Origin of the sequence: Herbaspirillum sp. SJZ099, assembly GCF_007828355.1 — a bacterium.
GTDB lineage: Bacteria > Pseudomonadota > Gammaproteobacteria > Burkholderiales > Burkholderiaceae_D > Herbaspirillum.
Genome location: NZ_VIUO01000005.1, coordinates 1 through 56,900, shown reverse-complemented (window position 1 = coordinate 56,900; position 56,900 = coordinate 1). Strand labels below are relative to the sequence as shown.

The 56,900-nt window shown below is 64.1% G+C and carries 52 protein-coding genes (1 of these 52 running past the window's edge); 37 read left to right on the top strand and 15 right to left on the bottom strand.

All coding sequences use genetic code 11. The annotated features are described in order from the left end of the window. Positions 1–620: the 5' portion of a LysR family transcriptional regulator gene (locus FB597_RS12570; protein WP_141913410.1), read on the bottom strand. It extends 283 nt beyond the left edge of the window; 620 of the gene's 903 nt are visible here — the first part of the coding sequence; it begins with the start codon at positions 618–620; its stop codon lies off the left edge, out of view. Between the two features lie 217 nt (positions 621–837). Here FB597_RS12570 and ilvD point away from each other — a divergent pair, with 217 nt between their 5' ends. Both ilvD and FB597_RS12560 read left to right on the top strand, forming a co-directional pair. Continuing rightward, the gene (gene ilvD, locus FB597_RS12565; protein WP_144769722.1) at positions 838–2,508 is read left to right on the top strand and encodes a dihydroxy-acid dehydratase; all 1,671 of its coding nucleotides are present in this window, start codon (positions 838–840) and stop codon (positions 2,506–2,508) included. A gap of 151 nt (positions 2,509–2,659) precedes the next feature. Continuing rightward, the gene (locus FB597_RS12560) at positions 2,660–2,974 is read left to right on the top strand and encodes a c-type cytochrome (protein ID WP_141913408.1); all 315 of its coding nucleotides are present in this window, start codon (positions 2,660–2,662) and stop codon (positions 2,972–2,974) included. A 111-nt stretch (positions 2,975–3,085) separates the two neighbouring features. Here FB597_RS12560 and cls read toward each other — a convergent pair whose 3' ends face one another. From cls to FB597_RS12540, 4 genes are all read right to left on the bottom strand, one after another. Further along, on the bottom strand, positions 3,086–4,462 hold the full coding sequence (gene cls / locus FB597_RS12555) for a cardiolipin synthase (protein WP_255517163.1): 1,377 nt from the start codon (positions 4,460–4,462) through the stop codon (positions 3,086–3,088). Positions 4,463–4,762: 300 nt separating this feature from the next. Beyond that, a complete protein-coding gene (locus FB597_RS12550; protein ID WP_144769720.1) occupies positions 4,763–7,384 on the bottom strand; it encodes a sulfite reductase flavoprotein subunit alpha in 2,622 nt (873 codons plus the stop codon). Positions 7,385–7,611: 227 nt separating this feature from the next. Next, positions 7,612–8,448, bottom strand: a complete 837-nt coding sequence (locus tag FB597_RS12545; RefSeq protein ID WP_144769719.1) for an alpha/beta hydrolase — start codon at positions 8,446–8,448, stop codon at positions 7,612–7,614. Positions 8,449–8,483: 35 nt separating this feature from the next. Beyond that, a complete protein-coding gene (locus FB597_RS12540) occupies positions 8,484–9,392 on the bottom strand; it encodes a LysR family transcriptional regulator (protein ID WP_141913404.1) in 909 nt (302 codons plus the stop codon). Between the two features lie 213 nt (positions 9,393–9,605). Here FB597_RS12540 and FB597_RS12535 point away from each other — a divergent pair, with 213 nt between their 5' ends. The 4 genes from FB597_RS12535 to maiA are packed head-to-tail and all read left to right on the top strand — an operon-like array spanning position 9,606 to position 14,319. Further along, positions 9,606–10,934, top strand: coding sequence for an MFS transporter (locus tag FB597_RS12535; protein ID WP_144769718.1), 1,329 nt, complete (start codon positions 9,606–9,608; stop codon positions 10,932–10,934). A 22-nt stretch (positions 10,935–10,956) separates the two neighbouring features. Further along, positions 10,957–12,294: a homogentisate 1,2-dioxygenase gene (gene hmgA / locus FB597_RS12530; protein WP_144769717.1), complete on the top strand. Its 1,338-nt coding sequence runs from the start codon at positions 10,957–10,959 to the stop codon at positions 12,292–12,294. Beyond that, positions 12,291–13,637, top strand: coding sequence for a fumarylacetoacetase (fahA, locus tag FB597_RS12525; protein WP_144769716.1), 1,347 nt, complete (start codon positions 12,291–12,293; stop codon positions 13,635–13,637). Before hmgA ends, fahA begins: the two co-directional genes overlap by 4 nt. A 34-nt stretch (positions 13,638–13,671) precedes the next feature. Beyond that, positions 13,672–14,319, top strand: a complete 648-nt coding sequence (gene maiA, locus FB597_RS12520; protein ID WP_141913400.1) for a maleylacetoacetate isomerase — start codon at positions 13,672–13,674, stop codon at positions 14,317–14,319. Between the two features lie 27 nt (positions 14,320–14,346). Here the strand turns inward: maiA and FB597_RS12515 are convergent, their stop codons facing one another. Then, the gene (locus FB597_RS12515) at positions 14,347–14,799 is read right to left on the bottom strand and encodes a MaoC family dehydratase (protein ID WP_370454692.1); all 453 of its coding nucleotides are present in this window, start codon (positions 14,797–14,799) and stop codon (positions 14,347–14,349) included. A 93-nt stretch (positions 14,800–14,892) separates the two neighbouring features. Here FB597_RS12515 and FB597_RS12510 point away from each other — a divergent pair, with 93 nt between their 5' ends. The 8 genes from FB597_RS12510 (at position 14,893) to FB597_RS12475 (ending at position 25,185) form a co-directional block, all read left to right on the top strand. Continuing rightward, complete coding sequence (locus FB597_RS12510; protein ID WP_141913399.1) at positions 14,893–15,552, top strand: helix-turn-helix domain-containing protein; 660 nt, start codon at positions 14,893–14,895, stop codon at positions 15,550–15,552. A 242-nt stretch (positions 15,553–15,794) separates the two neighbouring features. Further along, complete coding sequence (locus tag FB597_RS12505; protein WP_141913398.1) at positions 15,795–16,232, top strand: MarR family winged helix-turn-helix transcriptional regulator; 438 nt, start codon at positions 15,795–15,797, stop codon at positions 16,230–16,232. A gap of 75 nt (positions 16,233–16,307) precedes the next feature. Next, positions 16,308–17,600, top strand: coding sequence for an MFS transporter (locus FB597_RS12500; RefSeq protein ID WP_144769715.1), 1,293 nt, complete (start codon positions 16,308–16,310; stop codon positions 17,598–17,600). A 511-nt stretch (positions 17,601–18,111) separates the two neighbouring features. Further along, complete coding sequence (locus tag FB597_RS12495; protein WP_144769714.1) at positions 18,112–19,209, top strand: LacI family DNA-binding transcriptional regulator; 1,098 nt, start codon at positions 18,112–18,114, stop codon at positions 19,207–19,209. Between the two features lie 172 nt (positions 19,210–19,381). Further along, the gene (locus FB597_RS12490; protein WP_144769713.1) at positions 19,382–20,503 is read left to right on the top strand and encodes a sterol desaturase family protein; all 1,122 of its coding nucleotides are present in this window, start codon (positions 19,382–19,384) and stop codon (positions 20,501–20,503) included. A 296-nt stretch (positions 20,504–20,799) separates the two neighbouring features. Further along, positions 20,800–22,155, top strand: a complete 1,356-nt coding sequence (gene gudD, locus FB597_RS12485) for a glucarate dehydratase (RefSeq protein WP_144769712.1) — start codon at positions 20,800–20,802, stop codon at positions 22,153–22,155. Positions 22,156–22,390: 235 nt separating this feature from the next. Beyond that, positions 22,391–23,752 carry an MFS transporter gene (locus tag FB597_RS12480; RefSeq protein ID WP_144769711.1) on the top strand — a complete coding sequence of 454 codons (1,362 nt, stop codon included), beginning with the start codon at positions 22,391–22,393 and terminating at the stop codon, positions 23,750–23,752. A 509-nt stretch (positions 23,753–24,261) separates the two neighbouring features. Next, complete coding sequence (locus tag FB597_RS12475; RefSeq protein ID WP_141913392.1) at positions 24,262–25,185, top strand: DedA family protein/thiosulfate sulfurtransferase GlpE; 924 nt, start codon at positions 24,262–24,264, stop codon at positions 25,183–25,185. On the opposite strand, the gene FB597_RS12470 is transcribed toward FB597_RS12475, so the two are convergent. Further along, the gene (locus FB597_RS12470) at positions 25,167–25,553 is read right to left on the bottom strand and encodes an OsmC family protein (RefSeq protein ID WP_141913391.1); all 387 of its coding nucleotides are present in this window, start codon (positions 25,551–25,553) and stop codon (positions 25,167–25,169) included. The two genes, FB597_RS12475 and FB597_RS12470, sit on opposite strands and share 19 nt — an antisense overlap. A 192-nt stretch (positions 25,554–25,745) precedes the next feature. Here FB597_RS12470 and FB597_RS12465 point away from each other — a divergent pair, with 192 nt between their 5' ends. Both FB597_RS12465 and FB597_RS12460 read left to right on the top strand, forming a co-directional pair. Further along, complete coding sequence (locus tag FB597_RS12465; RefSeq protein ID WP_370454691.1) at positions 25,746–26,594, top strand: class II aldolase/adducin family protein; 849 nt, start codon at positions 25,746–25,748, stop codon at positions 26,592–26,594. Between the two features lie 150 nt (positions 26,595–26,744). Then, entirely contained in the window at positions 26,745–28,046 is a 1,302-nt protein-coding gene (locus tag FB597_RS12460; protein ID WP_144769710.1) for an MFS transporter, read from the top strand. A gap of 74 nt (positions 28,047–28,120) precedes the next feature. On the opposite strand, the gene FB597_RS12455 is transcribed toward FB597_RS12460, so the two are convergent. From FB597_RS12455 to FB597_RS12445, 3 genes are all read right to left on the bottom strand, one after another. Beyond that, the gene (locus tag FB597_RS12455; protein ID WP_144769709.1) at positions 28,121–29,032 is read right to left on the bottom strand and encodes a LysR family transcriptional regulator; all 912 of its coding nucleotides are present in this window, start codon (positions 29,030–29,032) and stop codon (positions 28,121–28,123) included. Between the two features lie 152 nt (positions 29,033–29,184). Further along, positions 29,185–30,897, bottom strand: coding sequence for a thiamine pyrophosphate-binding protein (locus tag FB597_RS12450; RefSeq protein WP_144769708.1), 1,713 nt, complete (start codon positions 30,895–30,897; stop codon positions 29,185–29,187). A 140-nt stretch (positions 30,898–31,037) separates the two neighbouring features. After that, positions 31,038–31,931 (bottom strand): helix-turn-helix domain-containing protein, encoded by an 894-nt coding sequence (locus FB597_RS12445; RefSeq protein ID WP_141913387.1) that lies wholly within the window; start codon positions 31,929–31,931, stop codon positions 31,038–31,040. 438 nt (positions 31,932–32,369) lie between these two features. On the opposite strand from FB597_RS12445, the gene FB597_RS12440 reads away from it, so the two are divergent. From FB597_RS12440 to FB597_RS12430, 3 genes are all read left to right on the top strand, one after another. Continuing rightward, positions 32,370–32,696, top strand: a complete 327-nt coding sequence (locus FB597_RS12440) for an NIPSNAP family protein (protein WP_141913386.1) — start codon at positions 32,370–32,372, stop codon at positions 32,694–32,696. Between the two features lie 166 nt (positions 32,697–32,862). After that, a complete protein-coding gene (locus tag FB597_RS12435) occupies positions 32,863–34,479 on the top strand; it encodes an L-lactate permease (protein ID WP_144769707.1) in 1,617 nt (538 codons plus the stop codon). Positions 34,480–34,574: 95 nt separating this feature from the next. Continuing rightward, the gene (locus tag FB597_RS12430; RefSeq protein WP_144769706.1) at positions 34,575–35,387 is read left to right on the top strand and encodes an SDR family NAD(P)-dependent oxidoreductase; all 813 of its coding nucleotides are present in this window, start codon (positions 34,575–34,577) and stop codon (positions 35,385–35,387) included. Positions 35,388–35,460: 73 nt separating this feature from the next. On the opposite strand, the gene sodB is transcribed toward FB597_RS12430, so the two are convergent. Continuing rightward, complete coding sequence (sodB, locus tag FB597_RS12425; protein WP_141913383.1) at positions 35,461–36,039, bottom strand: superoxide dismutase [Fe]; 579 nt, start codon at positions 36,037–36,039, stop codon at positions 35,461–35,463. Between the two features lie 316 nt (positions 36,040–36,355). Further along, a complete protein-coding gene (xseA, locus tag FB597_RS12420; RefSeq protein ID WP_144769705.1) occupies positions 36,356–37,738 on the bottom strand; it encodes an exodeoxyribonuclease VII large subunit in 1,383 nt (460 codons plus the stop codon). A gap of 174 nt (positions 37,739–37,912) precedes the next feature. Here xseA and FB597_RS12415 point away from each other — a divergent pair, with 174 nt between their 5' ends. The 16 genes from FB597_RS12415 (at position 37,913) to FB597_RS12340 (ending at position 53,070) form a co-directional block, all read left to right on the top strand. Beyond that, the gene (locus FB597_RS12415; protein ID WP_141913381.1) at positions 37,913–38,518 is read left to right on the top strand and encodes a MotA/TolQ/ExbB proton channel family protein; all 606 of its coding nucleotides are present in this window, start codon (positions 37,913–37,915) and stop codon (positions 38,516–38,518) included. A 9-nt stretch (positions 38,519–38,527) separates the two neighbouring features. Continuing rightward, positions 38,528–38,953, top strand: a complete 426-nt coding sequence (locus FB597_RS12410) for a biopolymer transporter ExbD (RefSeq protein WP_141913380.1) — start codon at positions 38,528–38,530, stop codon at positions 38,951–38,953. Between the two features lie 64 nt (positions 38,954–39,017). Then, positions 39,018–40,058, top strand: a complete 1,041-nt coding sequence (gene lpxK, locus FB597_RS12405; RefSeq protein WP_144769704.1) for a tetraacyldisaccharide 4'-kinase — start codon at positions 39,018–39,020, stop codon at positions 40,056–40,058. Further along, positions 40,039–40,227, top strand: a complete 189-nt coding sequence (locus FB597_RS12400; protein ID WP_050469560.1) for a Trm112 family protein — start codon at positions 40,039–40,041, stop codon at positions 40,225–40,227. Before lpxK ends, FB597_RS12400 begins: the two co-directional genes overlap by 20 nt. A 57-nt stretch (positions 40,228–40,284) precedes the next feature. Beyond that, positions 40,285–41,100 carry a 3-deoxy-manno-octulosonate cytidylyltransferase gene (gene kdsB, locus FB597_RS12395; protein WP_141913378.1) on the top strand — a complete coding sequence of 272 codons (816 nt, stop codon included), beginning with the start codon at positions 40,285–40,287 and terminating at the stop codon, positions 41,098–41,100. Positions 41,101–41,381: 281 nt separating this feature from the next. Beyond that, the gene (gene adk, locus FB597_RS12390; RefSeq protein ID WP_141913377.1) at positions 41,382–42,038 is read left to right on the top strand and encodes an adenylate kinase; all 657 of its coding nucleotides are present in this window, start codon (positions 41,382–41,384) and stop codon (positions 42,036–42,038) included. 288 nt (positions 42,039–42,326) lie between these two features. Further along, positions 42,327–44,369, top strand: coding sequence for a sodium-translocating pyrophosphatase (locus FB597_RS12385; protein WP_141913376.1), 2,043 nt, complete (start codon positions 42,327–42,329; stop codon positions 44,367–44,369). Between the two features lie 148 nt (positions 44,370–44,517). After that, positions 44,518–45,276: a 3-hydroxyacyl-CoA dehydrogenase gene (locus tag FB597_RS12380; protein WP_144769703.1), complete on the top strand. Its 759-nt coding sequence runs from the start codon at positions 44,518–44,520 to the stop codon at positions 45,274–45,276. 94 nt (positions 45,277–45,370) lie between these two features. After that, complete coding sequence (locus FB597_RS12375; protein WP_141913374.1) at positions 45,371–46,570, top strand: patatin-like phospholipase family protein; 1,200 nt, start codon at positions 45,371–45,373, stop codon at positions 46,568–46,570. 198 nt (positions 46,571–46,768) lie between these two features. Next, on the top strand, positions 46,769–47,164 hold the full coding sequence (locus FB597_RS12370) for a ribonuclease domain-containing protein (RefSeq protein ID WP_144769841.1): 396 nt from the start codon (positions 46,769–46,771) through the stop codon (positions 47,162–47,164). Positions 47,165–47,274: 110 nt separating this feature from the next. Continuing rightward, complete coding sequence (locus FB597_RS12365; RefSeq protein WP_141913373.1) at positions 47,275–47,673, top strand: barstar family protein; 399 nt, start codon at positions 47,275–47,277, stop codon at positions 47,671–47,673. Between the two features lie 183 nt (positions 47,674–47,856). Next, positions 47,857–48,504, top strand: coding sequence for a phosphoribosylglycinamide formyltransferase (gene purN, locus FB597_RS12360; RefSeq protein ID WP_144769702.1), 648 nt, complete (start codon positions 47,857–47,859; stop codon positions 48,502–48,504). A gap of 42 nt (positions 48,505–48,546) precedes the next feature. Further along, positions 48,547–49,803, top strand: a complete 1,257-nt coding sequence (locus FB597_RS12355) for an RsmB/NOP family class I SAM-dependent RNA methyltransferase (protein WP_141913371.1) — start codon at positions 48,547–48,549, stop codon at positions 49,801–49,803. Beyond that, a complete protein-coding gene (locus tag FB597_RS12350; protein ID WP_370454690.1) occupies positions 49,800–50,378 on the top strand; it encodes a phospholipase D family protein in 579 nt (192 codons plus the stop codon). The genes FB597_RS12355 and FB597_RS12350 overlap by 4 nt, the downstream gene beginning before the upstream one ends. A gap of 62 nt (positions 50,379–50,440) precedes the next feature. Beyond that, positions 50,441–51,805, top strand: a complete 1,365-nt coding sequence (locus tag FB597_RS12345; RefSeq protein WP_144769701.1) for a mechanosensitive ion channel family protein — start codon at positions 50,441–50,443, stop codon at positions 51,803–51,805. Positions 51,806–51,873: 68 nt separating this feature from the next. Further along, positions 51,874–53,070 carry an acyl-CoA desaturase gene (locus FB597_RS12340; RefSeq protein ID WP_144769700.1) on the top strand — a complete coding sequence of 399 codons (1,197 nt, stop codon included), beginning with the start codon at positions 51,874–51,876 and terminating at the stop codon, positions 53,068–53,070. Between the two features lie 196 nt (positions 53,071–53,266). Here the strand turns inward: FB597_RS12340 and rpmG are convergent, their stop codons facing one another. The 3 genes from rpmG to radC form a co-directional block, all read right to left on the bottom strand. Beyond that, a complete protein-coding gene (gene rpmG, locus FB597_RS12335) occupies positions 53,267–53,434 on the bottom strand; it encodes a 50S ribosomal protein L33 (RefSeq protein WP_008114372.1) in 168 nt (55 codons plus the stop codon). A 24-nt stretch (positions 53,435–53,458) separates the two neighbouring features. Next, positions 53,459–53,695, bottom strand: a complete 237-nt coding sequence (gene rpmB / locus FB597_RS12330) for a 50S ribosomal protein L28 (protein ID WP_006463730.1) — start codon at positions 53,693–53,695, stop codon at positions 53,459–53,461. A 208-nt stretch (positions 53,696–53,903) separates the two neighbouring features. Beyond that, positions 53,904–54,578, bottom strand: a complete 675-nt coding sequence (gene radC / locus FB597_RS12325) for a DNA repair protein RadC (RefSeq protein WP_144769699.1) — start codon at positions 54,576–54,578, stop codon at positions 53,904–53,906. 125 nt (positions 54,579–54,703) lie between these two features. On the opposite strand from radC, the gene FB597_RS12320 reads away from it, so the two are divergent. After that, a complete protein-coding gene (locus FB597_RS12320) occupies positions 54,704–55,159 on the top strand; it encodes a peptidylprolyl isomerase (RefSeq protein WP_144769698.1) in 456 nt (151 codons plus the stop codon). A 106-nt stretch (positions 55,160–55,265) separates the two neighbouring features. Further along, on the top strand, positions 55,266–56,231 hold the full coding sequence (gene ispH, locus FB597_RS12315) for a 4-hydroxy-3-methylbut-2-enyl diphosphate reductase (RefSeq protein ID WP_144769697.1): 966 nt from the start codon (positions 55,266–55,268) through the stop codon (positions 56,229–56,231). Positions 56,232–56,900: the final 669 nt, after the last annotated feature.

Below are 56,900 nucleotides of genomic sequence, written 5' to 3'. Positions count from 1 at the left end.
GAGATGCGCCGCGGGAAAATGATCAGCGGCAGCTCGCGCAGGCTTTTCAGCGCCACCGCGTCGCGCCCGCGCACGGCGCCGGCCGGCAGCGCGGCCACCAGCGGTTCCGACAGCACCGGGCGGTAGTCGAGCACGGCGGCGGCCTTGTCGGGCAGCGGCGGCAACAGCAGGCCGGCGTCGATCTTGCCTTGCATCAGGTCTTCCAGCTGGATGTCGGTGGTGGCTTCGCGTAGGTCGATCTGTACCTGCGGGTAGCGCGCGCGGAAACGCTGCAGCAGCGGCGGCAGGATGCTGTAGTCGGCGGTCGAGATGAAGGACAGCGACAGCAGGCCCGAGGCGCCGCTGGCGGCGCGGCGCGCCAGGTCGGGCAGGGCCGCGGCCTGCTGCAGGATGCGCTGGGCTTCCGGCAGCAAGGCTTCCCCGGCCGGCGTCAGCGCCACGCTGCGCTTGGTGCGCAGGAACAGCGGCGTGCCCAGCATTTCCTCCAGCGCGGCGATGGCCTGCGACAGCGGCGGCTGCGTCATGTGCAGCCGGACGGCGGCGCGGCCGAAGTGCTTTTCTTCGGCCACGGCGGCGAAGTAGCGCAGTTGGCGCAGTTCCAGGCGGGTGTCGGAGGACATGGGGCGGAGGCTTCCTGATATCTCTGGGATATTAATTGTCGATGAATAATATATTTGACAGGCAGATATGGACAAGCGCAATCTGCAATCTGACCCACCAGCCAGAACTCCTCCCCGGCCATCCATCACACCCCTGAATGTAGCCGGGGCCCGCCAGATACCGTGATCGCTGGCAGAACAACCCAGAGAGTTCGCCCCGTTCAACCAGGAGACCTCCATGCCATACAACCGCCGTTCCAAAAACATCACCCAGGGCATCTCGCGCAGCCCGAACCGTTCGATGTATTACGCGCTGGGCTACGAGAAGGACGATTTCGACAAACCGATGATCGGCGTGGCCAACGGCCACTCCACCATCACGCCGTGCAACTCCGGCCTGCAGAAGCTGGCCGATGTCGCCATCGCGGCCATCAAGCAGGCCGGCGCCAATCCGCAGGTATTCGGCACGCCGACCATTTCGGACGGCATGTCGATGGGCACCGAAGGCATGAAGTATTCGCTGATCTCGCGCGAAGTCATCGCCGACTGCATCGAGACCGCCGTCAACGGCCAGTGGATGGATGGCGTGGTGGTCATCGGCGGCTGCGACAAGAACATGCCGGGCGGCATGATCGCCCTGGCGCGCACCAATGTGCCGGGCATCTATGTCTACGGCGGCACCATCAAGCCGGGCAAATGGAAGGGCCGCGACCTGACCATCGTCTCGGCCTTCGAGGCGGTAGGCGAGTTTTCCGCCGGCCGCATGTCGCAGGAAGACTTCGACGGCATCGAGCGCAACGCCTGCCCGTCTTCCGGTTCCTGCGGCGGCATGTATACCGCCAACACCATGTCGTCCTCGTTCGAGGCGCTGGGCATGGCGCTGTTCTATTCCTCGACCATGGCCAATCCCGACGACGAGAAGACCGGCTCCGCCGCCGAGTCGGCGCGCGTGCTGGTGGAGGCGGTCAAGAAGGACATCAAGCCGCGCGACATCATCACCCGCAAATCGATCGAAAACGCCGTCGCGTTGATCATGGCCACCGGCGGCTCGACCAACGCCGTGCTGCACTACCTGGCCATCGCCCACGCCGCCGAGATCGCATGGAGCATCGACGACTTCGAGCGCATGCGCCAGAAGGTGCCGGTGATCTGCGACCTCAAGCCTTCGGGCAAGTACGTCGCCACCGACCTGCACCAGGCCGGCGGCATTCCGGCCGTGCTGAAGGTGCTGCACCAGGCCGGCTTGCTGCATGGCGACTGCCTCACCATTACCGGCAAGACGCTGGCCGAGGAACTGGAAAGCGTGCCGGCGCTGCGCGCCGACCAGGATGTGATCCATCCGATCGACCGGCCGCTGTACGCACAGGGCCACCTGGCGATCCTCAAGGGCAATCTGGCCACCGAAGGCTGCGTGGCCAAGATCACCGGCTTGAAGAACCCGGTGATCACCGGCCCGGCGCGCGTGTTCGACGACGAATACAGCGCCATGGAGGCGATCCTGGCCGACCGGATCAAGCCCGGCGACGTGCTGGTGATGCGCTATCTCGGTCCCAAGGGCGGCCCCGGCATGCCGGAGATGCTGGCGCCGACCTCGGCGCTGATCGGCAAGGGCCTGGGCGAATCGGTCGGGCTGATCACCGATGGCCGTTTTTCCGGCGGGACCTGGGGCATGGTGGTCGGCCACGTGGCGCCGGAGGCATTTGTCGGCGGCGCCATTGCGCTGGTGCACGAAGGCGACTCGGTCACCATCGACGCCCACCGGCAACTGATCCAGCTCAACGTGCCCGAGGCGGAAATCGACAAGCGCCGCGCCGCCTGGCAGCAGCCGGCCCCGCGCTATACGCGCGGCGTGCTGGCCAAGTTCGCCGCGCTGGCTTCCACCGCCAGCAAGGGCGCGGTCACCGGCTGACTGCATCGACATGGAACCTGGCCTATGACAGATATACGCGCAGGAAGATAATCGGAACGCCGCCAAGACAGGTAGAATAGGCCCGCCTGCGGATTTCCTCGCGCCTCTTGCGAGCGAAGGTCCGGCCGTTCAAGAATGCTGAGGAGCCCTTATGAAATACCTGCTGTTGATCGCCACCCTGGTCGCCGGATCGGCCATTTCCGCCGAGGCGCTGGCCAACGCCCAATTGGCCAAGTCCAAGAACTGCATGGCTTGCCATTCGGTCGACAACAAGATCGTCGGCCCTGCCTTCAAGGATGTGGCCAAGAAATATGCCGGCCAGAAGGACGCCGAGACCAAGCTGGCCCAGAAGGTCATCAACGGCGGCGGCGGCGTGTGGGGCGCGGTGCCGATGCCGGCCAACAAGGGCCAGGTCAGCGAAGCCGAAGCGCGCGAGCTGGTGAAATGGATACTGACGCTGAAATAAGCGCCGGGCCGCAAGCAGTGGCGGCATGACATCGCGGGGCCTGCGGGCTCCGCAGGTCGATGAGGTTGAGGAAACGCGATGCGTTTCCTTTTTTTATTTGTGCGCCGGCCTTCACAGCAGCCGCGCCCATATGCTGGCGCCGAACTCCTTCATGCGTTCGCTGATCGGGCGCTGTTCCCATGCTTTTAGCGTGATCTCCTTGGAGGCGCCAAGGTCCCGGTCGAACATGCTTTTCGCCTCTGCGCCGAATTGCGTGCCGAGGATGACGGCATTGATTTCCTGGTTGTAGACGAAGCTGCGCCAGTCCAGGTTGGTCGAGCCGATGGTGGTCCAGACGCCGTCGATGATGGCGGTCTTGGCGTGCAGCAGGGCATCCTGGCGCTCATAGATGCGGATGCCAGCGCCCAGCAACTCGGCATAGAACGAACGCGAAGCGTACAGCACCAGCGAGGAATCGCTCCTGGATGGCAGCAGCAGGCGCACATCGACGCCGCGCCTGGCCGCGTTCTTGAGCGCCTCGCGCAATTGTGGGTCGGGCACGAAATAGGCATTGGTCAGGTAGACCGAGGATTCGGCATGGTTGATGGCCGAGATGAAGGTGGCATAGATCACGCTGTAGGGATCGTCGGGGGAACTGCCGATGGCGCGCACGATCTCGCCGCCGGCCGCGGCGACCTTGGGAAAGTAGTTGTGCTCGCCGAGGTCGGGGCCGTGCTGCCTGTTCCAGGTTTGCATGAAGAGCTTTTGGAATTCCAGCGCGGCCGGGCCATCGATGCGCACCTGGGTGTCGCGCCAGGGGACCCTGCCGGCGTCATCATCGGTTTGGGTTTTCTTCTTGCGGCGGCTGAACGAACCGCTGGAATACACGCTGCTGATGTTGATGCCGCCGACGAAGGCGGTCTTGCCGTCCACCACCAGCAGCTTGCGGTGGTCGCGCTGGTTCACCGCCCAGTCCTTGCGCGCCAGCGCGGGATTGAGCGGATTGAATTCGAGCACGTTGATGCCGGCGTCGATCATCGGCTGGAAAAAGGCGCGCGGGGTGTTGAGCGCGCCCACGCTGTCGTACAGGAGGTTGACCTGCACGCCTTTCTTTTGCATCTCGATCAGCATCCCGGAGAATTGGCGTCCCACCTCATCGTCTTCCATGATGTAGGTTTCCAGGTTGATGTGCGAACGGGCTGCCCGGATGGCCTGCGTCATGGAGGCGTAAGTGGCCGGGCCGTCGATGAGCAGCGTGACCTTGTTGCCGGTCACCAGCGGCGCGCCGGTGACCGCGCCTTCCACCGCCAGGTGGCGATCGAGAACCGTACTGTTGCCGTTTTGCTGCTTGAGCCTGTCCAGCGCGGTCTTGGCCTGCTCTTCGGTGAGCACGCCGCGTCCGCCCTTGATCCGGATGCTCTTGTCCGACCGCATGCCCATGTCGGGGACGATGGTCGGCAGCGAACCGCAACCGGCCAGCAGCGAGGCGGCCAGGGCGAGCGCGAGCATTGCGGCGTGCATGCCGGCTCGGCGCGTGTTTTTTATTCTGGCCAGGATATCCATGGACGGTCTCGTTGTCGGTGTCGCAGCCTTGCGGCGCCGCCGTGCGCATGGCAGTCAGGAAAGCAGCCGCATGGTTGGGCCGAGTATATGCGGTGGAGTGGCCGGGCTCCAGAGGCGCGCGCCGCTTTTGCGGCCGAATCGGCATATTCCTACAGAGGAAAGCGGAGCTTGCCTACAGGCCCGGCCGCAAGGGCGAGGGGAGGCCGGTGCGGATGCGCCTGGCCAGGCGCATCCAGGAAGGCAGCATCAGTAAACGTCGCGCCGATAGCGGCCCTGTTCGATCAGGTCTTCCAGCGCCCGTTCGCCCAGCGCCTCGGCGAGCGCGGCATCGACGCCGGCGGCCATGCCTTCCAGGCTGCCGCAGACATACACTACGGCGCCATCGGCGATCCAGCGGCGCAATTCGTCGGCCGCTTCTCGCAGGCGATCCTGCACGTAGACGCGCTGGTTCTGGTCGCGCGAGAAGGCCAGGTCCAGCCGCGCCAGCTTGCCGGCGGCCAGCCATTGTTCCAGTTCATCCTGGTAGAGGAAATCGTGGCGGCGGTTGCGCTCGCCGAACAGCAGCCAGTTGCGCGCGTGCCCGGCATGCACGCGCGCGCGCAGGTGGCCGCGCAGGCCTGCCATGCCGGAGCCGTTGCCGATGAAGATGGCCGGCACATCGCCCCCGGCCGGCCCGAAGTTGGCGTTGGCCACCAGGCGCACGTCCAGCGCGGCGCCTACTTCCGCATATTCGGTCAGCCAGCCCGACGCCAGGCCCAGGCCATCCTCATGTCGTGTCTGGCGCACCAGCAGGTGCAGCGCGCCATCTTGCGGCACGGAGGCCACCGAATAGCTGCGCGCGGCCAGCGGCTGCAAGGTATTGGCCAAGGCCTGCGCATCGCGGGCATGGGCCGCGGCCTGGCCGACCGGAAGTACGCTGCGCGCCATCAATTCTTGCAGGGGCAGGCGCGTGCCTTTGCTGTCGACGATGGTGCTGCCATCGAGCTGCAGCCGCTGCAGCAGCAGCGCGACGCGGTCGGCCGCATGGCGCGGCAGGATCTCCGCCAGCGCGCCCGGTTGCCATGCGTCGGCGGCAATATCGGTGGCATCGGCGGCATCGGTTTTGCGCAGCTCGAGGTGGAAGATCGGCTCGCCCTGGCTGCCGGGGTTCAGTTGCCGGCGTTGCGCAAGCGACCAGGCTTGCCAGCCGGCTTGCGGCGGCAGCGCGGATGGGGACGAAGAGGCCGTAGCCGCAGCCACGGCGGCCGCGGTGACGATGCCGTGATCGGCCAGCATCCGTTCCCATTTTTGCAGCGTATCGGCATCCATGCGGTCCACTTCCACCGGCGGGAACAAGGCCTTGGCGCCGCGGTTGCGCAGCCAGTGGTCGAGCGTGTGGCCGAAGCCGCAGAACCTGGTGTAGTTGCTATCGCCCAGCGCCAGCAGCGCGTATTCGACGTGGGCCAGCGATTGGCCCGAGGCCGCGCGCATGCGGCGCTCGAAGGCGCGCGCGCTGTCCGGCGCCTCGCCTTCGCCAAAGGTGCTGGCGATGAACAGGATGCGCGGATGGTGGCGCAGATTTTCCGGCGTCATGCGCGCCAGCGGTTGCACCGTGGCCTGGGCGCCGGACTGGCGCAGCAATGTGGCGGCATGCAGCGCCATGCGTTCGGCCTGGCCGGCTTGCGACGCGTAGGCGACCAGGTATTGCGCGGCTTGCGCCCCTTCCTTGGCGGCGGGGAGCGCGGCGATGCCCGCCTGTTCCAGCGCGGCGCGCTCGGCGCGCAATGCCGCCTTCTTGCGGCGACGGTCGAGGTACAGCATCCAGCCGGTGATGCCGAACAGCGGCAGCATCAGGCTGGCGATGGCCATGACGATGCGGCCGGGCAGGCCGAAGAAGGTACCCATGTGCAGCGGGTAGATGGCGGCGATGAATTTGCCGCCAGCGCTTTTGTCCTCATACAGTTCGAGCTGTTTGACCTCGCCGCTTTGCGGCAGCACCGTCATGCGGCTGCGCGCGCGTTCGTGCGGGGCATGTTCGTCCAGGAACAGGATCTGCACCGCTTGCGTGGCTTTCTCTGGCAGGCGCAACTGGGCGTTCTGGTAATGCGGCGCCTTGGCCAGGAAGGCGTTCCAGGCCAGCGTCAGGTCCAGCGGCGCGGGAGCGTCTTGCTTGTCCTTGGGCGGGGCGCCGCGTTTGACCTGCGGCGCGCGTTCCTGGCCGGCCAGCGTGTCCACGCCCTGCTTGAACCAGTCCAGCGCCCAATAGGCGCCGGTGATGGAGAAGATCACATACATCGCCAGCGCCCAGGTGCCGATGATGGAGTGCAGGTTCCACAGGAAGGAACGGCCCTGCAATTTGAAGTCCAGCCTGAACCAGGCCTGCAGCGACAGCGGCCGGCGCGGCCAGCGCAGGTAGAGGCCGGACAGCGCCAGCGTGAGCAGCGCCAGCGCCAGCGTGCCCAGCACGATCTTGCCGATCTCGGTGGGCAGCAGTAGCCAGCGGTGGAAGCGTTCCACGATCTCGAAGAATTCCATGCCCGTCACCGGGCCGGAGACCTGGCCGGTATAGGGATCGGCATAGCGCGCCTCGCCGCGGCGCACGCCCGGCGGCGGCGCGAACACGACGCGCACGGCGGCCCCGGCTTCGCGCGCGAGCGTGATCGAGGCGACGCGGCGGCCGGGTTCGGCGGCGCCGATCTGTTCCAGCAACTGTTGCGGCGTGAGCGGCTGTTGCTCGCGCACCTGTACGTGCATGACGCCGGGGTTGAGCGCATCCGTGATCTCCTCGCGGAAGGAGAGCGCGGCGCCGGTGAGGCCGATGGTCATGAGGATGGTGCCGGCGGTGATGCCGATGAACCAGTGGATTTGGAACCAGATATTCTTGAACATGCTCGTGCGGCGTTGGGCTGCGGGACGTAGCGCAGTTATTGTTGTTCGACGGTTGTGGGTTTGCTTCCTCCGCGTGAGACTCGCCGGCAAGGCCATTGCAGGCGGGCAAGGCGGAGGAAAACGCCATTATAGATGAGCGAAAATGATAATGATTGGTATTTATCGAAAGAGTTCTGGTCCGGCATGCTTGACAGGCAGGTAAAGCGATGCGGCTGGCGGCAGGCCGCTCAGCCGGCCCTGATCATCGCCAGCATGGCGCGCGTCAGCTCGCTGCCGGCATCCGCGGCCACATCGATGATGCTCAGGTGGTGCGCACCGGGCGCTTCGGCGATGGTCGCCTCATGGGCGGACTGGCGCAGGCAGGCCGCGTAGGTATCCCGCTGGCGCCGGAATTCGTCGGATTCGAGACCGCCCGCGCAGAGCAGCGTTTTCACGCCGGGCGGCGGCAGCAACCGGAGCGGGCTGGCCTGGACGGCGTTGTCGGGCGACAGCTGCAGCAGCTCATTGAGATAGCTTAGCCGGATCGGCTCCAGGTCGTAGATGCCGCTGATGCCGCAGACGCCCCTGACCGGCGTCGGCCCCAGCGCGCCGATGAGCGCGGCCAGGTGGCCCCCGGCCGAATGGCCCATGAGCCAGATGGCTTCGGCATCGAAGCCCAGGGCGCCGGCCTTCGCATGCAACTGCTTGAGCGCGGTGGCGCAATCGGCGGCGATCGCATCCATCCGTACCTGCGGCGCCAGCCGGTAATTGATCAGCGCGACATTGATGTCGGCTTGCAGATAGGGCAGGGCGAGGTGGCTGAACAGGTTCTTGTCCAGCGAGCGCCAGTAGCCGCCGTGGATGAACAGCAGCAGCGGCCGGCCATTGTCGCTGGCGGGAAAGAAGTCGAAGGTCTGCAGCGGGTCTTTCCCATAGGGGACATCGGCCAGATGCGGATGGGCTTGGCGCGCAGCCAGCGCTTGCTGCGCGAAACGGTCGAAGTAGTCCTGGAAATCGGTGATATCCAGCCTGACGTTGTATTGCCGGTCCAGCGCGTCGCGGGTGTATTCGCGGTAGATGTTCATGTCGTTTCCCTGTGCTGTGTTTCTTGGCGTTCTTGTCATTCGGCGAAGTGCTCGGAGATGAAACCGCGCAGCCACTGGTTGCCTTCATCCTGATTGTAACGGCGATGCCAGAAGATATTGGTCTGCAGCGAGGGCAGGCGCAGCGGCGGCTTGATGTAATGCAAGCCGAACGGCGCGGCGGCGCTTTCGGCCAGCTTGCGCGGCACGGTGACCACCAGATCGGTGGTGCTGACGATATACGGCACGGCGGTGAAGTGCGGCACGCGGAAACGCACGCTGGGCAACACCCCGGCCTTCTCCAGGCTCTGGTTGATGCGGTCGTAGGGGCTCTCCTGCGACGACACCATCAGGTGCTCGGCCGCCAGGAATTGCTTCAGCGTAATGTCGCCCTTGCCGTCCAGCGCATGGCCGATGCGGAACATGCTCACATAGTTCTGGCGGAACAGCCGGCGCTGGTAGAGCGCGCCGGAGACATTGTCGAAGGCGCCGATGGCCAGATCCACCCGGCCCGATTCCATTTCGCTTTTGAGGTCGATGGCGCCTGCGCGTACCGTGCTGATGCGCACGCCCGGCGCCAGGCGGCCGCAGGTTTCGACCAGCGCCGGCATGAAATAAACCTCGCCGACATCGGTCATGGCGATGGTGAAGTGGCGCTGGCTGGATTGCGCGGCAAAGCCTTCCTGCAGGTTGAGCGCGCGCGAGACCTGCTGCAGGGCTGCCGCCACCGGCTCGGCCAGGTGTTCGGCGAACGGCGTGGGTTGCATGCCCTGCGCGGTGCGCACGAACAGTTCATCGCCGAAGCTGCGCCGCAGGCGCGCCAGGGCATTGCTGACGGCCGGCTGCGACAGCCCCAGGCGGCGCGCCACGGATGCGATCCGGCGTTCCTGGAATACTTCCTGGAATACCACCAGCAGGTTGAGGTCGATATCGCGGGGTTCGATCATGGGCGGGCGTTCCGAAGACCTTTATTCATAAAATCAATGAATCACATTCCGGCATTTATATCGTAAAAGAAAGTCGATTGCACTACAGTGTCAGCGCAATGGCAATAAGAACAATCAACGATGCCCTGCCGCCGCGCCCGGCAATCGCGACAGCCGTGCGCAGGCCGGCCACGGGACGGACTGAAAAATACCAAGAGACAGAGGAGCAAGACCATGAGTGTTCAGCCGGGCGCAGCCGCGCCCACGATCAATGTCGAGCAGGTGGTGGAGCAGGGACGCTTCGGCGCCTTCCAGTTCGGTTTGCTGCTGCTGTGCGGCCTGTGCCTGATCATGGATGGCTTCGACGTCCAGGCCATGGGCTATGTGGCGCCGGCCATCATCGGCGACTGGGGCGTGAGCCGCGCCAGCCTGGGGCCGGTATTCGGCGCCGGCCTGTTCGGCATGCTGCTGGGTTCGCTGGCGCTGACGCCGGTGGGCGACCGTTACGGCCGCCGCCCGGTGCTGATCGCCTCCACCCTGTTCTTCGCCCTGTGCATGCTGGCCACGCCGCTGGTCACCAGCATCGACCAGTTGCTGGCGCTGCGCTTCATCACCGGCTTCGGCCTGGGCAGCATCATGCCCAATGCGATGGCGCTGGTGGGCGAGTTCAGCCCCTCTTCCTCGCGCGTGACGCGCATGATGCTGGTGTCTTGCGGCTTCACCGTGGGCGCCGCCGCCGGCGGGTTTGTCAGCGCCGCGCTGATCCCGGCCTACGGCTGGCACGCGGTGTTCTGGGTGGGCGGCGCGGTGCCGCTGCTGCTGGGCATCGCCATGCTGTTCTGGCTGCCGGAGTCGATCCAGTTCCTGGTGTTGCGCCGCCGCCCGAGGGAAAAGGCGGTACGCTGGCTGAAGAAGCTCGATCCCTCCATCGCGCTCGACGGCGATACCCGCATCGTCGTGAAAGAGACCAAGGCCGAGGGCATGCCGGTGGCCGAACTGTTCCGCGAAGGCCGCGCCGGCATCACGCTGCTGCTGTGGCTGATCAGCTTCATGAACCTGATCAACCTGTATTTCCTGTCCAACTGGCTGCCCACGCTGATCCACGACGCCGGCTATTCGACCGGCATGGCGGTGCTGATCGGCACTTCGCTGCAGGTGGGCGGCGTGGTCGGCACGCTGACCCTGGGCTGGTTCATCAATCGTTACGGCTTCACCAAGGTGCTGGGCAGCTGCTTCGTGGTGGCCTGCGTGGCCATCGCGCTGATCGGCAAGGTGGCGGCGGTGCCGGCCTTCCTGTTCATCGCCGTGGTGGCGGCGGGCTTTTGCGTCGTCGGCGGGCAACCGGCCGTCAACGCGCTGGCCGGCACCTATTACCCGACCACGTTGCGCTCGACCGGCATCGGCTGGGCGCTGGGCATCGGCCGCATCGGTTCGGTGGTGGGGCCGGTCATCGGCGGCCAGATGATCGCCATGCAGTGGAGCAACGCCTCGCTGTTCGTCGCGGCCGCCGTGCCGGCGCTGGTATCGGCGTTGACGGTGGCGCGCCTGCACCGCATGCGCTAAAAAAGTGACAAGGAGAAATCACATGAACAGCATTGCACAATCGCCTCCGGCGCAGGCTGCCGCCGTTGCCCGGGGCTACCAGTCCGGCTTTTGCAACGAGTTCGCCACCGAGGCCTTGCCGGGCGCCTTGCCGGCGCACCGGAACTCGCCGCAGCGGGTCGCCTACGGCCTGTATGCCGAGCAGCTGTCCGGCACCGCCTTCACCGCGCCGCGCGGCCACAACCGCCGCTCGTGGCTGTACCGCATCCGTCCGGCCGCGGTGCACGAGGCCTTCGTGCCGATCGATGGCGGCAAGCTGCTGAGCCATTTCGACGGCGTGCCGACGCCGCCCAACCAGTTGCGCTGGGATCCGCAACCGATGCCCGCGGCGCCGACCGATTTCATCGACGGCCTGGTGACCATGGCCGGCAACGGTTCGCCCGAGGCGCAGAGCGGCTGCGCCATCCACATCTATGCCGCCAACCAGTCGATGAGCGAGCGCTTCTTCTACTCGGCCGACGGCGAGTTGCTGATCGTGCCGCAGGCGGGGCGCCTGCAATTGCTCACGGAAATGGGCGTGCTCGACCTCGAGCCGCAGGAGATCGCCGTGATCCCGCGCGGCGTGCGCTTCCAGGTGCGGCTGCCCGATGGCCAGGCGCGTGGATATGTGTGCGAGAACTTCGGCGCATTGCTGCGCCTGCCCGACCTCGGCCCGCTGGGTTCCAACGGCCTGGCCAACCCGCGCGACTTCCTCACGCCGCAGGCCTGGTACGAAGACCGCGAAGGCGACTTCCGGCTGGTCGCCAAGTTCGGCGGCAAGCTGTGGCAGGCGAAGCTCGGCCATTCGCCGCTGGACGTGGTGGCCTGGCACGGCAACTACGCGCCGTACAAATACGACCTGCGCCATTTCAATACCATCGGCTCGATCAGCTACGACCACCCCGATCCGTCGATTTTCCTGGTGCTGCAGTCGCAGAGCGATACCCCGGGCGTGGACACGCTCGATTTCGTGATCTTCCCGCCGCGCTGGCTGGCGGCCGAGGATACCTTCCGCCCGCCCTGGTTCCACCGCAACGTGGCCAGCGAGTTCATGGGGCTGGTGACCGGCGAGTACGATGCCAAGGCCGGCGGTTTCGTCCCCGGCGGCGCCAGCCTGCATAATTGCATGAGCGGCCACGGCCCCGACGCGGCCACGTTCGAGAAGGCCAGCCGCGCCGACACCAGCAAGCCCAACAAGGTCGACAGCACCATGGCCTTCATGTTCGAGACGCGCAACATCATCCGTCCCACCCGCCATGCGCTGGAATCGCCCACGCTGCAGCGCGATTACCAGAACTGCTGGCTGGGCATCCAGAAGAACTTCAACCCGGAGCAAGCATGAACCAGCCAAGCGTACGACTGAACGAAACCCACGACACCGCACTGCGCAGCTGGGTGGAAAGCGCCAATGCTAACGGTTGCCCGTTCCCGATCCAGAACCTGCCGTATGGCGTGTTCCGCCGCGCCGGCAGCGATGAAGCCTTCCGCGCCGGCGTGGCCATCGGCGACCAGATTCTCGACTTGCAGGCCGCGCATGCGGCCGGCGCCTTTTCCGGTTTCGACGAGCAGGCGCGCAAGGCGGCGCATGCGGCAGCTGAAGGTTCCACGCTCAATGCCCTGATGGCGCTGGATGCGGCGGCCTGGTCCGAACTGCGGCTGGCGCTGTCGCATGTGCTGCGCGCCGGTTCGGCGCACCAGAGCGAGCTGGCCGCCTGCCTGGCGCCACAGGCGCAGGCCGAGTACGCCTTGCCGGCCGCCATCGGCGACTACACCGACTTCTATACCTCGATCCACCACGCCACCGCGGTGGGCAAGCTGTTCCGCCCCGACAATCCGCTGCTGCCCAACTACAAATGGGTGCCGATCGGCTACCACGGCCGGGCCTCATCCATCGGCGTCTCCGGCCAGCAGTTCCGTCGTCCGCTCGGGCAGACCAGGGCGCCGGATGCCGAGGCGCCATCCTTCGGCCCCTGCAAGCGGCTGGATTACGAACTGGAAGTGGGGATCTTCATCGGCGGCGGCAACGCGCTGGGCGAGCCGGTGACGATGGATGCGGCCGAGGACAAGGTATTCGGCCTGTGCCTGTTGAACGACTGGTCGGCGCGCGACGTGCAGGCCTGGGAATACCAGCCGCTGGGGCCGTTCCTGTCCAAGAGTTTCGCCTCCACCATTTCGCCCTGGATCGTCACGCTGGAAGCGCTGGCGCCTTACCGCTGCGCCTGGACGCGCGCGGCGGGCGATCCGCAGCCGCTGCCCTATCTGGACTCGGCCGCCTTGCGCCAGGGCGGGGCCTTCGACCTGCAGCTGGAAGTGCTGATCCAGACCCGCGCCATGCGCGAAGCGGGGCAGCCGCCGCAGCGGCTGTCGCTGTCGAACTTCCGCGACTCGTACTGGAGCGTGTCGCAACTGGTGGCGCACCATACCGCCAACGGCTGCAACCTGCGTCCCGGCGATTTGCTGGGCTCGGGCACCCAATCCGGCCCGCTGTCGGAACAGGCGGGGTCGCTGCTGGAGCTGACCGGCGGCGGCAAGCAGGCGATCGCGCTGCCCGGCGGCGAAAAGCGTATCTTCATCGAGGATGGCGATACCATCGTCATGCGCGCATGGGCGCTACGCGACGGCTTGCCGCGCATCGGTTTGGGCGAAGTGGCCGGCACCGTGCTGCCGGCGCGCAGCCTGGCCTGAGTTCGATACAGGATTTCCCTAAGGAGGAACGAGGATGACAACCCTTTACGGCTATTTCCGCAGTTCGGCTTCTTACCGTGTGCGCATCGCCCTGAACCTGAAAGGGCAGGCCTACGATACGGTGCCGGTGCACCTGCTCAACCGCGGCGGCGAGCAGTTCCTGCCGGCCTTTGCGCAGCTGAATCCGCATGCGCTGGTGCCGGTGCTGGAGCACGACGGCCACCATATGACGCAATCGCTGGCGGTGCTGGAATATCTGGAAGAACGCTTCCCGATGCCATCGTTGCTGCCGGGCGATGCGGCGCAGCGCGCGCATATCCGCGAACTGTCGCTGGCCATCGCCTGCGAGATCCATCCGCTCAACAACCTGCGCGTGCTGCGCTATCTCAAGCACGAGCTGCGCGTGGATGACGACCAGAAGAACGAATGGATCCGGCATTGGATCAAGCTCGGCTTTGACGCGCTGGAAAAGCAGCTGGCGGCGGACAACACGCGCGGCCATTTCTGCGTGGGCGACATGCCCACCATGGCCGATTGCTGCCTGGTGCCCCAGATCTTCAATGCGCGCCGCTTCGAGGTCGACATGCAGCCTTACCCGGCGCTGTGCGCCATCGAGGACGCCTGTAACGCCTTGCCGGCGTTCCAGCAGGCGCATCCTTCGCACCAGCCGGACGCGGCCTGACGGCATTCCGGACGGCATCCGGACGGTTTATTGCGGCCGGCGCGGCGCCAGCAGGTTGCCGGTCATCACCAGCACCGCCTGGTCATGCTGGTTGTAGGTGGTCACGCGATGGTAGAGGAAGCCCTGCAACGGCTTGGACTGCGAAAACTTGATGCCCAGCACCTCCGCTTCCAGCCGCAGCACGTCGCCCGGCCGGGTCGGGCGCGGCCAGCGGAATTCCTCGAAACCGGCGCCGATCAGCCCGCCGTGGATGGGCAGCGTATCGACCAGCATGCGCATGGTCAGCCCGGCGGTATGCCAGCCGCTGGCGGCCAGGCCGCCGAAGAAGGACTGTTGCGCGGCGGCCTCGTCCAGGTGGAACGGCTGGGGGTCGAACTGCCCGGCGAATTGCTTGATGGCATCGGCCGTCACGGCCACGCCGCCCGGATGGCGGAAAACCTGCCCCACCTCAAAGTCTTCAAGGTACATCGGTTCTTTCACGGTATCTCCCGTTTGGATTGAGATATACTTCCATCATCATTGCAAAATGATAGTAACTGATGATAGCGGAAAACACGCCGCCAAGGAGCCGATATGGAACGCAAGAGTTTTGGCAACATGCAATGCCCGGTGGCGCGCACGCTCGAGCGCGTGGGCGAATGGTGGAGCATCCTGATCCTGCGCGACGCGCTGCAGGGGCTGACCCGCTTCGACCAGTTCCAGAAAAGCCTGGACATCGCGCCCAACATGCTCACGCGCCGGCTGCATACCCTGGTCGATGCCGGCATGCTGGAGCGCCGCCAGTACAACGACCGTCCGCCGCGCTTCGAATACGTGCTGACCGACCTCGGCCGCGATTTCCGCAGCATCATCATTGCGCTCAATGCCTGGGGCAACAAGCACTTCGCGCCGGAAGGCCCGAGCGTGATGCTGGTCGACACCAAGACCGGCAAGCAGGTCGACCTGGCGCTGGTGGACCGCAACAGCGGCCGTGAAATCAATGCGCGCGACTACGCCATCGTGCCCGGCCCGCAGGCCGACAGCATCATGCGCGAACGCCTGGAATCGGTGGCGCGCCGGCGCGAGGCCGCCAACGAGGCGTTGCTGCAGGAACAGGCGGCCGACGACGGGCCGAAGGGCAAGGCCAGCAAAGCCAAGAAAGCGGCCGGGCCCAAAGGCACGGACGCCAAGTCCGCCAAGGACAAGCCGCCCGCCAAGGCAGGCAAGCTCACCAAGCTCACCAAGCGCGCCTGAGGCGCCTGGCCGGCTTGCCGCCGGTCATGTTTTTGCACATTGTCTTTAGCGCACCGAACCGCCAACCCGGTTTTCTTCCGCCTGCCCATCGCACGGCGGCAGCAGCGCATGGGCGGGTAAAACGATCCCAACAGAAGCCTTGACAGTTCCTTGCCTGGAAAATATGATGCGTACACATCGATGTATATGCATATAAATGATCAGGCGCCCATCGCAGGATCATCCAGCCCCAAGGATCGTCCATGAGCAACGACATCTGCACCTGTTCCCCGCTGCGCCGCCTGACGCGGAAGATCACGGTCATCTACGACCACCATCTGCAGCCCAACGGACTCACCATTACCCAGTATTCGCTGATCAGCCGCATCGGCCGCAGCGGGCCGGTCGCCAATATCGGGCTGGCGACCGACATGGGCATGGATCGCAGCACCCTGAGCCGGGCGCTCAAGCCATTGATCGCCGCGGGCTGGATCGAGACGGTCGACCTGCCGGCAGAGGAACACCTGGACAAGCGTTCCTTCGCCTTGCAACTGACAGCGGCCGGCCGCAAGAAACTCGATGAAGCGCGCCCCAACTGGCGTCGCGCCCAGGATGAAATCGACAGTCAGCTCGGCCCCAGGCTGGCGGGCGAGCTCACCGAGATGATCAACGACGCCTACGGCAAGCTGCAGGACATCTAGCCGCCAGCGTTGGCCGGCCGACACGCCGATACAAGACCAAGACAGATTCCGCCAAACCTCCTTCAGAAATACAACATGAACAAGCTTACCCAATCGCTCGCCAACGCCGTCACGCCGCGCTTCCATTACGCCTGGGTCGTGGTCGGCGTGATCTTCCTCGTGCTGCTGTGCTCGGCCGGCATCCGCGCCACGCCCTCGGTCATGATCCTGCCGCTGGAGCAGGAGTTCGGCTGGAACCGTTCCACCATCTCGGTGGTGATCTCGGTCAACATCGCGCTGTACGGCCTGATCGGCCCGTTCTCGGCGGCCGCCATGCAGCGCTTCGGCATCCGCCGTGTGGTGCTGGGCGCGCTGGTGCTGCTGGCCAGCGGCACGGCGCTGTCGACCCTGATGCATATGCCATGGCACATGCTGCTGTCCTGGGGCCTGCTGGTGGGCGCCGGCACCGGCGTGGCCGCCAACACGCTGGGCGCCACCATCGTCAGCCGCTGGTTCGAAGCGCGGCGCGGTTTCGCCATGGGTTTGCTGACGGCCAGCGCGGCCACCGGGCAGATGGTGTTCCTGCCGCTGATGGCGTCCATGGTCGGCGCTTACGGCTGGCGTTCGGTGGCGTTCCTGGTGTCGGCCGTGGCGCTCCTGGCGATCCCGCTGGTGTGGCTGCTGCTGCCGGAAAGCCCGGCCGCCATCGGCCAGAAGATGGTCGGCCAGACCGCCGACATCGATGAGGCCGCCGCCAGCAAGAAGAACCCGCTGGCGATTGCCTTCGGCGCGTTGCGCAGCTCGGTGCGCATGCCCGATTTCTGGCTGCTGTTCTTCAGCTTCTTCGTCTGCGGCCTGTCGACCAACGGTTATATCGGCACCCAGTTCATCGCCATGTGCAACGACTACGGCATCAACGAAGTCGGCGGCGCATCCATCCTGGCGGCGATGGGGATGCTGGACCTGGTGGGCACCACGCTCTCGGGCTGGCTGTCGGACCGCTACAACCCGCGCGTGCTGCTGTTCTGGTACTACGGCCTGCGCGGCGTGGCGCTGATTTTCCTGCCTTACGCCTTCGGCCTGCAGTACTACGGCCTGGCCATCTTCGCCATCTTCTACGGCCTGGACTGGATCGCCACCGTGCCGCCCACCGTGCGCCTGGCCAACGACGTCTTCGGCCGTCTGGCGGCCCCCGTGGTGTTCGGCTGGATCGTCGCCGGCCACCAGCTGGGAGCGGCCACCGCCACCACGCTGGCCGGCTACATGCGCGCCACGCTGGGCAACTACACGCTGTCGTCGATCCTGATGGGCACGGCTTGCCTGGTGGGCGCGGTAATGGTGTTGCGCATCAAGGGACACAAGGCGACGCCGCTGCCGGCTGCCGCATGATGGCCGTATGACCGGCGATCTTGCCGATGAAGAGAAAAATCGGTGCATGCCGGTAATGCCGTTCAGTGAAGCGCTGAACGGCATTTTTGTTTGTGGAGCCCTGACTCCGTTCGCCCTGAGTAGCTGCACAGCAGCGTATCGAAGGGCAGGCAAGAGCGCTAACGATGATGCGTTGGCTTCGATACGGCCCTGGCGGGCCTACTCAGCCCGAACGGGCTTCTGTGATGGGGGTTCAGAATTAGCCTTAATTGAACGGTATTAGGCGCATGCCGGTTTTTTCATTGCGCTGGAGATGTTGTGACGAAGGAGGATTCAATCCCGCTTCGGCGCGAAATCCGGATTGGCCAGGCGCTCGCCACGATGGCTTGCTGCATGTGCGCGATGGTCAAGTTGGGGATGCAGATCGGGCGCGCCAGGCCCTGCTGCTGCTTCGGTCTGCGCTTGCATCTAGTCGGCCATTGTGGACTTGTCCTTTTGGTAACGCTACCAGTGACGATGCTAGAATGCGCGCATGTCACAGAATGCCCCTCCAGCCCAGCCCGACCGCCGCGCCGACACGCGCGATGACGACAGTGCCGAGCCGCGCCGTCGCGCCAGCCGCAAGAGCGCCGGCGGCATCACGCTGCGCGACGTCGCGCAATTGGCCGGGGTGGCGCCGATCACTGCCTCGCGCGCGCTGAACACGCCGTCGGCGGTCTCGCCCAAGGTGCTGCAGAAGGTGAAGGACGCGGTCGAGCGCACCGGCTACGTGCCCAATCTGCTGGCCGGCGGGCTCGCTTCGAACAAGAGCCGGCTGGTGGCGGTGGTGGTGCCGACGGTGATCGGCCCGGTGTTCCAGGAGATCGTCCACACGCTCACTGAATCGCTGGCCGCGGCCGGTTACCAGGTGATGCTGGGGCAGAGCGGTTATGAGAATTCGCGCGAGGATGCGCTGCTGGAAGCCATCATCGGCCGCCGTCCCGACGGCGTGGTGCTGACCGGCATCATGCGTTCGGCCGAGGCCCGCAAGCGGCTCCTGGCCAGCGGCATTCCGGTGGTCGAGACCTGGGACCTGACGCCGACGCCGATCGATATGCTGGTCGGTTTTTCGCACGATGACATCGGCCGCGAGGTGGCGCGTTACCTGCATGGCGCCGGGCGGCGCGTAGTGGCGGTGGTGGGCGGCAAGGATGAGCGCAGCCAGCGCCGCATGAATGCCTTCGCCAGGGAAGCCGCGGCGCTGGGCATGGTGGCCGGCGCTGCCCCGGTGGCGATGCATCATGTGAGCGCGCCGACCACGCTGGGCCAGGGCCGCAAGGGGCTGGCCGATTTGCTGGAACGCCAGCCTGCCATGGATGCCATCTTCTGCAGTTCCGACTTGCTGGCGCTGGGCGTGATGATCGAAGCCCAGAGCCGCGGCATCCGCATCCCCGAACAACTGGCCGTGGTCGGCTTCGGCGACCTCGAATTCTCGCGCGACCTGCAGCCGCAACTGACCACGGTGCGCATCGACGGTACCGGCATCGGCCAGCGTGCGGCGCAGTTCATCATCGACCGCGCCGCCGGCCTTGAGATCGACGAGCCGATTGTCGATGTGGGTTTTTCCATCATCAGGCGGCAGAGCGCCTGAGGGTGGCCGATTCCCGCACAGGGCGTAGTTGCGCCGCAAAAAACACCTTGCTTATTTTCGCTACGGCAGCGTACTGATGCTTATGCAACAACGCATGAACCGCTCCTGCGCCTGATGCTGCTTCGCGGCATAATGAGGGCTTCGCCTGCGCCGCGGCCCGCCGTATTCCCCCATGGAAAAGATCATTGTCTATGTCATTCCCGTCTTCCTGCTGCTGATCGGCGTGGAATTCGCGTATGGCTATGTCCGCCGGCGCAATACCTATCGCCTGGTCGACGCCATCAGCAGCCTCAGCCAGGGTGTGATCAGCCAGCTCGTCGCGCTGGTGACGCAGTTGTTCCAGGTGGGACTGTATGCGATGGCTTACCGGGCCTTCGCGATCTTTCCGGCGGCGCGTTTCTGGCAGGGCGCGCTGGGATGGATTGCCGCCATCCTGCTGTTCGATTTCTTCGACTATTGGCTGCATCGCATGGGGCATGAGAATGCGCTGATGTGGGCGGCGCACTCGGTGCACCACCAGAGCCAGGATTTCAATCTCTCCACCGCGTTGCGCCAGGAGAGCACGGTGGTGTTCATCGGCTGGATCTTCTACCTGCCCATGGCGTTGCTGGGCGTGTCGCCCGAACAGTTCGGCATCGCCGGGCTGGTGGTGCTGGTCTACCAGTTCTGGATCCACACCGAGCACGTCGGCAAGCTGGGCTGGTTCGACCGCGTGTTTTCCTCGCCTTCCAACCATCGCGTGCACCACGCCGTCAACGACCAGTACCTGGACAAGAATTACGGCGGCATGCTGGTGATCTGGGACCGCATGTTCGGCACCTTCGCCGAAGAAAAGGAAGCGGCGGTCTACGGCACCCGCACGCCGCTGCAAAGCTGGGATCCGCTGTGGGCGGTGTGTTCCGGCTACTGGCAACTGGCGCGCAGCGCCGCCCTGATGCCGCGCTGGCACGATAAGCTGAAAATATGGTTCAAGCCGCCCGGCTGGCGGCCGGCCGGCGCGCCCGATCCCTATCCGCCGTTCGACCTGGCGGCGGCGCGCCGGCGTTACGACATCCAGTTGCCGCGCATCGCCAGCGCATTGGCCATGCTGCAGTTCGCGCTCTTGCTGGCGGCGGCCGCGGCGCTGTTATGGATCGCCGATGAACAGTCCTACCTGCGCCTGCTGGTGGCCAGCGGCGCCTTGCTGGCGGGGTTCTGGGCGCTGGGCGCGTTCATGCAACGCCGCCTGGGCGGGGCACTGGTGCTGGCGATCGATGTGGCGGCCGCAGCCATCGTCGCGTATGCGCTGGTGTGAGTGCCGCCAGGCTTAAGCTGCCTGCTTTTCGCCTGCTGTTTCGTATCGTTTTCCTTCGTCTCAAGTCTCTGTCCTGATCTTCCGGGGCGGACTCCATGTCTTTTCCCGATGCCTGAAATCAACAGTTGACACCTCAATTTGGTACCGCTACCATCATCGAAAATTAATTTGGTAGCGCTACCAAATGTGCTTGAAGGGACGAGGTCGCACCGCGCCTCAACCCGCTTCATCGGGCAGCGCGCACCAGCACCACAGAGACACGCCGCCGCCGCGGCGCCAACCAGGAGTCAGCCAGCATGAGCAGCACCCAAACCGCACCAGCCGTTCGCGGCGCCCCCAGGATCGTCGACATGCGCGTGGTTCCCGTGGCCGGGCACGACAGCATGCTGCTCAACCTTTCCGGCGCGCACGGGCCATATTTCACCCGCAACATCGTCATCCTGACCGACAGCGCCGGCCATACCGGCGTGGGCGAGGTGCCGGGCGGCGAAGGCATCCGCCAGACCCTGGACGACGCGCGCACGCTGGTGGTGGGGCAGTCGGTCGGCAACTACCAGGCGATTCTGAACCGTGCGCGCACCGCCTTCGCCGACCGCGACAGCGGCGGCCGCGGCCAGCAGACCTTCGACCTGCGCATTGCCATCCATGCGGTGACTGCGCTGGAGGCGGCGCTGCTCGACTTGCTCGGCCAGTTCCTGGAAGTGCCGGTGGCGGCGCTGTTGGGCCAGGGCCAGCAGCGCGATGAAGTGGAAATGCTGGGTTACCTGTTCTATGTGGCCGACCGCAAGAAGACCGACCTGCCATACCTCTCGGCAGAGGATGAGGCCGACGACTGGATGCGCCTGCGCCATGAAGAGGCGACGACGCCGCAAGCCATCGTCAGGCTGGCCGAAGCCGCTTTCGCGCGCTATGGCTTCAACGATTTCAAGCTCAAGGGCGGCGTCATGCGCGGCGAGGACGAGATCGCCGCCGTGACCGCCTTGGCCGAGCGCTTCCCCGATGCGCGCATCACGCTCGATCCCAACGGCGGCTGGCTGTTGAAGGACGCGATCCGCCTGTGCCGCGACCAGCATCATGTGCTGGCCTATGCCGAAGACCCTTGCGGCGCCGAGAACGGTTATTCGGGGCGCGAGGTGATGGCCGAGTTCCGCCGCGCCACCGGCCTGCAGACCGCCACCAACATGGTCGCCACCGACTGGCGTGAGATGGGCCATGCGATCTCGCTGCAGTCGGTCGACATCCCGCTGGCCGACCCGCATTTCTGGACCATGCAGGGTTCGGTACGGGTGGCGCAGATGTGCAATGAGTGGGGACTGACCTGGGGTTCGCACTCCAACAACCACTTCGACATTTCGCTGGCGATGTTCACCCACGTGGCCGCTGCCGCGCCCGGCAAGATCACCGCCATCGACACCCACTGGATCTGGCAGGACGGCCAGCGCCTGACCCGGCAGCCGCTGCAGATCGTGGGCGGGCGCGTCAAGGTGCCGACCAGGCCGGGCCTGGGCGTGGAACTCGACATGGCGCAGATCGAGGCGGCGCACCAGTTGTACCGCAACATGGGCCTGGGAGCGCGCAACGACGCGGCGGCCATGCAGTACCTCATCCCGGGCTGGAAGTTCGATAACAAGAAACCTTGCCTGGTGCGCTGAGCACCAGTAATCCGTCATCCCGGCGCAGGCCGGGATCCAGTGGCTTTTGCTAAAACTCAGAGACCGTTGAACGACACTGGGTCCCGACTTTCGTCAGGACGACGGAGAAGCAGGCAAGGCCGGGAAATAGAACAGCAGCAAAGCGCAGCAGAAGCACAAGAAAAAGCAAGAGCGCAGGCAGTACCGGTTTTTCCATCAACGCGCAATACCGAGTCCTGAAAGAGGAGACAAGCTCGTGAACACTTCCGCAACGCCGGCCGGCGTCCCCGATCCGGCCAATCTCACGCTCACCACGGCGGTCGCCAGGATCAAGTGGCGCATCCTGCCCCTGTTCGTGGTGATGTTCATCGTCAACTACATCGACCGCGTCAATATCGGTTTCGTGCGCACCCACCTCGCCGCCGATCTCGGTATCGGCGCCGCCGCCTTCGGCCTGGGCGCCGGATTGTTCTTCGTCGGTTACGCGGTGTTCGAGGTGCCGTCCAACATGCTGCTGCAGCGCTACGGCGCCAAGGCCTGGCTGACCCGCATCATGTTCACCTGGGGCCTGGTGGCGGCCTGCATGGCGTTTGTGCAGAACGAAAGCAGCTTCTATTTCATGCGCTTCCTGCTCGGCGTGGCCGAGGCCGGTTTCTTCCCGGGCGTGGTGTATTACTTCACGCAATGGCTGCCCAACTATGAGCGCGGCCGCGCGATGGCGGTATTCCTTTCCGGTTCGGCGATCGCCTCCATCTTGTCGGGGCCGATTACCGGCGCCTTGCTGCTGATCCAGGGTGGCGGCCTGCATGGCTGGCAATGGATGTTCCTGATCGAAGGCGGGGCCTCGATGGCGCTGTGCTTCGTGGTGTGGTTCCTGCTCGATTCGACGCCGCGCGACGCCAAATGGCTCACTCCCGAGCAACGCCAGGCGTTGACTGCCGTGATCGCCGCCGAACAGGAGCAGCGCGCCGCCAGCCGCCCGGCGCACGTCTCGGCGTTCACGCTGCTGCGCGACCCGCAGATCGTGCTGTTCTGCTTCATCTACTTCGCCATCCAGCTAACCATCTATGGCGCCACGTTCTGGCTCCCGACCATCATCAAGAAAATGGGGCATTTCAACGACTTCCAGGTCGGCCTGTTCAATTCCATCCCGTGGATCGTCTCGATTGTCGCGATGTACCTGTTCGCGGTGCTGGCCGGGCGCTTCAAGAAGCAGCAGTTCTGGGTGGCCCTGACGCTGCTGATCTCGGCGGTCGGGATGGCGGTATCTGCCCGCAGCGGCCCGGTGGTCGGTTTCGTGGCGGTGTGCTTTGCCGGCATCGGCTTCAAGGCGGCGTCTTCGCTGTTCTGGCCGATCCCGCAGGGTTATCTCGACGGCCGCATTGCCGCCGCCGTGCTGGCGCTGATCAATTCGCTGGGCAACCTGGGCGGCTTCTTCGCGCCGGCCGCCTTCGGCTACCTGGAACAGAAGACCGGCTCCATCCAGGGCGGCTTGTACGCGCTGTCGATCGCCTCGGTGCTGGCCGCGGTGCTGGTGTTCCTGGCGCGCACCAGACCGGCGCCGCAAGGCGGCAACGGCACCATCGACGGCGGCCGGGCCTTGCCAAGGCGCGCTTGAGGCAAACGGCATGAGCGGGCGGGCATAGGCGCCGGCGCATGCCGTTCAGTGAAGGCTCATTCTGACCCCTCATAACTGAGTCCGTTCGGGCTGAGTAGGCCCGCCAGGGCCGTATTGAAGCCAGCGTGCCAGCGTTAGCGCTCTTGCCTGCCCTTCGATACGCTGCTGCGCAGCTATTCAGGACGAACGGAATCAGGGCCGCACCAACGCACATGCCGTTCAGCGCTTCACTGGACGGCATTACGCCGGCAGTACAGGTTTTCTCCGAGGTCTTTCCTCGTTCGCGCTCCGCGCGTTCCGCTTCCGGGCGGGCGCCGGGGCGCTTTTCTTTTGCGCTTCCGGCCCCATCTGCGTGTTGTGCCGGCCGTGAGGCTCGGGAAAATTCACGGGCAAATGCACGGACAATGTGCGGGCCGCAAATCTATAATGGCCTCCTGCGGTTGGCCGTGGCGGACAACCTGGATGTACTTGCCGCTTTGTCATGCGGCAAGAATGATGGCGACAATGCAATGGAAACCCTGTACCACCTGATCGAGCAGTACGGATTGCTCATCGTCTTTTTCAACGTGCTGGTCGAGCAACTGGGCGCGCCCGTGCCCGCTTATCCGACGCTGGTCATTACCGGCGCGCTGGCGCAAAACGGGCAGTACCCGGCAGCCTTGCTGCTGCTGGTGGCAGTGGTCGCGGCACTGATGGCGGACTACTTCTGGTACCTGGCCGGCAGGCGCTATGGCCGCCAGATCATGTCGCGCCTGTGCCGCATTTCGCTGTCCCCGGATTCCTGCGTGCGCCAGACCGAGTCGATCTACCTGCGCTGGGGCGCGCGTTCCTTGCTGGTGGCCAAATTCATTCCCGGCTTTGCCTCGATCGCCAGCGCCTTGTCCGGCACCATGGGCACGCGTCGCTCCAGTTTCCTGCTGTACGACGCCATCGGCAGTGCGCTGTGGGCCGGACTGGGCATCTTCCTCGGTTCGCTGTTCAGCTCGGCGGTGGACGACCTGCTCGGCGTGCTGGCGCAGCTCGGCCATTACGGCATGCTGCTGATCGGGATCGCGCTGGCGGCCTTCATCGCCAACAAGTGGTGGCAGCGCCGCCGCTTCCGCAAGTCGCTGGAAATGGCGCGCATCTCGGTGCAGGAATTGAACAACATGCTGGAAGAGGGCATCGCGCCCACCATCATCGACGTGCGTTCGCCGCTGTCGCAACAAGATGGAAAGATTCCGGGAGCGGTCACGATCTCCAACCAGGAAATCCAGACCTTCATCTTCGATGGACCGATCGAGGAGGAGGTAGTAGTGTATTGCGCCTGTCCCAACGAGGCGTCGGCCGCCATGGTGGCGCGCCAGCTGATGCAGCGCGGCTACAAGAAGGTGCGGCCGCTGACCGGCGGCATCGACGCCTGGCGCGCCGCCGGCTATGCGATCGACGTCTGAATCGCAGTGCCCTGGCGGATGGTCTTGGTGACCGGCGTCTTCTCGCAGATTTCCGCCAGGCGGGCCAGCTGTTCCGGCGGCAAGGGCTTGCCGAAGGCGATCTTGCGGCTGATGGTTTCCAAGCCGCTGTCATCGCGGCCGAAATGCGCATCCACCGAAATGCTTCCCAGATCCCAGCCCTTGCGGTCGGCATACATGCGCAGCGTGAGCGAGGTGCATGAGGCCAGCGCCGCCAACAGCAGTTCGTAAGGCGCCGGGCCGGTATCCTTGCCGCCGTTGCTTTCGGGTTCGTCGGATGTCAACTGATGGGTGCGCGCCTTGATTTCCTGGGCGTAGCCGGCGGCGTTATGCAAGGTGACGTGGGCCATGTCGGTTCTCCGTGAGGTCGGGGTTGAATGGATGGGTGACAGGCTCGATTGTGTCACATCGCGGGGGTATCCCCGATGCTGTCCGGAGCGGCCGATTTACGTTCGCCGCTGCATAAGTCCTATGCCGGCGAAGTGCTTAATCCGGCGCCAGGCGCTTCCTATAATGGCTGCTCGATCACCCAGGAGACAGTCATGCTGATGGAAGCCGCACAAGCCAAGCCCCAACCGGGCGAGCAGAAGAAATCCAAATCCGTTTACCAGCCCAGCCAGGAAGGCCTGATCTTTCCGCAGGAACCGGTATTCAACACGGTCGCCGAAGAGCGCCAGCACCGCAAGGAAAGGCTCGCCGCGGCTTGTCGCCTGTTTGCCAAGCACGGTTTTTCCTTCGGTTTCGGCGGCCACCTGACCGTGCGCGACCCGGAGCATCCGGACCTGTTCTGGACCAATCCGATGGCGGTGCCGTTCTCGATGGTCAAGGCATCGATGCTGGTGCTGGTCGACCACGGCGGCAAGGTGGTCGAAGGCAAGTACGCCATCAACCAGGCCGGCTACGTGCTGCATTCGGCCATCCATGAACAGAATCCCGACATCGTCGCCTCTTGCCATGCGCACACCGTACACGGCGGCGCCTGGGCCGCATTCGGCCGCCCGCTCTCGCCGGTCACGCAGGACGCCTGCATGTTCTATGGCGACCACGCGGTGCTGGGCGACGGCGCCGGCAAGGTGCCGGTGGCGCAGGAATCCGGCCATCCGGTGGCGCGCGCTTTCGCCAACAACAAGGCCATCATCCACCAGAACCACGGTCTGCTGGTGGCCAGTCGCCACAGCATCGACGACGCCTGCTGGCACTTCATCGCGCTCGACCATTGCTGCCGCATGCAACTGATGATCGAAGCCGCCCAGGAGATCCGCCCCAAGGAAATCGACGCCAGGTTCGCCGGCTATTCGCGCGAGCACCTGGGCAACGAGTTCATCGGCTGGCTGCACTTCCAGACGCTGTTCGCGGAAATCTCCCACTTGCAGCCCGACCTGTTCGACTAAGAACAACCCACTACAATCGGGCAACCAGCGTTGGCAGGGCGCTCTCGTTTCGGCGAAGCGCCCTTGCCGGGCAGGAGCGGCAGCCGGGAAACTGCGCTATCTGTCCCAACAATAAAAATACAGCCAACCGCCACTCAGGAGACAAACAACATGACTACCGCATACAACAGCGGACCGCTGGCGCACGCCGACGGCGCCGACGTTTACAAAAAAGCCTACTGGCGGCTGCTGCCGCTGATCCTCGCCTGCTACCTGGTGGCCTACCTTGACCGCGTCAACGTCGGCTTCGCCAAGCTGCAGATGCTCGACGCGCTCAGGTTCGACGACGCCATCTACGGTTTTGGCTCCGGCATCTTCTTCATCGGCTACCTGATCTTCGAGGTGCCGAGCAACATGATCTTGCGCCGGGTCGGCGCACGCGTATGGATCGCCCGCATCATGGTCACCTGGGGCGTGATCTCGGCGGCGATGCTGTTTGTGCAGACGCCGATGCAGTTCTATGTCGCACGCTTCCTGCTGGGCGTGGCCGAGGCCGGCTTTGCGCCGGGCATCATGTACCTGCTGACCCTGTGGTTTCCGGCGCAGCGGCGCGGCCGCGCGATGGCGATCTACGTGATGGGGGCGCCGCTGGCGTTCATCGTCGGCGGCCCGCTGTCGGGATGGATCCTCGATGCGTTCAGTAATGTGCATCCGCTGCAGGCATGGCAATGGCTGTTCCTGGTGGAGGCGATTCCGGCGGTGGTGCTGGGAATTGTCGTGTTCTTTTTCATGCACGACGATTTCCGCAAGGTGTCGTGGCTGACGCCGGTCGAGAAGGCGCGGATGGAAGCCGACCTGCGTGCCGAGAACGCCGACAAGGTCGAGCACGGCAGCGTGCGCGAATTCCTGGCCAGCCGCCAGTTGTGGGTGTTCGTGCTGATTTATTTCTGCCTGATCATGGGGCTGTACGCGGTCGGCTTCTGGATGCCTTCGCTGATCAAGCGTGCGGGCGTGGCCGACCCGTTCCACATCGGCCTGTATTCGGCCATCCCCAATATCGTCGCCGCCATCGCGCTGTATCTCTCGGGCCGCGGCGCGGACATCAGCGGCAAGCGCCGGCTGTACTTCGCCTCCATGCTGACGATCGGCGCCATCGGCCTGGCGCTGGCCATGATCATCGACGGCGGGCCGGTGGTGACGGTGGCGTGCCTGTCGCTGGCGGCGGCCGGTGTGTATTCCTGCATCAGCCTGTTCTGGGCGCTGCCGACCAGCATGTTCGTCGGCGCCTCGGTGGCGGCGGCGCTGGCTTTCGTCAATTCCTTCGGCAACATCGCCGGCTTCGTGTCGCCTTACCTGGTGGGTTGGCTCAACGTTTCGACCGGACGTACCGACATCGGCATGTACATCATCGGCGCGATCATGGTATTTGGCGCGGCGGTGACCATGATGCTGCCCAGGCGGCTGGACAAGTAACGGCGCAGGCATCGGACCATGCAAGTGTTTGGCCGCCTCTCGGGGCGGCTTTTTTTATGCCCGCCCTGGCCGCCTCAACGGGTCCAGGGCGGTTCCTTGAATTTCTCGACCAGGTAATGGACGAAGGCGCGCACGCGGGGATGCACATGGCGTTCCTTGGCGTAGACGGCGTAGATGGCAGTGTCGTCCTGGGCCTGGTATTCGGTGAGCAGCGGCACCAGTTTCTGGCGGCGGATGGCCGGCAGCGCGAAGTGTTCGGCCATGCGCGTCATGCCCACGCCGGCCAGCACCATCTCGACCGACGACATGCCGCTGGTGAACTGGAAGTTGCCCTTGATTTCCACGCTCATGCGCTGGCCGTCGACGATGAAGGGCCAGTTGTTGAGGTGGTCCATCGGCGCTTCCCATTGCAGGCAGTTGTGTTGCCGCAGGTCGTCCGGCGTCCTGGGGGCGCCGTGGCGGGCGATATAGGCCGGGGCGGCCACGATGATGCGCTGCAGGTGGCACAACTTGCGGGACAGCAGCATGGAATCCTGCAGGTGGCCCATGCGGATGGCGACATCGACGCCGCTGCCGATGATGTCGACCAGGTTGTCGGACAGCGACAGCCGCACCCGCACATTGGGATACAGCTCCATGAATTCTGGCAGCAGCGGCACGATCTGGTCCATCCCGAACGAGGTCGCGGCAGTGATGCGCAGGTCGCCCGAGGCCGAGGCGCCGGTGGAGGAGATCTGGCCTTCGGCCAGTTCGATGTCGCCGATGATCCTGTTGCAGGAAGCGAGGAATATCTTGCCTTCCTCCGTCAGGTTGACGTGGCGGGTGGAGCGTCGCAACAGCGCCACGCCGAGTCGCTTTTCCAGGTTGTTCAACGTACGGCTGACGAAAGGCTGGCTGGCGCCCAGCGCATGCGAAGCGGCGGTGAATCCGCCATGGTCGGCCACGGCCTTGAAGACTTGCATCTCCAGCAAGCGTTCGTCTTTCATGGGAGTGTCTCTGTCTGGTCTTGGGGGCGCTTTTGTTTTTTTGCCCAGCGCTTGGGATGACAAGATCATACAGGAGAGCCGCGGCGGATCTTGAGGGATGTCCGCCGCTGCGCAAGGCGCAACATGGCGTAAGCCAATTCCTTGTATCTGGTTTACTTTGCCGTCCCTTCCTGCGCATCCATCCGTTCCGCCAGCGCCGTCTTGCGCAATCCCGACAATGTCGCCCGCGGCGTCAGCATCTCCTGGTCGAGCACCAGCTCGATCAGGTAAGGCAATGAGGTGGAGCTGGCCGTGGCCAGCGCTTTTTCCAATGCCGGCGCGAATGCTTCGGTCTGGTGGATGGAGACCGCAGCGACGCCGAAGGATTTGGCGTAAGCGACGAAATCGGGGTTGTTCAGGTCGGTGGCGATCACCCGGCCGGGGTAGTTCTTTTCCTGGTGCATGCGGATGGTGGCGTACATGCCGTTGTTGAATACCAGGAACACGATGCCCAGGCGATGCCGCACGGCGGTGGCGAGTTCCTGGGATGTCATCAGGAAGCATCCGTCTCCGCCCAGGCACACCACCTGGCGTGCCGGGAAGCACAGCTTGGCCGCGATCGCCGCAGGCACGCCATAGCCCATGGCGCCGCTGGTCGGCGCGAGCTGGCTTCGGGGTTGCGAGAACTGGTAATAGCGATGCGCCCATGCGGTGTAGTTGCCGGCGCCGTTGGTGAGGATGGCATCCTGGTTGAGGATGCGCTGCATGTCCTTGACGGCCATGCCGGCGTCGAACTGCGTCGTGCGCGCAGGTGGTTCGATGTAGGCCAGGTAGTTGTCGCGAGCCTGCTTGTGCCACTCGCGCCAGGCTTCGCCGCCGGCGGGGGAAAGCTGCGCCGCTGCGCGGGCGAAGGCGTTGAGCGTTGCGGCGATCTTGACGTCGGTCTGGTAGACCCGGCCCAGTTCTTCCGGCGCGGGCATCACATGCACCAGTTTCTGGCGTGGGCGCGGGATGTCCAGCAGGGTGTAGCCGCTGGTGACCATTTCCCCCAGCCGCGAGCCGACCGAGATGAGCAGGTCGGCTTCACCGACCAGCCTGGCCAACGCCGGATTGACGCCGATGCCGATTTCGCCGACATAGTTGGGATGGCGGTTGTCGAACAGGTCCTGGCGGCGGAACGAGGCCGCCACCGGCAGGTTCTGTTGCACGGCGAAACGCGCGATGTTGCGCAGGCCCTCCTGATCCCAGCCGGAGCCGCCCAGGATCATCAGCGGCTTCTTCGCCCCGCGCAGCAGCGCTTGCATCCGTTCGAGCGCATCGGGATCGGGAAAGATCTGGGGGACGTCGGCACGGCCGATTTCCTTCGGGAAGGTGGATTCGGTCAGCATGTCTTCAGGCAGCGCCAGCACCACCGGCCCCGGCCGGCCCGACATGGCGACCGAGAATGCGCGCGAGACGTATTCTCCCACGCGCGAGACATCGTCGATCTGCGCCACCCATTTGGTGAATTGGCCGAACATGCGACGGTAGTCGATTTCCTGGAAGGCTTCACGCTCGATCATGTCGCGCCCGACCTGGCCGACGAAGAGCACCATCGGGGTCGAGTCCTGGAAGGCGGTATGCACGCCGATGCTGGCGTTGGTGGCGCCGGGGCCGCGCGTGACGAAGCAGATGCCGGGGCGGCCGGTGAGTTTGCCGTAGGCCTCGGCCATGAACGAAGCTGCGCCTTCATGGCGACAGGAGACCACGCGTACCGATTGCTGCTGGTCGTACAGGGCATTGAGGACATCGAGATAGCTTTCCCCTGGCACGCAAAAGGCGGTATCCGCATCTTGGGCCAGCAGGGCATCGACCAGGAGCTGGCCGCCGGTTTTGAGTTTTGACATGCTTGTCTCTTGTAGCCCGGCGCAATGCCGGATGTTGTTGGTGAACAGCTGCAAGCATAGGGCGCGCGCGCGGGGCGGCGTTAGGACTTATCTGCGGTTTTGCTGGACTTCTTGGCGGAAAGCGCAGCAGGGGCTGCGCTTCAGGCCAGCGGCGCCGAGAACTTTTTCTTGAACTCGCCCGGCGTCATCTGCACGTTCTTTTTGAAGAAGCGGCAGAAGTAGGCGAAATCGTCGAAGTTCAGGCGATAGGAAATCTCGGCGATGGAGAGTTCCGACTGCGCCAGCAGGCGCTTGGCCTCCATCAGGATACGCTCGTGGATGAGCTGGGTGGCGGTCTTGCCAGTAGTGGCCTTGACCGCCTCGTTGAGCTTGCGGTCGGTGACGAACAGGCGTTGCGCGTAGTCTTGCACGGAACCGAATTCGAGGTAGTGTTCCTCGATGAGCAGCTTGAAACGCTTGGTCAGGCTGTAGCTGCGCGGCAGCGCCGATTCGGCGCCATGCGGCCGGTGCAGGCGGCGCAGGCGCGTCAACAGGATCTGCAGGAAGGAGCGCACCACGTCGTAGCGCCAGCGCTGGTCGCCGGCGACTTCCTTTTCGATCTCCCTGAGCAGGGGAAACAGATCTTCATGCTGGCCGGCGGTGAGGTACAGCACAGGATCGGTGTTGGCGATGTGGAAGAACGGGAAGTCGGCCAGTTCCTCGATGCGCGGAAAGATCTGCAGGAAAAACTCGGGACTGAAGTTGATCGCATAACCGCAAGCGTCGATGTCAGATGTCCAGCCGTGGATCTGACCGGGCGAGATGAAGAACACCGAATGCGGGCGGATCGGGTAGTTGTCGAAGTCCAGCACATGGTTGCCGCGCGCCTCGGTCATCCACAGGATGTGGTAGTAGCTGTGGCGATGCAGGAACGGGCGCGGAATCTCGTTGCGGCCTTCCAGCTTGACCAGGTCGAATACGAATTCGGAGGCGATGCCGCCGAAGTCGGAAACTTCGAAGTTGGGCGTGTCGTCCGGGAAATTGATTGCTTTCATCGTCTTGCGCGCCCGCGCCGTGGCGGCCGTCCTTGTCTTGTCACTGTCTCGTCACTCAGCCTCGGAGCATGCTTTTCTCATGGCGAGGCGCTGTGTGCATGTGTTTTTCGCGCATATCGTTTTCATGCTTTTTCAAGCATATACAGCCCACCGTCAAAAGGGAAGCCGCGTCCGCCTTGCGTGTTGCGGCGCATCTGCGATTCGGCGGAAAAATCCAATAGAAGCGGAATTAAGTCCTACCGTGCCGGGTTTGCCGCTGGTTAGCATCTGACCCACGCTGATCCAATAGCCAGAAAAGCCGGTGGCGCGGCTGACGATGCCATATGCGCATGGCACGTCGGTTCCCTGCGCGCCCCCGGATTCAATCCGTGCAAGTCGATGACGAACGCATGCCCTGCATTCGCGGGATGCGCTCGCCCTGAAAAAAGGAAATGAGAAATGTTGCTTGATGTTCGTACTTATACCGCCCGTCCGGGCACGCTGAAAAAACATCTGGAACTGTATGAGAAGAACGGTTTCGATATCCAGCGCCGCCACTTGGGCGAGCCGCTGGCTTACCTGGTGGCCGAGTCGGGGCGCTTGAACAGCTATACGCATATCTGGGTGTACCGAGATGCGGCCGACCGCCAGGCGCGGCGCGACAGGCTGCAGTCCGATCCGGAATGGGCGGCCTACCTGAAGATGTCGGCCGAGGCGGGTTATCTGGTTTCGCAGGAAAACCAGCTGATGACGCCGGCCAGTTTCGCACCGCTCAAGCATCCCTGATGCGTTCCTGAGCATCCCTGAGAAAACGATCCACCTATTTGAACGCCTGCCGCGCCGGTGCGCCTTGTTGACGCCGCACGGGCAAGCGCAGCCGATACCGATCGCAAGACGGCCATGAGAAGCCGTTGTCTGGGCGCTTAAAAATCATATCCATTGGAGGAGACCCATGTTTCAACAAATCTACGATCCGGTGAACGGATCGCTGTTCGCGTCGGCCCTGTTTGCCATGCTGCCGCTATTGTCGATGTTCGTGATGCTGGGCTGGCTACGCATTTCTCCGCACTTGTCGGCGGCGATTTCGTTGCTCATTTGCGGGCTGGTTGCGGGGGGGGGGGTGTACCGCATGCCGCTGGAGGTGGTATTCAATGTCGGCGCGTATGGCGCGGTGTTTTCCGTGCTGACGGTGTTGTGGATCATCGTCAACGCGATCTGGCTGTATAACCTCACCGTGAAATCGGGCCACTTCGCGGTGCTGCGCGACAGCTTTGCGCTGATCAGCGACGACCCGCGCATCCAGGCTATCCTGATCGCGTTCAGCTTCGGCGCGCTGATCGAGGCGCTGGCTGGCGCCGGCACGCCGGTGGCGATCGCCGGCGCGATGCTGGTGGCGATCGGCTTGCATCCGCTGAAGGCGGCCGTGATCGCTCTGGTGGCCGATACCGCGCCGGTGGCCTTCGGCGCCCTGGCGGTGCCGATCACCACGCTGGCGCAGGTGACGGGCATCCCATTTGAAGAGCTGGGCCGTCATGTGGGCCACCAGACGCCGGTGGTGGCCGCTTTCGTACCGCTGGTGCTGATCTGGATCATGGACGGCAAGCGCGGCTTGAGCCAGACCTGGATCGCGGCCGTTACCGCAGGATTTTCCTTTGGCATTGCGCAGTGGGCCAGTGCGAGTTTCTTCTCGGTGGTGCTGGCCGATGTGGTGGGGGCGCTGGCCTCGGCCGCGGCGGTGGTGGTGCTGCTGAAATTCTGGCGTCCGGTGAAGCTGCCGGCCGGCGCCTTCCAGAACGACGTGACCAGGAATGCCGGCAATCTTGCCGCCGGCCATTCGCGCAAGCAGATGCTGCTGGCCTATGCGCCCTATGCGCTGATCATCGCGATCTTCACCATGGTGCAGTTCGGCGTGGTGCAGAAATGGCTGAGCCTGGGTACCTTCAAGTTCGCCTGGCCGGGGCTGGCCATCAGCGCGCAGGATGGCAAGGCGGTGGGTACGATGTTTACGCTCAATACCTTGTCGGCTGCTGGTTCGCTATTGCTGCTGGCCGGCGCCATCACGGCGATGATGCTCAAGGTGTCGGCGTCGCAGGCGCTGGAGACTTACGGCAAGACCCTGGTGCAGATGCGTTGGGCAGTGCCCACGGTGCTGTGCGTGATGGCGCTGGCGTTTATCATGAATTACTCCGGCCAGACAGGCACCCTGGGGCGTTGGCTGGCCGGCACCGGATCGGCTTTCGCCTTCCTGTCGCCGGTGATCGGCTGGATCGGCGTGGCGGTGACGGGATCGGATAATTCCGCCAATGCCCTGTTCGGCGCGCTGCAGGTGGCGGCGGCGCATGAGACCGGATTGTCGCCGGCGCTGCTGGCTGCGGCCAATGCCTCGGGCGGCGTGCTGGGCAAGATGATTTCGCCGCAGAGCTTGGCCGTGGGCGCGGCGGCAGTCGGCATTATCGGGCAGGAAGGCTTGATCTTCCGCAAGGTGATCGGCTGGAGCCTGTCGCTGCTGCTGGTGATGGCGGTGTTGGTTTATCTGCAATCCACGTCGGTGCTGTCGTGGATGCTGTGAACGGGATCACGCAATAATCGCAGTTGATGTTTAACCGAAGCGGCCGATGCCGGCAAACGTTGGCGCACCGGCCGCTTCATCGATGGGAGCAATTCATGCAGGACTACAAGAAACTGTTCGACCTCGGCGGCAAGTCGGCGGTGGTAATCGGCGCCGCTTCGGGGATCGGCCGCGCTTCGGCTGAAGCCATCGCCAGCCTGGGCGCGCGCGTGATATGCGCTGATGCCGACCTGGCCGGCGCACAAAGCGCGGCGGCTGATATCGTCGCCATCGGCGGCCAGGCCGAAGCCTGGCAAATCAACGCGGCCGATGGCGCCGAGATCGAGGCGCTGGCGCAGCACGCGCTCAAGGCAGCCGGCAAGATCGACATCGCGGTCAGCACGCCGGCGCTGAACATTCGCAAGCTCATCGTCGATTACACCGAGGAGGAGTACGACCGAGTGATGAACCTGAACATGAAGGGCGCGTTCAATTTCTTCCGCAGCTTCGGCCGCCCGATGATGAAGCAGGGTTTCGGCAGCATCGTCGCTTGCTCGTCGATGCGTGCGGTGACCATCGAGCCGGGCCTGGGCGTGTATGCCGCGTCCAAGGCCGGGATCGCCCAACTGGTGAAAGCCTTCGCCGCCGAGATGGGGCCGTATAACGTGCGCGTGAACGCCGTCATGCCGAGCATCATCGAAACGCGCCTGACCGCGCCGCTGAAGGAACGTGCGGACATCTTCAGGACTTATGCCGGCCATACCGTATTGAACCGCTGGGGCCAGCCTTCCGAAGTCGGTTCGGCAGTGGCTTTCCTGGCATCGGATGCAGCCAGCTACATCTCGGGGAGTTCACTGTCGGTGGATGGCGGCTGGACCGCGATCGATGGCCCGCCGACGGGGTTGACCTCGACCCGGCCGTCGGAGTAAGCGCGTTTCCGGCAGGCGTAAAAAAGCCACGCGATGAAGCGTGGCTTTTTTGTGCCTGGAAAGGCGGCGCCGGTTACGCGAAGTTCTTGGCGACGAAGTCCCAGTTGATGATGCCCCAGAACGCTTCCACGTACTTGGCGCGGGCGTTGCGGTAGTCGATGTAGTAGGCGTGTTCCCACACGTCCACGGTCAGCAGTGCTTTGCTGTCGGTGGTCAGCGGGGTGCCGGCGCCGGTGGTGTTGACGATGTCCAGCGAACCGTCGGCCTTCTTGACCAGCCAGGTCCAGCCGGAACCGAAGTTGGCCAGGCCTTGCTTGGTGAACTCGGCCTTGAAGGCGTCGAACGAACCCCACTTGGCGTTGATGGCGTCAGCCAGCGCGCCGCTCGGAGCGCCTTGGCCCTTCGGGGTCAGGCCGTTCCAGTAGAAGGTGTGGTTCCAGATCTGGGCCGCGTTGTTGAAGATGCCGCCGGAGGACTTCTTGATGATGTCTTCCAGGGACAGGTTTTCGAATTCGGTGCCCGGAATCAGGTTGTTCAGGTTGGTCACATAGGTCTGGTGGTGCTTGCCATAGTGGTATTCCAGGGTCTCTTTGGAGATCGTGGGCGCCAGCGCGTCCAGGGCGTAAGGCAGTGCCGGAAGGGTATGTGCCATGGTGAATCCTTTCAGTCTTGTTGGTGTATCGGGTATTACCGAGGGTCTATTCCGAACCTGTGATTCTAAAGCGGATAAAGATTCTTTGCACTCGGTCAATTGCCTGCAAATCCGCGCCGGCGCTGGATACCTTGTAAATAAGAATCGTTATTGTTATTGCGGCGGCGACGGCGGCGGCAGCGAATCCGGTAGATGCCCCGTGCGGCCGGACGTTCCAGCCCATCCATGAAAATAAATGGCTCCGGATGGCCGCGCCGGCATTGCGCCGGCCGGAAAAAGCTTATGAGAAAAAAGTCGAATGGCCGGGTTTGTTGATTCAGTCCAGTCGCGGCTGCACGCCGGCGATATCGACCTCGGCGCTGCCTTGCGCCAGCCTGACGGTAATCTGGCTGCGCGCCGACAGCTCGGCGGGCGAGTGCAGCACCCGGCCCTGGCGGTCGGTGACGATGGCATAGCCGCGTTCCAGCGTGCGCTGCGGGTTGAGCAGTTCGAGCTGGGCATTCAGGCCGGCCAGCGCCTGGCGCTGGCGCAACTGCTGTGCGGCCAGTGCGCCATGCAGGCGGCGCGCCAGGTCGCAGACGTCGCGCCGCGCGTGGGCGGTATCGGGCAACTGGTGCGCCAGGCGGCTGGACAACTGCTGCAGGCGATGGCGCATCTGCGTCAGCGGCACACGGGTGGCGTGCGAGAGGCGGGTCTGCAGCGCCAGCAGCTTGACGCGCTCATGCTGGATGTAGGCAGCCGGATTGACCAGCCGGCGCGACATCCAGTCGACTGTCTGGGCTTTTTCCGTGAGCCCTCGGCGCAGCGCGCGCGTGAGGTCCTGGGCGTGGGCGCGCAGTTCGGCCAGCCAGTCTTCCCGCGCCGTCGCGGCCAGCTCGGCGGCGGCGGTCGGGGTGGGGGCGCGCAAGTCGGCGGCGAAGTCGGCGATGGTGAAGTCGGTTTCGTGGCCGACGCCCGAGATGACCGGCATCGAACAGCCGGCGATGGCGCGCGCCACCACCTCTTCGTTGAACGACCACAGGTCTTCGATGCTGCCGCCGCCGCGACAGACCAGCAGCAGGTCGCATTCGGCGCGCGCGGAGGCGCTGTCGATGGCGGCGGCGATGCGCCGGGCCGAGCCATCGCCTTGCACCGGGGTCGGATAAAGGATGATCTCCACATGCGGCGCGCGGCGGCGCAGCGTGGTCAGCACGTCGCGCAGCGCCGCCGCCTGCGGGCTGGTGACGATGCCGATGCGGCGCGGGAAGGTCGGCAGCGGCCGCTTGGCGGCGCGGTCGAACAGGCCTTCGCGCTCCAGTTTTTCTTTCAGTTGCAGGAAGGCCGCGTACAGGTCGCCCACGCCGGAGCGGCGGATCGCTTCCACGTTGAGCTGGTAGTCGCCGCGCGGTGCGTACAGCGTGACCAGGGTGCGCACCTCGACCTTGTCGCCCTCGCGCGGGGTGAAGCCGGCGTACTGGGCGCGGCCCTTGAACATGACGGCGCGTACCTGGGCGCCGTCGTCCTTGAGGTTGAAATACCAGTGGCCGGAGGCGGCGCGGGTGAAGTTGGAAATCTCGCCCGCGACCCAGATCAGCGGGAAGGTGCGTTCCAGCACGCGCGCCACCGACTGGTTCAGGGCCGACACCGTCAGCACCGGCGGGCCGGAGTCGCCGGCGGCGGGCTGGGCGGGGCGGAAGGGGGGATACTTGTCGGCGGGCATGGCGGGCGGCTATTTATATAGGGCGATAAAATGTCTCCCGCATTGTAAAGCCTGCATAAGGCCGGCGTAACGTCTGCGTAATGCCTGCGGCTGCCGGGTTGCGCTTGCCCCTAGCGCCGCAACAGGCTACATTCTGCACCCGTATCCGTTTTCTTCCCCCTACAGGAGTTCGTTTTGCTCGCCATCATCCTCGCCGCCGGCTGGCCGATCTGGCCCTTGCTGATCGCATCCATCATCGGCCTGGCGCTGATCATCGAACGGATGGTCTACCTGCGCCGCGCCCGGATCCTGCCGCCGGAGTTGCTGGGCGATGTGGTGCGCGTCTACCAGAGCGGCCGCGTCAACGACGACGTAATCGACAAGCTGGAGCAGAATTCCCCGCTGGGCCAGGTGCTTGCCGCCGGTCTGCGCAATGTCGATGCTCCGCGCGACGTGATGAAGGAAGCCATCGAAGAGGCCGGCCAGGCCGCCGCGCACCGGCTGGAGCGCTTCCTCACCACGCTGGGCACGATCGCCTCGCTGGCGCCATTGATGGGTTTGTTCGGCACGGTGGTCGGCATGATCGAGATTTTCGCGTCGCAAAACGCCGCCGGCACCAATCCGGCGCAACTGGCGCACGGCATTTCCATTGCGCTGTACAACACCGGTTTCGGCCTGGCCATCGCCATGCCGGCGCTGGTGTTCTACCGCCATTTCCGCGCGCTGGTCGACGGTTTCGTGGTCGACATGGAGCAGCAGGCGGTCAAGTTCGTCGACATCGTGCACGACGTGCGCCGCTAAGAGGCCGCCATGAATTTCCGCAAAGGCCGCCCCCGCGAAGACCTGGAGATCAACCTGATCCCGTTCATCGACGTGCTGCTGGTGATCGTGATCTTCCTGATGGTGACCACCACCTATAGCAAGTTCACCGCGCTGCAGATCACGTTGCCCACCGCCGATGCGCAAAAAGCGCTGGAGCAGCCGTTCGAGATCAATGTCGCGGTGGATGCGCAGGGCCGCTACGCCATCAACAACCACCGTATTTCGGCGCGCGACGCGCAGGGCCTGGCCGATGAAATGCAGGCCGCGCTCAAGGGCAGCGGCAAGGGCGATCCGGTGGTCATCATCAACGCCGATGCGCTGGCCACGCACCAGACCGTGATCAATGTGTTGGAGGCGGCGCGCATCGCCGGCTTCCCCAAGGTGACGTTCACCGCGCAGTCCAGCAATAAATAATAAGTAAGAAGTAAGAAATAAGCGTGCGACGCGGCGCCTGCCGCGATCATCAAACTCATCGAATATGGCCGACTCCAACCGCAATGCCGAAGCCATCCTGACCCGCGCTTGGCAAAGCCGCGGGCCGCTGGCTTGCCTGTTGTGGCCGCTGTCGCTGCTGTTCGGCGCGCTGGCGGCGTTGCGGCGCGCGTTGTTCGCGTTGGGGCTCAAACGGGTCGAACGCCTGCCGGTGCCGGTCATCGTGGTGGGCAATGTGTTTGTCGGCGGCACCGGCAAGACGCCGTTCGCCATCTGGCTGATCGAAGCCTTGCGCGCCGCCGGCTACACGCCGGGCGTGGTGTCGCGCGGCTATGGCGCCGGCGGCGCCGGGGCAGTGGCGCAAGTATTGGCAGGCTCGGCCGCGGCGCAGGTGGGCGACGAGCCGCTCCTGATCGTGCAGCGCACCGGCGTGCCGCTGGTGGTCGGGCGGCGCCGGGCGGCGGCGGGGCGGGCCTTGCTGGCAGCGCACCCGGAGGTGGATGTGCTGGTGTCCGACGATGGCTTGCAGCACTATGCGCTGGCGCGCGACATCGAGATCGTGCTGTCGGATGCGCGCGGCGCCGGCAATGGCTGGCTGTTGCCGGCCGGCCCGCTGCGCGAGCCGGCTTCGCGCCGCCGGGATTTTTCGGTCGCCAACCTGCCGGCCGGCAGCGCGGCGCCCGCCGGCAGTTACGCGATGCGGCTGGAAGCCGGCGAGGCCGTGCAGCTGGCCGCGCCGTCCGTGCGCCGTCCGCTGGCGGACATCGGCGCAGGCGGGGCGCATACCGTGCGTATCGCCGCGGTGGCCGGCATCGGCAATCCCGGCCGTTTCTTCGCCACCCTGCGCGGCGCCGGCCTGGCGTTTGCCGAGCATCCGTTGCCGGACCATTATGACTTCTCCGCCAATCCTTTCGCCGGCCTGCAGGCCGATGTCATCCTGGTGACGGAGAAGGATGCAGTAAAATGCAGGGCTATCGAGGCCATCCAAAACGACCCGCGCATCTGGGTCGTGCCCGTATCGGCGCGCATCGACGGCGCGCTGGCTGAACATATAGTGGAGAAACTCCGTGAACGCCCGACTGCTTGATATCCTGGTTTGCCCGATCTGCAAGGGCCCGTTGGACTACGACAAGAAAGCGCAGGAACTGATCTGCAAAGGCGACAAGCTGGCCTACCCGATCCGCGACGGCATTCCCATCATGTGGGCCGATGAAGCGCGCGACATCAATGCCGCTCCGATATCGCCTGCCGCCTGAACCGGTCCGGCCGCCTGCTGTGCGCCTCTGAAGTCGCCAACAATACGTTCCAAGCCCATGTCCTTCACCGTCATCATCCCGGCGCGCCTGGCATCGACGCGCCTGCCCAACAAGCCGCTGGCCGACCTCGGCGGCAAGCCGATGATCGTGCGCGTGGCCGAGCGCGCCGCGCTGTCGGGCGCCGCGCGCATCATCGTCGCCACCGACCACCACGATATCCATGCCGCCTGCCGGCAGCACGGTGTGGACGTGGCGATGACGCGCGCCGACCATCCTTCCGGGACCGACCGCATCGCGGAGGTGGCCGCTGCGCTGGACCTGGCCGATGATGCGGTGGTGGTCAACGTGCAGGGCGACGAGCCGCTGATCGATCCCGGCCTGATCGCCGCCACTGCCGGCCATATCAAGGCCGGCGTGCCGATGGCGACCGCCGCCCATGCCATCGAGACGGCCGCCGATGCCTTCAATCCCAACGTGGTGAAAGTGGTCTTGAACAAGGACGGCTGCGCCATGTATTTCTCGCGCGCGACGATTCCCTGGCACCGCGATGCCTTCGCCAGGTCGCGCGAAGTGCTGCCCGAGGCGCATGGCGCCGACCATGCCAACGATTACGCGCCGCTGCGCCATATCGGCCTGTACGCGTACAGCAACAAGTTCTTGCAACTGTACCCGACGCTGTCGGCCTCGCCGGTGGAGCGCATCGAGGCGCTGGAGCAATTGCGCGTGCTGTGGCACGGCCATTCGATCGCGGTGCATGTGACCTCGGTGGTGCCGGAAGCGGGCGTGGATACGCCGGAAGATTTGTTGCGTGTACGCAAACATTTCGAGGCGCCGCCGGACAGTCCGCTGGTGAAGACCATTTCCTCCCTGTAGTGTGCGCGAGGCCGAAAACGACTGCCGAGGAAAGTCTTGGCGGGCGGGTGTTTTGTAAGTTTTTTGTCAAACTTGCGCGACACAATCACAGGCTGGAGACTGCTTAAAAATCGGGCGTTTGTCATGGTTCGGTAAGATTTTGTGGTAAGTTTCGTCCAGAGCTGATGCAAACGGCGCCACAAAAAGAGACATAACCGCCCAGACGGTTGGTATCGACCGCCATCCCATCGCAAAAGAATTCAAGCATTCAATATTTCAGAAACCTCAATTTAGGAAACGATATGCGCCTCATCCTTTTAGGAGCGCCTGGTGCCGGTAAAGGTACGCAAGCCACTTTTATCAAGGAAAAATTCAACATCCCGCAAATCTCCACCGGCGACATGCTGCGCGCCGCTGTGGCTGCTGGAACTGAACTGGGCATCGCCGCCAAGAAGGTGATGGACGCAGGCGGATTGGTTTCGGATGACATCATCATCGGGCTGGTCAAGGATCGCCTGCAGCAGCCCGACTGCGCCAACGGTTACCTGTTCGACGGCTTCCCGCGCACCACGCGCCAGGCCGACGCCATGAAGGAAGCCGGCGTGGCCATCGACTACGTGCTGGAAATCGACGTGCCCGACAGCGCCATCGTCGAGCGCATGAGCGGCCGCCGCGTGCACCCGGGTTCGGGCCGCACCTACCACGTCAAGTTCAACCCGCCCAAGGCCGAGGGCAAGGACGACGCCACCGGCGAAGCCCTGATCCAGCGCGACGACGACAAGGAAGAAACCGTCAAGAAGCGCCTGGCGGTGTACCACGAGCAGACCGAAGTGCTGCTCGGCTACTATGGCGACTGGGCCAAGTCCGGCCAGCCGGGCGCGCCGAAGTATCGCAAGATCGCCGGCGTAGGCCCGGTCGAAGAAATCAGGGATCGTGCATTTGCCGCCCTGGCGGAGTAAAGTAAAGCGGACTGCGGTCCGCTTTTTTTATGCCCGCGCGGCGAACCAGCCGCGATAGTGGCAAGGCAGGCAAGATCAGTGATGGACTGAATTTTTCAACCGCTACCGTGCAGGTTCATGCGCGGCGGCGGCAGCCCCGGTAGAACCATAAGAAATCCAAGAAAAAGGGCGACACAATTTGCAGGCGCAGTATCGGCGGCGGTTGCCGGCAACAGGCATGTTCCTGTACCGGCGGCAGCGGCGGATGTTCGTGATTGTTGATGAGTCGTGATAATAAAGGAGACATGCATGGCTACAGCCCTTTGGTTTGCCATTGCCTGCGGCGTCGTCGCAGTGATCTATGGCCTCGTATCCCGTAGTTGGATTCTCAAGCAGGACCCCGGCAACGAACGCATGCAGGATATCGCCAGTGCGATCCAGCAGGGCGCGTCCGCCTATCTGGCGCGGCAATACCGCACCATCGCCATGGTCGGGGTGGTGCTGCTGGTGGTGATCGCACTCATTCCCGGACTGGGCTGGCCGACCGCGCTCGGGTTCCTGCTGGGGGCGGTGCTGTCGGGCGCCTGCGGTTTCATCGGCATGAACGTGTCGGTGCGGGCCAACGTGCGCACCGCGCAAGCCGCCACGCGCGGCATGAACGAGGCGCTCAATGTGGCCTTTCGCGGCGGGGCGATCACCGGCATGCTGGTGGTCGGGCTGGGCCTGCTGGGCGTGACGCTGTTCTTCTGGTTCCTGTTCGGATACGGGCAGGGGCGCGCGCCCAGCCTGCATGACGCCATCAAGCCCTTGATCGGGCTGGCCTTCGGCGCTTCGCTGATCTCCATCTTCGCGCGTCTGGGCGGCGGCATCTTCACCAAGGGCGCCGATGTCGGCGCCGACCTGGTGGGCAAGGTCGAGGCCGGCATTCCCGAGGACGATCCGCGCAATCCGGCGGTGATCGCCGACAACGTGGGCGACAACGTCGGCGACTGCGCCGGCATGGCGGCCGACCTGTTCGAGACCTATGTGGTCACGCTGGTGGCGACCATGCTGCTGGGCAGCCTGATGCTGAAAGGCATGGAAGTGCTGGCCATCCTTTATCCGCTGGTGCTGGGCGGGGTGTCGATCCTGGCGTCCATCGTCGGCTGCTCGATGGTCAAGGCTTCGCCCGGCAAGAAAATCATGTCGGCGCTCTATACCGGGCTATGGTGGTCGGCCGGCCTTTCGCTGGTCGGCTTCGTGATCGCCAGCTGGTTGATGCTGCCGCCCGAGCTGCGCCTGCCGCTGATCGGCTCGGCGGTGGTGGGCATCGTGCTGACAGGACTGATGGTCTACATCACCGAGTACTACACCGGCACCGATTTCAAGCCGGTGCGCCACATCGCCCAGGCATCGACCACCGGCCACGGCACCAACATCATCGCCGGCCTCGGCGTATCGATGAAGTCCACCGCATATCCGGTGTTGGCGGTGTGCGTGGCCATCATCGCCGCCTACTGGCTGGCCGGCTTGTACGGCATCGCCATCGCGGCCACCTCGATGTTGTCGATGGCCGGCATCATCGTCGCGCTGGATGCGTACGGGCCCATCACCGACAATGCCGGCGGCATCGCGGAGATGTCGGGCATGCCGGACTCGGTGCGCGCCATCACCGATCCGCTCGATGCGGTGGGCAACACCACCAAGGCCGTCACCAAAGGCTATGCGATCGGTTCGGCCGGGCTGGCGGCGCTGGTGCTGTTCGCCGACTATACCCATGCGCTCGACAGCGTCGGCAAGAGCACTTCCTTCGACTTGTCCAGCCCGGCGGTGATCGTCGGCCTGTTCATCGGCGGCCTGATCCCTTACCTGTTCGGCGCCATGGCGATGGAAGCGGTGGGCCGCGCGGCCGGCGCGGTGGTGGTCGAAGTGCGGCGCCAGTTCAGCGAGATCCCGGGCATCATGGATGGCACCGGCCGGCCGCAATACGACCGCGCGGTGGACATGCTGACCTCGTCGGCCATCCGCGAGATGATCCTGCCTTCGTTGCTGCCGGTGATCGTGCCTGTCGTGGTCGGCATGCTGCTGGGTCCGGCGGCGTTGGGCGGGCTGCTGATGGGAACCATCGTGACCGGCCTGTTCGTGGCGATTTCGATGACCACCGGCGGCGGCGCCTGGGACAATGCCAAGAAATACATCGAGGATGGCCACCACGGCGGCAAGGGCTCGGACGCGCACAAGGCGGCCGTGACCGGCGACACCGTGGGCGACCCGTACAAGGACACCGCCGGGCCGGCCATCAATCCGCTGATCAAGATCATCAACATCGTGGCCTTGCTGCTGGTGCCGCTGCTGCCGGCGTTGCCGACCTGAGCCGGGGGGCGCCACATCGTGTGGGATTGATTCAGCGCTGCCCCGATTGTCACTGCCCCGATTGTCGCTGCGCGGATAGTCGGCCGCGCGGCGTCTGCTGCATAATCTCCAAACGCAACCATTTGGAAAAATAAAGCGAGGAGACGCAATGCGTATCGAAGGAAATGTTTTCATCGTGACCGGCGCCGCGTCGGGGCTGGGCGCGGCGACCGTGCGCATGATCGCGGCCGCAGGCGGCAAGCCGGTGCTGGCCGACCTGAATGAAGAGGTTGGCAGCAAGCTGGCGCAGGAATTGAACGGCGTGTTCGTGCGCTGCGACGTCAGCGCCGAGGAAGATGCGCAGGCGGTGGTGCGCGCCGCCCAGCAACTGGGCACCGTGCGCGGGCTCATCAACTGCGCCGGCATCGCGCCGGCCGAGAAGCTGATCGGCAAGAGCGGGCCGCACACCATGGCGCTGTTCATGAAGACGCTCAACATCAACCTGGTGGGCAGTTTCAACATGGCGCGCTTTGCCGCCGACGCGATGGCCAGGACGGAACCGGCGCAAGAAGGCGAGCGCGGCGTGATCATCAATACCGCCTCGGTGGCCGCCTACGATGGCCAGATCGGCCAGACCGCCTATGCCGCATCCAAGGGCGCCATCGTCGCCATGACGCTGCCGATGGCGCGCGACCTGTCGCGCAGCGGCATTCGCGTCATGACCATCGCTCCCGGCATTTTCGAAACGCCGATGATGCTGGCCATGCCGCAGGAGGTGCTCGACTCGCTGGGCCAGGCCGTGCCTTTCCCGCCGCGCCTGGGCCGGGCGACCGAGTACGCGCAACTGGCCAGGAGCATCATCGAGAACGTGATGCTCAACGGCGAAACCATCCGCCTGGACGGCGCCATCCGCATGGCGCCCAAATAGTGCGGGGGGGGGGGGGCAAATGATGAACCGTCATTTGTGCATCGCATCCCAACATTTTTCGCCACCGGCGCGGGGCTGCTGCTAAGCTGTTGGCATGGAGTCAACGGAACATAAAACAGGACTGATCCTGACCGGAGGGGGCGCGCGGGCGGCTTATCAAGTGGGCGTGCTCAACGCCTTGTCGTTGATCTTGCTGGAGTCCGGCTGGCCGGTGCACAGCAATCCCTTTCCCATCATCTGCGGCACGTCGGCGGGGGCCATCAATGCCACCGCGCTGGCTTGCCGCGCCGACGATTTCGGCGAGGCGGTGCGCGAGCTGATGGCGGTCTGGGCCAATTTCAAGGTCGAGCAGGTCTACCGCGCCGATTCGCTGGGGATCTTGCGCTCGGGGGCGCGCTGGCTGTCGCTGTTTTCTTTCGGCTGGTTGTTGCGCAAATGGCGCGCCCATCCGCCCAACTCGCTGCTGGACAACACGCCGCTGGTGAGCATGCTGCACCGCCTGCTCGACCTGCCGCGGCTGGATGAGGCGATGGCCGAGGGCAAGCTGCATGCGCTGGCGGTGACGGCATCTTCCTACACCAGCGGCCAGCACGTCACGTTTTACCAGTGCCAGGACGAGATCGAGCCGTGGCGCCGCACGCAGCGGCTGGCCATCCGCGACCAGATCGGCATCGACCATCTGTTGGCGTCGTCGGCCATTCCGTTCATCTTCCCGGCCATCCCGGTCTATATCAACGGCCGCTGCGAATATTGCGGCGACGGCTCGATGCGCCAGATCGCGCCGATTTCGCCGGCCATTCACCTGGGCGCGTCCAAGGTGCTGGTGATCGGCGCCGGGCGCATGGGCGAGGAGGGCGAAAATGCGCCCACCAACACGCCGCAATATCCCAGCCTGGCGCAAGTGGCGGGCCATGCGATGTCGAGCATCTTCCTCGACGGTTTGTCGGCCGATATCGAGCGCACTAACCGCGTCAACCAGACGCTGTCGGTGCTGACCCCCGAGCAGCGCGCCCGCACGCCGTTGAAGCCGATCGAGACGCTGGTGATTTCGCCGTCGCAGCGCATCGACAGCATCGCCAGCCGCCATGTGGCCAGTTTGCCCAGGCCGATCCGCACCTTGCTGGGCGGCATCGGCGCCACCGAGGCGCGCGGTTCGGCGCTGGCATCGTATCTGCTGTTCGAGAAAAGCTTCACGCGTGAGCTGATTGCGCTGGGCGAGAGCGATACCTACGGCAAGCGCGATGAAGTACTGGCGTTTTTTGAACCGGAAACGGCGCGGGCGCTCCAAGCCTGAGCTTGGGGCGGACCGCCCGGATGTTCTTATTTAACCCGTCGGTGAGAAAAACGCCTGAGGCCGGATTGCGAGGGGATGCCGCGCCGTGGGTTCGCTCCGGGGTGAAGAAACCGTGAATGTCATGGTTGCTTAGCCGAAAGCAAAACGTTAATCTACGATGTCGTATTGCTGAAAATTAATATTATTGCAATCATTAAAATGCGAGCCCGAATCATTTCATCCTTTTTCCTGAAGTACTGGCTGGTTCTCCTGGCCGCACTGGTCCTGGCTGCGCCGGTCCAGGCGCGCGGCCCGCAGCCGGGCGGCATCGCCGATGTCTCGCTCGACCAGCTGCCGCGCGAAGCCCAGCAGACCATGGGGCTGATCCGCCAGGGCGGGCCCTTCCCATACGCCAAGGATGGTGCGGTTTTCGGCAATTATGAGGGGGTTTTACCCAAGCAAAAGCGTGGGTATTATCACGAATTCACCGTCAAAACCCCGCGTGCGCGCAATCGCGGGGCCCGCAGGATCATCAGCGGCGGCGATCCTGCAACATCCGGCGAATACTATTACACGAGCGACCATTACAAGACGTTCAGCCGGATTCGCGACTGATCGGAATGCGGTCCGATCGCAATTCGGGCAACACAAGCAGGCTGGGCCGGCAAGCCCGGCTGCCAGCCAGGGATGTAACCACACCACCTCGTCATGGATAGGAAGGGACAATGAGTTTGTTTAAAACGGTGCCGCCAAATATAGTGCAGTCGATCCGCGCCTTCCGCGTGACCGAGTTGCAGGAAGAGGCCGCTCGTCTTGAGCAGCACTTTCTCTATGCCTATTGCGCCGAGGCAACCACCAAGCAGCAAGTGCTGACCGCCATCGCCAGCGCCTTCCACTTCCCGAGACATTTCGGCAAGAATTTCGATGCGCTGGCCGATTGCCTGACCGACCTGACGCACAAGGCCGGCAAGCAGCCCGGCTTTGTCGTGGTGCTGGAACAACTCCCCAATACCCAGAAGTTCGACAAGGAGGCCCGCGAAACCTTGCTCGACGTCTTCCGCGACGCGGCCGACTACTGGGCCGAAAAGAAAATCGCGTTCCGGGTTTTTTATTCCTTCCAGTAAAGCCGGATCAATCATTTTCGCCACGGCCGCCGCCGGGCCGCGCGGACATCGGCGGCCGGCCGCACCCGTCCCCGGCGGCGTCGCAAATCCTGCGGTTTGCGCCTAGCCAGAATGGCAAATCCACCGGGTTTATCGGTTCTGCCAGGCGTGCAACGCGACACTAGCAGGTACAATGCGCACACCATGAGAAGCATTGTCATCCTGATTTCCGGACGAGGCAGCAATATGGAAGCCATCGTCCGCGCCGCCCAGGCCGAAAAATGGCCTGCCAGAATTTCCGCCGTCATCAGTAACCGCGCCGACGCCAGCGGCCTGGAGTTCGCCGCGGCGCACGGTATTCCGACCGAGGTCATTCCCAGCCGCGATTACGCCGCGCGCGACCAGTTCGATGCCGCCCTGCGCGCCAGCATCGACGCCTATGCGCCCGACCTGGTGGTGCTGGCCGGCTTCATGCGCATCCTGACCGCGCCTTTTGTGGATCATTACAGGGGGCGCATGCTCAATATCCATCCGTCGCTGCTGCCCAGTTTCCCCGGGCTGGCGACGCACCGCCAGGCCTTGGCCGCCGGGGTGAAGCTGCATGGCGCGACCGTGCATTTCGTCACGCCCGACCTGGACCATGGCCCCATCGTGGCCCAGGCTTGCGTACCGGTGCTGGAGGGCGACAGCGAAGAAGCGCTGGCCGAGCGCGTGCTGGAACAGGAACATGTCATCTACCCACGCGCCGTGAACTGGTTCGTCCAAGGGCGTCTTGTGCTGGAAGGCGCCCGCGTGCGTTTGGCGCCGGCCGCCGTCGGCGCGGCCGACGCCGCATCCGTTATTGCAATCTGAGCCGTTGCAAGCCTACCCATTTTAGAATCTGAAGGACCGAGCATGAGATTGCCTCCCGCGATCATTCCCCATACCGAAGAACTGCTGCGCGAGGTGCTGCGCTTCACCGGCCCGGCCGATGTGACGCTGTCGCGTTATTTCCGCGACCACCCCAAGCTGGGCAGCCGCGAACGCGGCGTGATCGCCGAGGCGGTCTACGGCCTGTTGCGCAACAAGACGGTGCTGACCAACTTCGCCGAATCCGGCGTGGGGCCGATGATGCGCCGCATGGCGCTGCTGGGCCTGGCCGACGCCGTCGGCGCCGAGTCGTTGGGCGGCTTGCAGGAAGGCGAGGGCGAATGGCTGGCGCGCGTGGCGCAGATCGACCGCAGCCAGCTGGCGCCGCAGATGCGCAGCAACCTGCCGCCCTGGCTGTACGACAAGCTGGTGGCGCGCGTGGGCGAAGCCGCCACGCTGGAGCTGGCCGATGCCATGAACCGTCCGGCGCCGCTGGACTTGCGCGTCAACGCGCTCAAGGCCGACCGCGATAGCGTCATCGAAGAACTGGCCAAGGCGCCGGTGGCTTGCGAACCCACGCCTTATTCGCCGCTGGGCCTGCGCGTGCTGAAAAAGCCGGCGCTGCAGAACCTGCCGTTGTTCAAGGATGGCGCGATCGAAGTGCAGGATGAGGGCAGCCAGTTGCTGGCCCAGATCGTCGGCGCCAAGCGCGGCGAAATGGTGGTGGACTTCTGTGCCGGCGCCGGCGGCAAGACGCTGGCGCTGGGCGCCTTGATGCGCAATACCGGCCGCCTGTACGCCTTCGACGTGTCCGAGAAACGCCTGGCCAAGCTCAAGCCGCGCCTGGCGCGCAGCGGCCTGTCCAATGTGCATCCGGTGGTGATCGCCCACGAGAACGACGCCAAGGTCAAGCGCCTGGCCGGCAAGATCGACCGCGTGCTGGTCGATGCGCCTTGCAGCGGCCTGGGCACGCTGCGCCGCAATCCTGACATGAAATGGCGCCAGAGCGTGGACACCCTGACCGAGATGCGCGCCAAGCAGGGCAGCATCCTGGCCAGCGCCGCGCGCCTGGTGCGTCCGGGCGGGCGCCTGGTGTACGGCACCTGCAGCTTCCTGGAAGAGGAAAACGACGAGGTGATCGCCGAGTTCCTGCAAGCGCACCCCGATTTCATGCTGCGTCCCATGAGCGAGGTGCTGGCCGAGCAGAAGGTCGTGCTGGAGATGGGCGACTATCTGAAGCTGCTGCCGCACCTGCACCAGACCGACGGTTTCTTCGCCGCCGTGCTGGAGCGCCGCGCTTGATCCTGGCATTTGATCGCCTGTGCCGGCAGGCGGCGCCGTTTTTGCTGGCTGGCCTGCTGGCGGCTCCGTCCGCCCTGGCCAGGCAGGCGGCGGCGCCGGCCATGGCCGCGCAAGGCACGCAGCAGGCCGCTTTCGCGCCGTGGGACGATATCGAAGGCCTGATCGTCGGCCAACTGGCCAAGGCGCGCCGGCAGGTGCTGGTGCAGGCGTACCTGTTGACCAACCGGCCCATTACGGATGCGCTGGTGGCGGCCCGCCAGCGCGGCGTCGACGTGCGCGTGCTGATGGATGGCGGCCAGCTCGACAAGAATTCCAGCGGGCGCCTGCAGCAATTGCGCAGCGCCGGCGTGCCGGTCTGGCTGGAGACGCGTTATCGCAACGCCCACAACAAGGTGATCGTGATCGATGCCGCCTTGCCATCGGCGACGGTGATTACCGGCAGTTTCAATTTCACCTGGTCGGCGCAGCACAAGAACGCCGAGAACATCCTGGTGCTGGGCAAGAATCCGCCGCTGGCCGCGCGTTACGCCGCCAACTGGGAGCGCCACCGCCAGGATGCCGAGCCGGCGCCGTGAGTACGGTGATGCCGATGATGACCCGATTTCATATTGTCCTTTCCTGAACGAGCCGGCCAGCCATGACCGACCATTTCCTTTCCCTTTTCACCGACTACCAGCCGCAGGACGTGCTGCGCCAACTGGCTGTCATCCTGTTGTGTGTGCTGGGCGGGATCGCGCTGTCGCGCTGGCTGCGCAAGATCCTGGGGCTGGAGCGCGGCGACGAGCAGTCGCGGATGATGCAGATCGGCGTCAAGAGCTTTTCCCGCGTGCTGTCGCCGCTGCTGGCGCTGGGCTTGCTGGCGGCCGCGTATGTCTGCCTCAAACGCATCGGCCATCCGGTATCGCTGTGGGAAATCATGTTTCCGCTGGCCATTGCCCAGGTCGCGATGCGCTTCGTGTTCTATGTGTTGCGCAGCATCTTCGTCAAGGACGCCACCGTCGGGGCCTTGCTGCACCTGTCGGAAAAAGCCATCGCGACGCTGGTGTGGATCTGCGTATGGCTTTACATCACCGGCTTGTGGCCGGACTTTATCGACTATCTCGACCGCACCGAACTGCCCCTGGGGCGCCACAAGGCATCGCTGTTGACGATTTTGCAAGCCGGCGCTTCGGTGCTGGTGACCCTGATCATTGCCTTGTGGATCGGCGCGGTGCTGGAAAACCGGCTGATGAAGGTCAGCACCATGCATTCCTCGCTGCGCACGGTGGTGGCGCGCCTGACCAAGGCGGTGCTGATCCTGGTCGCGTTCCTGGTCAGCCTGTCGCTGGTGGGGATCGACCTGACCGTGCTGTCGGTATTTGGCGGCGCGCTTGGGGTGGGTATCGGCCTGGGCTTGCAAAAGATCGCCAGCAGCTACGTGTCCGGCTTCGTGATCTTGCTGGAACGCAGCATGGTGATCGGCGACATGGTTGCCGTGGATACCTATTTCGGCAAGGTCACTCAGATCAATACCCGGTATACGATCCTGGAAGGGCTGGACGGCATCGAATCGGTGTTGCCCAATGAAATGTTTGTGGCCAATCCGGTACAGAACTATTCCTTGACCCACCGCATTATACGTTTGTACACACAGCTTACAATTTTGTACCAGGACGATGTGGAAACTGTCTTGTCTATCATGGAGCAGGCCGCACTTGGGGTGCAGCGGGTATCTCAACAGACCGCGCCGCAGGCCCTGCTGATCAAGATCGGGGCCGATGGCCTGGAGCTGGAGCTGGGTTTTTGGATCACCGATCCGGAAAACGGCCGCCTGAATGTGCTTTCCGACGTCAACCGGGCCATCTGGAAGGCATTCAAGGAGCACGGAATCCAGGTCGCGCACGCCAAGCGCGACATCCGGATCATGGACGAACGCAGTTTCCGCCAGAGCGACGCGACTGTTGTTCCGCCATCGCCAGATAGCCCAGACGAGAAGAATTCGCGTACAATGCAGCAAAATTAAAAGAAAATAAAAACATTTTCACGGAACAAGTTCGTTATCCGATAGCGGTTTCTAATTTTGGAGCAGTGATGACCTTAGATGCGATCCTCGACTTTGTTGCCAACGGCTTGCTGCACGCGAGCGGTTGGCAGATTGTCATTTACACATTGGTGATGACCCATATCACGATTGTGGGCGTGACACTCTACCTGCATCGTTGCCAGGCGCATCGTGCGCTCGAATTGCACGCGATCCCCAGCCACTTCTTCCGCCTGTGGCTGTGGATGACCACCGGCATGGTGACCAAGGAATGGGCCGCCATTCACCGCAAGCACCATGCGAAGTGCGAAACCGAAGAGGATCCGCACAGCCCGCAGACCCGCGGCATCAAGAAGGTGATGTGGGAAGGCGCTGAACTCTATCGCGACGAAGCCAAGAACGCCGAGACCATGGAAAAGTTCGGCCACGGCACCCCCGACGACTGGATCGAGCGCAACATCTACAGCAAGTACAGCTGGCAGGGCGTGGGCATCATGCTGATCATCAACGTGCTGCTGTTCGGCGCCATCGGCCTGGCCATCTGGGCCATCCAGATGGCGTGGATCCCGTTCTGGGCCGCCGGCGTGGTCAATGGCATCGGCCACTACTGGGGTTACCGCAACTACGACTGCAACGACGCCGCGACCAACCTGTTTCCGATCGGCATCATCATCGGCGGCGAAGAAATGCACAACAACCACCACACCTTCGGCACCTCGGCCAAGTTCTCGTCCAAGTGGTATGAGTTCGATATCGGCTGGATGTATATCCGCATCCTCGAAACCTTTGGCCTGGCCAAGGTGAAGAAAGTGGCTCCGGTGCCCAAGTTCGACAGCAAGAAGGCCGCGGTCGACTTCGACACGCTGCAGTCGGTCATCGCCAACCGCTACGACGTCACCGCCAAGTACGCCCGTTCCCTCAAGCATGCCTGGAAGGACGAGCTGGACCACCTGATTGAAAAGGCCAAGCTGGAATCGCGCTTCCTGAAGTCTTCCAAGAAGCTGCTGCAACGTGAGCCGGCCAAGCTGGAAGACGGCCAGAAGCAACAGTTGTCCGAGTTGTTCACGCACAGCAAGGCGCTGCAGACGATGCATGAAATGCGCATCGAACTGGGCGCGATCTGGGAACGTTCGCACTCGACCCGCGAGCAGCTGCTGCAGCAATTGCAGGATTGGTGCGCCCGCGCCGAAGCATCCGGCATCAAGGCACTGCGCGAATTCGCATTGCGCCTGCGCAGCTACGCGTGATCCGACCCTGAGGGCGGGCAAGCCTGACGGCTTGCGCCTCTGAAAATAAAACCCCCGCCGACGCAAGTCCGCGGGGGTTTTGTTTTGGGGCGCTTGCCGCGCTGCCCGGGGAGGGTCAGGGTGTATGCGCGAGGGCGGCGGCAGGCAATAAAAAACCCCGCCTTGGCGGGGTTCTTCATCAAGAGAGGACGATCAATTACTTGATCTTGGTCTCTTTGTACTCGACGTGCTTGCGCGCCTTGGGATCGAACTTCATGATCGTGATCTTTTCGGGCGTAGTACGCTTGTTCTTGGTGGTGGTGTAGAAGTGACCGGTACCTGCGGTCGACTCCAGTTTGATTTTGTCGCGGCCGGATTTCGCCATGATAGATTTCCTTTACTCTGCTAGTTAGACTTTTTCGCCGCGAGCACGCAGATCGGCCAGAACGGCATCGATGCCGATCTTGTCGATCACGCGCAGGCCGGCGTTGGACAAACGCAGGGAAACCCAGCGGTTTTCGGATTCGACGAAAATGCGGCGGTTCTGCAGGTTGGGCAGGAAGCGACGCTTAGTCTTGTTGTTTGCATGGGAAACGTTGTTGCCGACCATCGGCCCCTTCCCGGTGACTTGGCAGACACGTGCCATGTTGATGCTCCTTAAAAATTTCCGAATTTGGGAAAAACGTGAGTATAAGGAAAAAACATTGATTTTTCAATGACTTGCGGAAAACAATTGTGTCTATTGTAAATTAATTTATTTAACAATTTGTTGGCCTGTAGTCGCCAGCGGCATCGCCTTCAGTCATAACCCATTGATCGGTAAGGGGTTGTGCAAGGAAAAAGCCTTTGGAAATTCATATCTGCCCATGCTCGGCAAAGGAATGGGGGCGTGTTCCCGCCACCACGAAATGGTCCAGCACCCGCACATCGACCAGCGCCAGCGCGTCTTTCAATGCCCGGGTGAGCGCCAGGTCGGCCTGGCTGGGTTCCGGATCGCCGGAAGGATGGTTGTGCGCCAGTATGACTGAGGCGGCGTTGTGCCCAAGCGCCGCCTTCACCACTTCGCGCGGATAGACGCTGGCCTGGTTCAGCGTGCCGCGAAACAGTTCTTCCACCGCGATCAGGCGGTTGCGGATGTCGACAAACAACACCACGAACGATTCATGGGCCTTGTTCTTGAACAGGAGCCGCAGATACTGGCCTACTGCCTGGGTCGAGTTCAGCAGGGCGCCATCCTCCAGTTCCTCGCCCAGCGCCCGCTTGGCGAGCTCCATGACCGCCTGCAACTGGGCATACTTGGCCGGGCCCAGGCCGTTGATCCGGGAAAAGTCATTCAGCCCGGCGCCAAACAGCGCATCCAGCGAGCCGAAATGCTGGAGCATCTCGCGCGCCAGGTCGACCGCGCTTTTGCCGGCCACGCCCACGCGCAGGAACACCGCCAGCAATTCCGCGTCCGACAGGGCCGCCGCACCCTGGCGGATCAGCCGTTCTCGCGGCCGCTGGTCTTCGGGCCAATCAGTTATTGCCATCTTTGAAACCAACAAAACAGGGGACAGGGGCCGGCGCCCGCGGCGGACTAACGCTGTGCGGCGGCGGCGCTGGAAGCAAACGTGGCTTACAATAACGGGTTCTCAAGCATCTCTGATTTCCTTTCATGTCCAGCCCATCTGTCCCGGTCGTCACCGACAACGCCTACCTCACCCTGCATTACCGCCTGGCTTCGCTGGATGGCGACGATATCGTCAGCACCTTCAATGAAAATCCGGCGACGCTGCAGTTCGGCCAGGGGCAATTGGCGCCATTCCTGGAAGCCTGCCTGCTGGGCCTGCCGGAAGGCGCGCACCAGACTTTCGAGCTGGCGCCCGAGCAAGCTTTCGGCGAGCGCAGCGACGAGCTGATCCAGCGTATCTCGCGCGCCACGCTGGAAGAAAACTCGGCGATGGGCGAGGATTACCGCATCGGCGACCTGGTCGATTTCGCCGCACCCGGCGGCGGCCGTTTTGCCGGTATCCTGCGCGCGATCGACGATGATGGGGCCGTCTTCGATTTCAATCATCCGCTGGCCGGTCAAACGCTGAAATTTGAAGTGAAAATCATTGGAGTTCTGTAAGAACCTCTTCAAAATTTCGACGAGAGTTGAAGCGCTGACCAGGTTCCGGGCCGAAGCCAACATCGGCTCTATCGCCGTAGACAAGTTTTGAATCAAGGAAGCCACCATGGATAAAGCGGAATCCGAAATCCTGCTCGCACAGCCGCGCGGTTTTTGCGCCGGCGTCGACCGTGCGATCGAAATCGTCGAACGCGCGCTGCAGCAGTTCGGCGCGCCCATCTACGTGCGCCACGAGATCGTCCACAACGCCTATGTGGTGGCGGACCTGCGCGCCAAGGGCGCGGTGTTCATCGAAGAGCTGGCCGATGTCCCGGCCGGCAGTACCGTGATCTTCTCCGCCCACGGCGTGCCCAAGGTGGTCCAGGCCGAAGCCGCCGAGCGCGGACTGGCCGTGTTCGACGCCACTTGCCCGCTGGTCACCAAGGTTCACATGGAAGTGGCCAAGATGCGCCGCGAAGGCCGCGAGATCATCATGATCGGCCACGCCGGCCACCCCGAGGTGGAAGGCACCATGGGCCAGACCGAAGCAGGCATGCACCTGGTGGAAACCGTGGAAGACGTGAGGCGCCTGCAGGTGGCCGATCCGGAACTGCTGGCTTACGTCTCGCAGACCACGCTGTCGGTGGACGACACCGCCGACATCATCGCGGCGCTGCGCGAGCGTTTCCCGGCGATCACCGAACCCAAGAAGGGCGACATCTGCTACGCCACCACCAACCGCCAGGAAGCCGTGAAGTTCATGGCGCCCCAGGTCGATGTGGTGATCGTGGTCGGCAGTCCCAACAGTTCCAACTCCAACCGCCTGCGCGAACTGGCCGAGAAGAAGGGCGTGCCCGCCTTCATGGTCGATGACGCCGCGCTGATCCAGCCCGAGTGGGTCCAAGGCAAGTTGCGCATCGGCGTGACGGCCGGGGCCTCGGCGCCCGAGGTGCTGGTGCGGGCCGTGATCGAACGCATCAAGGAGATTGGCGCGCGCAGCGTGCGCGTGCTGGAAGGCATCGAGGAAAACGTCACCTTCCCGCTGCCCAAGGGACTGAGCGCGCGCAAGACGCCTGCGGCGGAAAGCGCCTGAGCGGCGCGGCAATGAAAGAACCGGAAAAAGGCTTGCTGATGCAAGCCTTTTTCATTTTGATGATATTTCCTGCATCAAAATGATGGAGTTTACTGGTCTTACCGGGATTTCTTATGTAACAGCGCCGTTTTTTGACTGGATTGTGCGCAGGTTCTGCGTATAATTCCGCACCAATATCGACGGGCCACCCAACAGGCAGGCTCGCGCAAGGCCCCCCCAACAGGCTGGGCACGACGCCAAACAATGGCGCAAACAGGAGACAAGGGAGACCCCACCATGCATATCCATATGCCCGTCGGCATGCGCCGACGCATCCGGCATTCCAGGCAACGCCGAAGCCCGCGCATCCGAAGCGGCAGCGGCTGAGCCCGACCCAATCATCCCCCGCGCAAAGAATTCAGCGTCCACAACAGCGGCAGGCGCCGGCGTTTTTATGAAGGCCGCACCGCCTTGTGCACAGACGCATGCATTTCACTCGGCAAGCGGGAACGGATTTTGCTCATCCGCATGCTTTTGCGACGTGCCGGCAATCTCGTCGGCATGTGCGTTTTTCGTTATTTCAGATTAAAGAGTTATTCATGGACATATTCATCCAGCAGATCATCAACGGTTTGGTGCTAGGGAGCATGTATGCGCTGATCGCGTTGGGTTACACGATGGTGTACGGGG

Excerpts from the sequence above, each read along its gene's own strand:
- ilvD (WP_144769722.1), top strand. The coding sequence starts at position 838 with ATGCCATACAACCGCCGTTCCAAAAACATCACCCAGGGCATCTCGCGC.
- FB597_RS12560 (WP_141913408.1), top strand. The coding sequence starts at position 2,660 with ATGAAATACCTGCTGTTGATCGCCACCCTGGTCGCCGGATCGGCCATT.
- cls (WP_255517163.1), bottom strand. The coding sequence starts at position 4,462 with ATGCTCGCGCTCGCCCTGGCCGCCTCGCTGCTGGCCGGTTGCGGTTCG.
- FB597_RS12550 (WP_144769720.1), bottom strand. The coding sequence starts at position 7,384 with ATGTTCAAGAATATCTGGTTCCAAATCCACTGGTTCATCGGCATCACC.
- FB597_RS12545 (WP_144769719.1), bottom strand. The coding sequence starts at position 8,448 with ATGAACATCTACCGCGAATACACCCGCGACGCGCTGGACCGGCAATAC.
- FB597_RS12540 (WP_141913404.1), bottom strand. The coding sequence starts at position 9,392 with ATGATCGAACCCCGCGATATCGACCTCAACCTGCTGGTGGTATTCCAG.
- FB597_RS12535 (WP_144769718.1), top strand. The coding sequence starts at position 9,606 with ATGAGTGTTCAGCCGGGCGCAGCCGCGCCCACGATCAATGTCGAGCAG.
- hmgA (WP_144769717.1), top strand. The coding sequence starts at position 10,957 with ATGAACAGCATTGCACAATCGCCTCCGGCGCAGGCTGCCGCCGTTGCC.
- fahA (WP_144769716.1), top strand. The coding sequence starts at position 12,291 with ATGAACCAGCCAAGCGTACGACTGAACGAAACCCACGACACCGCACTG.
- maiA (WP_141913400.1), top strand. The coding sequence starts at position 13,672 with ATGACAACCCTTTACGGCTATTTCCGCAGTTCGGCTTCTTACCGTGTG.
- FB597_RS12510 (WP_141913399.1), top strand. The coding sequence starts at position 14,893 with ATGGAACGCAAGAGTTTTGGCAACATGCAATGCCCGGTGGCGCGCACG.
- FB597_RS12505 (WP_141913398.1), top strand. The coding sequence starts at position 15,795 with ATGAGCAACGACATCTGCACCTGTTCCCCGCTGCGCCGCCTGACGCGG.
- FB597_RS12500 (WP_144769715.1), top strand. The coding sequence starts at position 16,308 with ATGAACAAGCTTACCCAATCGCTCGCCAACGCCGTCACGCCGCGCTTC.
- FB597_RS12495 (WP_144769714.1), top strand. The coding sequence starts at position 18,112 with ATGTCACAGAATGCCCCTCCAGCCCAGCCCGACCGCCGCGCCGACACG.
- FB597_RS12490 (WP_144769713.1), top strand. The coding sequence starts at position 19,382 with ATGGAAAAGATCATTGTCTATGTCATTCCCGTCTTCCTGCTGCTGATC.
- gudD (WP_144769712.1), top strand. The coding sequence starts at position 20,800 with ATGAGCAGCACCCAAACCGCACCAGCCGTTCGCGGCGCCCCCAGGATC.
- FB597_RS12475 (WP_141913392.1), top strand. The coding sequence starts at position 24,262 with ATGGAAACCCTGTACCACCTGATCGAGCAGTACGGATTGCTCATCGTC.
- FB597_RS12470 (WP_141913391.1), bottom strand. The coding sequence starts at position 25,553 with ATGGCCCACGTCACCTTGCATAACGCCGCCGGCTACGCCCAGGAAATC.
- FB597_RS12465 (WP_370454691.1), top strand. The coding sequence starts at position 25,746 with ATGCTGATGGAAGCCGCACAAGCCAAGCCCCAACCGGGCGAGCAGAAG.
- FB597_RS12460 (WP_144769710.1), top strand. The coding sequence starts at position 26,745 with ATGACTACCGCATACAACAGCGGACCGCTGGCGCACGCCGACGGCGCC.
- FB597_RS12455 (WP_144769709.1), bottom strand. The coding sequence starts at position 29,032 with ATGAAAGACGAACGCTTGCTGGAGATGCAAGTCTTCAAGGCCGTGGCC.
- FB597_RS12450 (WP_144769708.1), bottom strand. The coding sequence starts at position 30,897 with ATGTCAAAACTCAAAACCGGCGGCCAGCTCCTGGTCGATGCCCTGCTG.
- FB597_RS12445 (WP_141913387.1), bottom strand. The coding sequence starts at position 31,931 with ATGAAAGCAATCAATTTCCCGGACGACACGCCCAACTTCGAAGTTTCC.
- FB597_RS12440 (WP_141913386.1), top strand. The coding sequence starts at position 32,370 with ATGTTGCTTGATGTTCGTACTTATACCGCCCGTCCGGGCACGCTGAAA.
- FB597_RS12435 (WP_144769707.1), top strand. The coding sequence starts at position 32,863 with ATGTTTCAACAAATCTACGATCCGGTGAACGGATCGCTGTTCGCGTCG.
- FB597_RS12430 (WP_144769706.1), top strand. The coding sequence starts at position 34,575 with ATGCAGGACTACAAGAAACTGTTCGACCTCGGCGGCAAGTCGGCGGTG.
- sodB (WP_141913383.1), bottom strand. The coding sequence starts at position 36,039 with ATGGCACATACCCTTCCGGCACTGCCTTACGCCCTGGACGCGCTGGCG.
- xseA (WP_144769705.1), bottom strand. The coding sequence starts at position 37,738 with ATGCCCGCCGACAAGTATCCCCCCTTCCGCCCCGCCCAGCCCGCCGCC.
- FB597_RS12410 (WP_141913380.1), top strand. The coding sequence starts at position 38,528 with ATGAATTTCCGCAAAGGCCGCCCCCGCGAAGACCTGGAGATCAACCTG.
- lpxK (WP_144769704.1), top strand. The coding sequence starts at position 39,018 with ATGGCCGACTCCAACCGCAATGCCGAAGCCATCCTGACCCGCGCTTGG.
- kdsB (WP_141913378.1), top strand. The coding sequence starts at position 40,285 with ATGTCCTTCACCGTCATCATCCCGGCGCGCCTGGCATCGACGCGCCTG.
- adk (WP_141913377.1), top strand. The coding sequence starts at position 41,382 with ATGCGCCTCATCCTTTTAGGAGCGCCTGGTGCCGGTAAAGGTACGCAA.
- FB597_RS12385 (WP_141913376.1), top strand. The coding sequence starts at position 42,327 with ATGGCTACAGCCCTTTGGTTTGCCATTGCCTGCGGCGTCGTCGCAGTG.
- FB597_RS12380 (WP_144769703.1), top strand. The coding sequence starts at position 44,518 with ATGCGTATCGAAGGAAATGTTTTCATCGTGACCGGCGCCGCGTCGGGG.
- FB597_RS12375 (WP_141913374.1), top strand. The coding sequence starts at position 45,371 with ATGGAGTCAACGGAACATAAAACAGGACTGATCCTGACCGGAGGGGGC.
- FB597_RS12370 (WP_144769841.1), top strand. The coding sequence starts at position 46,769 with ATGCGAGCCCGAATCATTTCATCCTTTTTCCTGAAGTACTGGCTGGTT.
- FB597_RS12365 (WP_141913373.1), top strand. The coding sequence starts at position 47,275 with ATGAGTTTGTTTAAAACGGTGCCGCCAAATATAGTGCAGTCGATCCGC.
- purN (WP_144769702.1), top strand. The coding sequence starts at position 47,857 with ATGAGAAGCATTGTCATCCTGATTTCCGGACGAGGCAGCAATATGGAA.
- FB597_RS12355 (WP_141913371.1), top strand. The coding sequence starts at position 48,547 with ATGAGATTGCCTCCCGCGATCATTCCCCATACCGAAGAACTGCTGCGC.
- FB597_RS12345 (WP_144769701.1), top strand. The coding sequence starts at position 50,441 with ATGACCGACCATTTCCTTTCCCTTTTCACCGACTACCAGCCGCAGGAC.
- FB597_RS12340 (WP_144769700.1), top strand. The coding sequence starts at position 51,874 with ATGACCTTAGATGCGATCCTCGACTTTGTTGCCAACGGCTTGCTGCAC.
- rpmG (WP_008114372.1), bottom strand. The coding sequence starts at position 53,434 with ATGGCGAAATCCGGCCGCGACAAAATCAAACTGGAGTCGACCGCAGGT.
- rpmB (WP_006463730.1), bottom strand. The coding sequence starts at position 53,695 with ATGGCACGTGTCTGCCAAGTCACCGGGAAGGGGCCGATGGTCGGCAAC.
- radC (WP_144769699.1), bottom strand. The coding sequence starts at position 54,578 with ATGGCAATAACTGATTGGCCCGAAGACCAGCGGCCGCGAGAACGGCTG.
- FB597_RS12320 (WP_144769698.1), top strand. The coding sequence starts at position 54,704 with ATGTCCAGCCCATCTGTCCCGGTCGTCACCGACAACGCCTACCTCACC.
- ispH (WP_144769697.1), top strand. The coding sequence starts at position 55,266 with ATGGATAAAGCGGAATCCGAAATCCTGCTCGCACAGCCGCGCGGTTTT.